We start from the raw sequence: 57,671 nt of genomic DNA, 5'->3' as shown, positions 1-57,671 counted from the left end.
GAAGATCCCAAAGACAGGCCCTCACCGGCCCTCGCCGCGTCAGGAGCGCGGCGGGCGCCCCGCGTGCAGGGCGATGGCGTGCTGCATCGCCTTCCGGGCGCGGGGCGTGTCCCGGGCGTCGTGGTAGGCGACGGCGAGCCGGAACCAGCAGCGCCAGTCCCCCGGGTTGGCCTCGGTCTCGGCCCGCCGCCGCGCGAACGCCGCGTCGGCCGCCGCCCGGTCGACCCGACCGCTGGGCGTCCTGGCCAGGTCGTCCACCGGCAGCCCGCCCTCGGCCTCCAGCTCCCGCGCCAGCCGGTTGGCGCGCAGCACGAAGTGGGCGCTGCGCCACAGGAACCACGCGCCGAGCAGCGGCAGCACGAGCACCGCGACGCCGAGCGGCACCGTGACCCAGGTGCCCTCGCCGATCAGCAGCACGCCGCGGTGCCCGACCAGACCGAAGTAGCCGACGAGCACCACGCTGAGCAGCAGGAAGAGCAGCCTGTCCCGCACGGCTAGCCGTCCAGATCCAGGCTGTGCAGATCCAGCAGGTGCTCAAGCCCCAGGGTGAGCCCCGGGGCACCGCCGATCCGGCGGATCCCGAGCAGCACGCCCGGCATGAAGGAGCCACGGTTCATCGAGTCGTGGCGGATGGTGAGGATCTCGCCGTCCCCGCCGAAGAGCACCTCCTGGTGGGCGACGAGGCCGCTGAGCCGCACCGAGTGCACCGGCACCCCGGCGACGGCGGCGCCGCGCGCGCCGTCCAGGGCGCTGCTTGTGGCGTCCGGCTGCGGGCCGAGGCCGGCCGCGGCGCGGGCCTCGGCGACGATCTCGGCGGTGCGGGCCGCGGTGCCGCTGGGGGCGTCGGCCTTGCCCGGGTGGTGCAGCTCGACGATCTCGGCCGACTCGAAGAAGCGGGCGGCCTGCCGGGCGAACTGCATGGTCAGCACGGCGCCGATGCTGAAGTTCGGCGCGATCAGCACCCCGACCCCCGGCGCCTCGGCCAGCCAGCCGCGCAGCGTCGCGAGACGCTCGTCGGTGAACCCGGTGGTGCCGACCACCCCGTGGATGCCGTGCCGGACGCAGAACTCCAGGTTGGCCATCACCGCGTCGGGGTGGGTGAGGTCGACGGCGATCTCGGCGCCCGCCTCGGTCAGGGTCTCCAGCTTGTCGTTCCGACCCAGCGTGGCGACCAGCTCCATGTCGTCCGCCGCCCCGACGGCGCGGACGGCCTCGACGCCCATCCGGCCGCCGGCGCCGATGATCGCCACCCGCTGCTTGCTCATCACGTATCCGTTCCTTCCCCAGCGTTCTTTCCCGCGGCTCCGAGGCCCCGGGGCCTAGGACATCGCCTCGGTCAGGCGCGCGGCGCGCCGGTCGTTCAGCGGGCCGATGACGGACAGCGAGGGGCGCTGCCCCAGTACCTCGCGGGCGACCCGGCGCACGTCGTCCGGGGTGACCGCCGCGATGTGCGCCAGCAGTTCGTCGACCGAGAGCTGCTGGCCCCAGCAGATCTCGCTCTTGCCGAGCCGGTGCATCAGGGAACCGGTGTCCTCCAGGCCGAGCACGGTGGACCCCGCCAGCTGGCCGATGGCCCTTTCGACCTCCTCGTCGGCGAGCCCCTTCTCCGCGACCTCCGCGAGCTGCTGTCGGCAGATGTCGAGCACCTGGTCGAGCCGGTCGGGCCGGCAGCCGGCGTAGACGCCGAACAGGCCGCAGTCCGCGTAGCCGGAGGTGTGGGCGTAGACGTTGTAGGCGAGACCGCGCTTCTCGCGGATCTCCTGGAAGAGCCGCGAGCTCATCCCGCCGCCGAGCGCGGTGGACAGCACGCCGAGCGCCCAGCGCCGCTCGTCGTGCCGGGAGACGCCGGGCATGCCGAGCACCAGGTGTGCCTGCTCGGTGCGGCGCTCCACGATGTCGACCCGGCCGGCGGGGCGCACCTCGCGGTGGCCGCCGCGCGGGCCCACGGGCTCGGCGCCGGTGCCGGACGCGCCGGCCCGGTCGAAGGCGGCCGTCACCAGGTCGACGACGGTGGCGTGCTCGGCGTTGCCGGCGACGGTGACCACCAGCCGGGTCGGGTCGTAGTGCCGCCGGTAGAAGCGGGCGATGCGGTCCCTGGTCAACGCGTTGACCGTGTCGACGGTGCCCAGCACGGGACGGCCGAGCGGGCTGTCGCCGAAGAGCGTGTGCGCGAAGAGGTCGTGGACGCCGTCGCTCGGGTCGTCCTCGGTCATCGCGATCTCCTCGAGGATGACGTCACGCTCGGCGTCCACCTCCTCGGCCGGGAGCAGCGAGCCGGTGAGCATGTCGCAGACGATGTCGACGGCGAGCGGCAGGTCGCTGTCGAGGACGCGGGCGTAGTAGCAGGTGAACTCCTTCGTGGTGAAGGCGTTCATCTCGCCGCCGACGGCGTCGATGGCCGAGGAGATCTCCAGCGCGGTGCGCCGGCTCGTGCCCTTGAAGAGGAGGTGTTCCAGGTAGTGGGTGGCGCCGCCCTGGGCCGGGGTCTCGTCGCGGGAGCCCACCCGGGCCCAGATCCCGAACGACACGGAGCGCACCCCGGGCACCGTCTCGGTGAGGATCCGCAGACCCGAGGGCAGCACGGTCCGCTGGACCGTCGTTCCGTCGCTGTGGCGTGGACGGGGCACGGCCCGCCCCACCGGATCGGTGGGGCGGGCCGTCTCCGTACCGGTCGGTCGGCTCACTTCTCGGTGGCGTCCTTCTCGGTGGCCTCGGCGGCGGGCTCCTCCTCGTCCAGCACGGGGACGAGGGACAGCTTGCCGCGCTGGTCGATCTCGGCGATCTCGACCTGGACCTTCTGGCCCACGCCGAGCACGTCGTCCACGTTCTCCACGCGCTTGCCGCCGGCCAGCTTGCGGATCTGCGAGATGTGCAGCAGGCCGTCCTTGCCGGGGAGCAGGGAGACGAAGGCGCCGAAGGTGGTGGTCTTGACGACGGTACCCAGGTAGCGCTCGCCGACCTCGGGCATCGTCGGGTTGGCGATGCCGTTGATCGTGGTGCGGGCGGCCTCGGCGGAGGGGCCGTCGGCGGCGCCGATGTAGATGGTGCCGTCGTCCTCGATGGTGATGTCGGCGCCGGTGTCCTCCTGGATCTGGTTGATCATCTTGCCCTTGGGGCCGATGACCTCGCCGATCTTGTCGACCGGGATCTTCACCGTGATGATCCGCGGCGCGTTGGGGGACATCTCGTCCGGGACGTCGATGGCCTCGCTCATCACGTCCAGGATGTGCAGCCGGGCGTCGCGCGCCTGCTTGAGGGCGGCGGCGAGCACCGAGGCCGGGATGCCGTCCAGCTTGGTGTCGAGCTGGAGGGCGGTGACGAACTGCCGGGTGCCGGCGACCTTGAAGTCCATGTCGCCGTACGCGTCCTCGGCGCCGAGGATGTCGGTGAGGGTGACGTAGTGCGTCTCGCCCTCGATCTCCTGGGAGATCAGGCCCATCGCGATGCCGGCCACCGGCGCCTTCAGCGGCACGCCCGCGTTCAGCAGGGACATGGTGGAGGCGCAGACCGAGCCCATGGAGGTCGAGCCGTTGGAGCCGAGCGCCTCGGAGACCTGACGGATCGCGTAGGGGAACTCCTCGCGGCTGGGCAGCACCGGGACGAGCGCCCGCTCGGCCAGCGCGCCGTGGCCGATCTCGCGGCGCTTCGGGGAGCCGACGCGGCCGGTCTCACCGGTGGAGTAGGGCGGGAAGTTGTAGTTGTGCATGTAGCGCTTGCGGGTCACCGGCGAGAGGGTGTCCAGCTGCTGCTCCATGCGCAGCATGTTCAGCGTGGTGACGCCCAGGATCTGGGTCTCGCCGCGCTCGAAGAGGGCCGAGCCGTGCACCCGCGGGATGGCCTCCACCTCGGCGGCCAGGGTGCGGATGTCGGTGACGCCGCGGCCGTCGATGCGGACCTTGTCGCGGATGACGCGCTCGCGGACCAGCTGCTTGGTGAGGGAGCGGTAGGCGGCGGAGATCTCCTTCTCGCGGCCCTCGAACTGCGGCAGCAGCTTCTCGGCGGCGACCGACTTGATCCGGTCGAGCTCGGTCTCGCGCTCCTGCTTGCCGCCGATGGTGAGCGCCTGGGCCAGCTCGTCGCGGACGGCGGCGCTCAGCGCCTCGAACACGTCGTCCTGGTAGTCCAGGAAGATCGGGAACTCGCCGGTCGGCTTGGCGGCCTTGGCGGCCAGGTCGGACTGGGCGCGGCAGAGGACCTTGATGAACGGCTTGGCGGCCTCGAGACCGGCGGCGACGACCTCCTCGGTGGGGGCGGTGGCGCCGCCCCTGACCAGCTCGATCGTCTTCTCGGTGGCCTCGGCCTCGACCATCATGATGGCGACGTCGCCGTCGGGCAGGACCCGGCCGGCCACCACCATGTCGAAGACGGCCTCCTCCAGCTCGGTGTGGGTCGGGAAGGCGACCCACTGGCCGCGGATCAGGGCGACCCGGGTGCCGCCGATCGGGCCCGAGAACGGCAGCCCGGCCAGCTGGGTGGAGCAGGAGGCGGCGTTGATCGCGACCACGTCGTAGAGGTGGTCGGGGTTGAGCGCCATGATCGTCTCGACGATCTGGATCTCGTTGCGCAGGCCCTTGCGGAAGGAGGGGCGCAGCGGGCGGTCGATGAGCCGGCAGGTGAGGATGGCGTCCTCGGAGGGGCGGCCCTCGCGCCGGAAGAAGGAGCCGGGGATCTTGCCGGCCGCGTACATCCGCTCCTCGACGTCGACGGTGAGCGGGAAGAAGTCCAGCTGGTCCTTGGGGTTCTTGGAGGCCGTGGTGGCCGAGAGGACCATGGTGTCGTCGTCCAGGTAGGCGACGGCGGAGCCGGCGGCCTGCCTGGCGAGGCGGCCGGTCTCGAAGCGGATGGTGCGGGTGCCGAACGGGCCGTTGTCGATGACGGCCTCGGCGTAGTGGGTCTCGTTCTCCACCTGTGTCTGTCTCCTCTGCTCGCCCCCGCCCGGTGGCGGCGGCGTCGGCGGTGGAGCACCCCCGCACTGGCCGGCCATCGATCGAAGCTCCCGGGGCGACGCCCGGGGGCCACTACCGAGGACCGGCGACGGTTCGGAAGGCGCTCCGCCTCGTACGTGTCTCCTGTGTCCTGTATGGCGCGTGCCGTACGGGACCAGCCTACAAAGGCATCGGGTTCCCGGCTCGGTTTCCACCCCCCGGTGGGGGCACCGGCCGGGATCGCCGGATCCGGCATCAGCGGATACGGCGAAGGAGCGGCCGCCGCGTGCGGTGGCCGCTCCCTCTGGGGCGTGTTACCGGGCGCCCGCCGCGCCGCGGCGGATGCCCAGGCGCTCGACCAGGGTCCGGAAGCGCTGGATGTCCTTGCGCGCCAGGTACTGGAGCAGGCGCCGGCGCTGACCCACCAGGAGCAGCAGGCCCCGGCGGGAGTGGTGGTCGTGCTTGTGGGTCTTCAGGTGCTCGGTGAGGTCCGAGATGCGGCGGGAAAGCAGCGCGACCTGAACCTCGGGGGAGCCGGTGTCGCCTTCTTTGGTGGCGAACTCGGCGATGATCTGCTGCTTGGTGGCGGCGTCGAGCGACGACACACGTACTCCTCGAATGATGAGTGATTGCCACCGAGTGCCCCTGGTCTGAACCGCAGGGGAGCTTCCGGAACTCGGGAGGCGGGGTCCGCTGAGCGCTTCCTCCAGAAGACTCCGGGGGCGCGTACGCAAACGGCCAGTGAGCACCGTACAACAGATCCGCGTCCCCTGGCACATCGGCCCCTGGTCGCGGGGCGGCCGGTCAGTCGCCCGTCAGGCCGCGGACCCTGGTGTAGACGTCGAGGACGGCCAGGCAGAGCGGGATCAGGGAGAGCAGCACCGCGCCCTCGGCGAGGTCGAGCGCCCGGCCCCAGAAGGGGGTGAGGCCGGCGCGCGGCACGATGAGGGCGATCGCGACGAGGAGGCAGGCGGCGGCGGTGAGCGCGGCGGTCAGCCACAGCACCCGCAGGCCGCCGGAGCCCTCGGCGTCCAGCGCGAAGCCGGCGACCAGCAGCGCCAGGGAGCCGAGGCCGGCGACCAGCAGCACCACCACCTGAACGGCGTAGCGGAAGAGGCGGGCGCGGGTGAGCAGGGCCAGGCCGGCGGCGAGTGCGAGGAGCTGCGCCCAGCCGTCGGCGGAGAAGCCGAGGACGCCGGCGGCGACGGTGGCCAGCGCGGCGCAGCCGCCGGTGAGGCCGAGCAGGATCTGATGGCCGCGGCGGGCCTGGGCCGCGATGCGCTCGGTGTCGACGGCGCCGGCCTGGGCCGGCTCCTGGCCCGGGCTCTCGTAGCCGGGGCGGGGCGCGACGTAGCCGATGGGCAGCCGGACGACGGCGGCCGAGAGCGCGGGCAGGAAAGCGAGCGTGCCGAGGGCGACCGGGACGCTGACGGCGGCGGCCGCGGCGGGGGTGGCCTCGGTGAGGATGGCGCCGAAGGTGGTGAGGGCGCCGAGCGCCGCGGCGCAGGCGGCCGCCGCGAACCAGCCGGCGAGCCCGGGCACGGCGGCGACCAGGGCGGCCGACACCACCAGGACGGCGAGGCAGCCGAGGAGCAGTTCGAGGCGGCCGACGCCGTGGCCCTCGTCGAGCGGCAGCGCTCCGGTGCCGGCGACCAGCGCGTGCGGCAGCGCGGCGAGCCCCGCGGTCAGGGCGCCGGCCGCGTCGTCGTAGACGCGGGCGCGGACGGCGGCGAAGGAGGCGAACAGCACGGCGAGGATCGCCGCCAGCACGCCGGGCAGGCCGTGCGTCTCGTGCCGGACGGGGTCGGCGTACCAGAGCACCAGGGCGGTGAGCACGGCCAGCGCGCCGGCGGCGGTGAGCCCCGCGGTGCGCAGCAGCCGCTCGTTCCACAGCCGCCGGTCGTGGGTGACGGCCTCGGCGATGGCGTCGGTGACGTCGTCGTGGACGGGCGGCGGCAGCGAGTCGGCGAACGGCCGCAGCGTCAGCACGTCGCCGTCGAGAACGCGCTGGGCGCCGAGCGTGCGCGCGCCGTCGAGCACGGTGCCGTCGCGGCGCACCAGGTGGTAGCCGACGGGGGCGCCGGGGTCGGGGGCCCGGCCGGTGAGGCGGAGGATCTCTGGATACAGGTCGGCGAGCGGGATGTCCTCGGGCAGCGCCATGTCGGTGCGGCTGTCGGGCGCGGCGACGGTGACCCGGCAGTAACCGGTGGCTGCGGTCGTCGTGCTCACGGAACGTATCCCCCTCGTGCCAGGCCCACGGACTGCGGCCGCCAACCCTATCGGCAGAGCGCGGTCCCATGGGCACGCCGGGGCGAAACCGCTCTGCACTAGGATCTGTCGCCCGACGACACCAAACGACTACCAGCCGTCGCCGCGGGGGGACTTCGTGAGCCAGATCGTGGTCAAGCGTCCGCCGAGGTCGTTGCCTGACAGGATCCCGGACGAGCCCGTGACCCTGCTGCCGCCGCCCGAACTGCCCAGGGGGCAGCAGGAGGGCGTGTTGATGCAGCTCGTGCCGATGTTGGGCATGGGCTCCTCGGTGGTGTTCTTCTTCATGCCGAACGCCGCGCCGATGATGCGGGTGATGGGCCTGCTGATGCTGGTGTCCACGATCGGCATGCTGATCGCGATGGTGGTGCGGTTCCGGCGCGGCACCCAGGGGCAGATGGCGCAGCTGCGCCGTGACTACCTCAAGTACCTGGCGCGCACCAGGACGCGGGTGCGGGAGACGGCGCGCGAGCAGCGGGACACCCAGCTGTACCTGCACCCGGCGCCGGAACAGCTGTGGGCGCTGGTCGCCGAGGGCAGCCGGGTGTGGGAACGGCGCCCCGGGGACGCCGACTTCGGCCAGGTGCGGGCGGGCCTCGGCGAGCACCAGCTCGCCACGCCGCTGGTGGCGCCCGAGACGGCGCCGGTCGACGAGCTCGAACCGCTGACGGCGCGTTCCATGCGGCGCTTCCTCGACACCCACGGCACGATCGGCGGGCTGCCGGTGGCGGTGTCGCTGCGCGGCTTCTACCACCTGACGGTCACCGGCGAGGCCGAGGCGGCCCGGGGCACGGCCCGTTCGCTGGTCGCCTCGCTGGTCGCGCTGCACTCGCCGGAGGACATGACGCTGGCGGTGGTGACCTCGGCCGAGGCGGCCGGGGACTGGGAGTGGGTGAAGTGGCTGCCGCACGCGCAGCTCGCCACGTTCGACGGGGCCGGCACGCAGCGGCTCGTCGGGCGAACGGTGTCGGAGGTGGAGGAGCGTCTCGCCTCGGGGCTCGAGGGCCGGGGCCGGTTCTCGGCCAACGGCAAGCCGGTGCTCGACCAGCCGCACGTGGTGCTGCTGTTGGACGGGGCTCGGGTGCCGCCACACTCGGCGTTCGCGGCGGCCGAGGGAATCCAGGGCGTCACCGTCGTGGAGGTCAGTCCCGGCGGCCGGTCCGCCGACGAGCGCCGGGCGGGCCTGACGGTGTGGTCGGGACCCGGTGAGCTGCGCCTGACGTCGCCCGACGGCTCGTACTACGAGGGCGTGCCCGACGTGCTGTCGCTGCCCGCGGCCGAGGCGTTGGCCAGGCAGCTCGCGCCGCTGCGGCTCGGCACCGCGGCCGACGAGGACGAACCGCTCCTGGCCGACCTGGACTTCGCCGAGCTGCTCGGCCTCGGCGACCCGGCGGCCGTGGACACGGCCCGCACCTGGCGGCCGCGCGGCGCCGGCGAGCGGCTGCGGGTGCCGATCGGGGTGGACGAGGAGGGCCAGCCGGTGATGCTGGACCTCAAGGAGGCGGCCCAGGAGGGCATGGGCCCGCACGGCCTGTGCGTGGGCGCCACCGGCTCGGGCAAGTCGGAGCTGCTGCGCACCCTGGTGCTCGGCCTGGCCGTCACCCACACCTCGGAGACGCTGAACTTCGTGCTCGCCGACTTCAAGGGCGGCGCCACCTTCACCGGGATGGCCGGGCTGCCGCACGTGTCGGCGGTCATCACCAACCTGGCCGACGACCTGACGCTGGTCGACCGGATGGGCGACTCGATCCGCGGCGAGCTGCAGCGCCGCCAGGAGCTGCTGCGGGCCGCGGGCAACTACGCCAACCTGCACGAGTACGAGAAGGCGCGGGCCGCCGGCGCCCCGCTCGAACCGCTGGCCTCGCTGGTGCTTGTCATCGACGAGTTCTCCGAACTCCTCACGGCCAAGCCGGACTTCATCGACATGTTCATCCAGATCGGCCGCATCGGGCGCTCGCTCGGCGTCCATCTGCTGTTGGCCTCGCAGCGGTTGGAGGAGGGCCGACTCAAGGGCCTCGACACCTACCTCTCCTACCGGATCGGCCTGCGCACCTTCTCGGCCGCCGAGTCCCGCACCGCGATCGGCACGCCGGACGCCTACCACCTCCCGCAGATCCCGGGCTCCGGCATCCTCAAGTTCGGCACCGAGGAGATGGTCCGCTTCAAGGCGGCCTATGTCTCGGGCTCGTACCGGGAGCCGGCGGCCCGGCCTGCGTCCGCCGGGCCGCGCCCCGTCCACCGTCGACCGGTGCTCTTCACCGCCGCGCCGGTGCCGGTTCGGTTCGAGGAGCCGGCGCCGGCGCCGGCCGCGCCCCCGGTGGTCGCGGACGATCCGCTGTCGGAGACCGTGCTCGACGTGATCGTGCGCCGCCTCGAAGGCCGGGGCCCGGCCGCCCACCAGGTGTGGCTGCCGCCGCTCGACTCCGCGCCCACGCTGGACGAACTGCTGCCGGAGCTGAGGGAGTTGGAGGGTCGGGGCCTCCAGGCCCCGGGCCGTTCCGGAACCCTCTCCGTGCCGCTCGGCCTGGTGGACAGGCCGTTCGAGCAGCGCCGCGAGGTCCTCTTCCGCGACTTCTCGGGCGCCGGCGGCCACATGCTGATCGTCGGCGGCCCGCAGTCGGGCAAGTCCACCCTGCTGCGCACGCTGGTCGCCTCGTTCGCGCTCACCCACACCCCGCGCGAGGTCCAGTTCTACGGCCTCGACTTCGGCGGCGGCGGCCTGACCGCCGTGGCCGACCTGCCGCACGTCAGCGGCGTCGCCTCCCGCCTCGACCCGGACCGCGTCCGCCGCACGGTGGCCGAGGTCGCGGGCGTGCTGGCCGGCCGCGAGGAGTACTTCCGCCGGCACGGCATCGACTCCATCGCGACCTACCGGCGGCTGCGCGCCGAGGGCCGCCTGCCCGACGAGTCCTGGGGCGACGTCTTCCTGGTGATCGACGGCTGGGCGGCGTTCAAGCAGGACTACGACATGACGCTGGAACCGGTGGTCACGGACATCGCGGCGCGTGGCCTCGGCTACGGCGTCCACCTCGTCGTGACGGCGGCGCGCTACCTGGAGATGCGGCCGGCGTTGAAGGACCAGTTGGCGAACCGGCTCGAACTGCGCCTGGGTGACAGGTTGGAGTCGGAGTTCGACCGCAAGGTCGCAGCGGCCATCCCGGCCGACATCCCAGGCCGCGGCCAGACCCCGGACCGGCTGCACTGGATCTCGGCGCTGCCTCGACTGGACGGGGTGGCCCGGGCGGATGACCTGGCGGCGGGGACGGCCTCCCTGGTCGCCGCGGTGCGCGACGGCTGGACGGGGCCCACCGCGCCGACGTTGCGAACCCTGCCCGAGCGCCTGCTGGCCCAGGACCTGCCCAAGGGGTTCGAGCACCCGAACGCGGGCATCCCGATCGGCATCGGCGAGGCGGATCTGCGGCCCGTGTTCATCGACTTCGACCGGGACCCGTTCCTGCTCGTCATCGGTGAGAACGAGGTGGGCAAGACGGCGGCGCTGCGCCTGATCATGCAGAAGCTCACCGAACGCTACGGTCCCGAGGACGCCGTGTTCGCGATCACGGACTTCCGTCGCTCGCTCATGGCCGCCGCCCCGGAGAACCACGTCGGCGGCTACGCGACGACGGAGGCCAAGCTCGAAACGGACGTCCGGTCGCTGCTCTACCTCTTCGAGAAGCGGGCGCCCAAGGACGACATCACGATCGAGGAACTACGCGCCCGCAACTGGTGGAGTGGCCCACGCATGTTCATCATCGTCGACGACCACGACCTCGCCTCGGCCTCCGCCGCGAACCCGCTGGCCGCGCTGGCCGCGCACCTCCCCTACGCCAGGGACGTGGGCATCTCGGTGATCGTCGCCCGCAACGCCGCCGGCTTCTCCCGCGCGTCCTTCGACCCGCTCATCCAGCGCATGCGCGACCTGAGCGCCCAGGGCCTGATCCTCTCCGGCGACCCCCGCGAGGGCGACCTCCTCCACGGCACCCGCGCCCGCCCCCTCCCCCCGGGCCGCGCCCAACTCGTGACCCGCCGCCGGGACAATCCGCTGGTGCAGTTGGGATGGCTGCCGGAGGATTGACGCGAAGCGCAGTCGCCGGGCGCCGCTCGGGGAAGCCAGGCCATCTGGTTGGTGGCCGGGCGGCGGACTGGCCATAGGGGCCGCCGTAGTCGCTTGGGTGGTGTGGAACGGGCGGCAGCGGTGCCGGTATACGTCGGCACTGCGTCGCCACCAGGCGAGAGATAATGGCTGGTGGCGCGCCACCACGCCCGTCAACGCTGGGGCTGCCGACTCCCACACGTGTCCGTCCGCCCCCGCGCTCTCCAGTTGGTCAGCCGGCGAGCCGCTCAGGCGCGCCCTCAGCTAGACCTGACTCGTCGAGGCAACCGAACCTCTCGGCCACCGCGCGGGAGACGGAGTTGAGCACCGCGATGTGGCCGTCGCCGGCCGCCACGTCGTAGGTGAACAGGTCGCCGGCCAGGTAGCCTCCCGGAACGGAGTCCACCGGGCATGCGAACTCGAGGAAGGCGGAGCCGTCCTGTGTATAGGCGTACTCGCCTGTGGCGTACGCAACTTCGGACGGATCCGTTTCGCCGTTAGATGTCACTGCTTCCCGCCAGCCGAATTCGAGGGTTGCGATCGGGCGTTCCTCGTCCGCACCGTAGACGCGGCAGAATCCTTCCCAACGGCTCGCTGACTCGCGGAGGACTTCGAGGAACCCAGCCAGGTCCGGGGAGGTCGCCGACCGGTACCCACTGTCGCGGAATTCGTCGCGACCAGTGATCTCCTCGAACTCGCCCGCTGCGGCTTGTGAGATCGTCCCGTCGCAGACCTGCGTGGCCGGCACGCCGCTCGACGGCTCGGTGGCCGAAGCGTCGTCTTCGGGATCCGACGCACAGGAAGCCACCGTGAGCGCACTGATGATCGCCCACGAGACGAGCAACCGCGAGCCATACTGAGACCTCGAAGATCGAGTGGTGGACATATCAGCCTTCATTCGGTTGCTCGTCATACTGATTACTCACATCGACCCCGTTCCAGTACTGGTTCTTAACGTCGTCGTGGAGGCTGTTCGCATCCAGGGACGCAGCAGCTCTCTCCTCGTACATCCCGGCAAGGTCGCCCAACTGGATCTCGGTATCCTCGCGGAGGTCTCCGGTCATCATGTCTTGAGCTCCGCGATCGGCCTCCCCGCCTGCCGAACCATCGATCGACTGGCCGAAGAACTCCCCGAGGAAAACACCAGCCGTCGAGGCGGCGATGGGCACCACCACGGCCACAGGGCCTGAACTGCCCGCCACGGCGGCCGCAGCCGCACCGGTGCCGATACCGATGAGAGCATTGCTGCCGGCTTTCCACCAACTCGCCGCTTGCTGCTCGGCTCCCCTCGCAGCCTCGGTGCCCGCCCCATAGTCCGCCTCGATCTGACTGATCCGTGCACCGTCGAGGATTCCACGCACCTCGGCGGCGGTGCGCAAAGAACGCTCTCCTCGCGCGAAGGCTTCTTGATCATCGGGGGGAAAGGCATCGAGATTGCCAAGCGTGTAGACGTGTTGGGCCTGGCTCATGATGCGGTGGGATTCCTCGTGATGTCCCAAAGCGTCCAAGAACTCGATGGCGGCTCGGCGGCTGTTGTCGAGCCGGCCGTCGTAGGGGGAAGCGAAAGCGCTGTCCGATACCTCTGGAGCGCTTTGCCCAGCCATCGAGATCACGTAGTCGATGTCGTCCACGTACGCGGCGGCCATGAGTCCCAGACGACCGGCCATCTCGGGCTGTTCGTCGAGCAGGCGCGGATCGTGGGCGCCGTAGAGTTGGACAACCTGTTCCATCACGGCAGAGGTATGGGTAGAACGCAAATCGGTAACGAGCGCTGTTTCTCCGGCTCCGCCGAGCAAATCAGCTGACGCATGCCCGGTGGTGGCTGCCAGGAGTGCGTTGCCCAGCGACGGATGCGCGGGACGGGGATCAGGGGGTCCTTGGTGCTCCACACTGGTCCACCACTCACGCTCGGTGGCCAGATAGGCGAGGTGGTCGTTGAGGCGGTCACGGTTCTCGCGTACCGAGTCCGCGTCGGTGATGTCCACGCTGGCCGTCGGGTCGAAGTCATTCGGCGGTGCGAAGAACTGCGTGGAGGCGTCAGGGTTGTGGCCGAGGGCGTTGAGGAAGCCGATGACCGGGTCACGGCCAATGTTGCCCGCATCGATGAGGTTGCCCTCGTCGTCGCGTTCGGTAGGGAAGTTGAGCTGGGGGAGGTAGGGGCTATCCCACAGCTGGGAGGCGCGGCGGTCATCTGCGCGCTCGAAGTCGAGAAGCTTGTCGCCGTAGGCGAGCAGGAAGTCGGTGTCGTACTCGCCGGCGTTCATCAGGGCGCTGATGACCTGGAAGCCATAGGGCGCGTCGGGGGCGCCGTTCAGGCGGTTGGGGGCGAGGGTGAGCATCTCGTCCTCCCAGCGTTCCATCGCCGGCGAGTCGGAGCGGGTGGCGGTTCCCAGGACGGTGCCGAGGTTCTCCTGGAAGCTGGCGAGCAGTGCCCACTCTCCCGAATCGGGGGTGGGCCTTCGGTAGTTGGTCAGGTCGGTCCAGAAGGTCAGTGTGCCCGCCGCGCCCAGGCCGGTGGCCACGCGTTCCGCGAAGGCCGGGTCGTTCGCGTACCGGCTGAGCAGGGAGTTGGCGATGCCGATCTCGCCGTCGGTGAGTTCGGCGCCGCGTTCCGCCAGGGTCAGAAACTCCTGTGCGTCTTCGTAGGCGCGTTGTGCCTCGTTCAGGGAGCCGTAGTCGACGGGGGCGAAGCGGAGCGGGTCGGTGCCCATCGCGTCGCGCAGGGCTTGGGCGATGATCGCGTCGTCTTCGGCGACCGCGGCCAGGATGCGTTCGATCTTCGCGGAGATCTCGATGACGGAGTCCTGCCGCTCGCGGCGAGTCCTGTCGTCGAGGCCGTCGTAGTCGGCGGTGACCTCGCCGGATGCGCGGACGTGGACGCCGCGCGTGCGGGCCTCGACCTCGACGACCTCACGCAGGGCGTCCTGCCGGGACTTCAGGCGGCTGTACGCGTCACGGCACAGTTCGCGCAGGGTGCGGGCCTGGGTGAGGGCGGCGTCGAACTGCTCGGCCTGCTCGGTCACATAGGGGAGGGTGACGGAGGCGTTGGCGCCGGCCCAGTTGACCGTTCGCGCGCGCTGGGCCATGGTCGTGGCCTTGCCCACCATTCCCGAGTCGCTCTCGAAGGCGCGGACCTGTCTGTCCCAGTCGTCCACGGCCTCGTTCAGCTTCTCCAGCCGCATCTGCAGCACGTCTTCAAAGCCTGGCACCGCGATCTCCGTCTATACCGCGCCCGTGAGGCGGGGATTCAGCCCCGAACTCGCCTGCTGGACGGCGGCGGCCGTCTCCTGCTCGACCACGGTGTACGTCCGCACCGTGTCCTGGAGGTGCCCGGAGATGCGCAGGCAGGCGTCGCGCAGGGAGTCCGCCTGGGACCGCCACCGAGTGGCCACTTCGATGAGGGCGTCCCCCGTCTCGAAGCCCGGGGTGCGCAGAAAGATCCCCGCCACGTGGGTCTGGTTCTCGGCGGTGTGCCCCAACGCGTCGAGGTCGTTGGCCAGGTCGTCGGCACTGCCCTGGATCTCCGAGAGTTCCGCACCGTGTATCTCGAGGTCGGCGTCCCCGCCGCCTTGGCCGCCCGTACTGTTCAGCCGCGTGTGAGCGGTCTCCTGGCGTGCTCTTGCCTGGATCGCGGCCCACTCCTGTTGAAAGGACATGGTTCCTGCACTCCCTCAACCGCATGGGTGGTGCCGGCGCGAGGCCGGCACCACCCATGTTCGTCAACAGTGTCGGAAGCCCTCAGGGCCTCATCCCCTCGGCCTGGGCGGCACCACGGCGGTCCGCCTCGGCGTAGGCATACGCGGACTCGGACAGCTGGTTACCGGTACGCCCGAGGATCCGGGCCAGGTGTTCCAGTTCTTGGGTGAAGACGGCCATGTTCGCCTGGAACGCCCTCTGGGCCTCACCCTCCCACCCCCCGCCCACGGCGAGGAGTTCGGCGTGCAGGGTCTCGATCTTCTCGAGCAGGGCCCGCTCCTGCTGGTTCAGGCCCTCGGAACCCGTCGTGAGCGACCCGTAGTTCACGCTGAGATTGACCATGATCATTCCCCTCCCTGGTCAGCGGCTGGCGATGCCGTCGTTGAGGCCGGCCGCGGCGGCCCGGACGTCAGCGGCCTGTTGCTGTTCCGCCGCGGTAAAGCCGGCGGCGCTCATCTGGACGAGCTCGCGCAGGTTCTCGAGCGAGCCGGTGAGCCTCCTGAGGACCCCGTCCATCTCGGCGGCGGCCCGGGCGGCCTCGGCCGCCGCCTCGCCCGTCCATCCGGCCTGCGCGTCAGCGCTCGCGCCGCTCACTCGGGAACGGATACCGCCGAGTTCGCTGATCACGTCGCCCATCCTGCTCTCCAGACGACCGACCGGATCCGAGCCGAACGTCAGATTCGGGTTCGACATGCGTCACGTGCCTCTCTTCGTCGATCGCGCCGCGTCACCGCCGGTCGGGGCCGTCGCCCGCCCGGTCGGTCGCGTAGCGCTCTTCCCAACCCGCCATGATCGCGTGCAGCCGTTGCCGCTGCTCCAGTTCGACAGCCTCGTAGCCCCGCTCGGAGAGCAGCGTCACGATGCCGAGGGCTTCCATGGCCTCCTGCCGGATCCGCACGAAGTCCTCCAGCCGAGCCAGCACCGACTCGTAGCGCGCCGGCAGGTCCGACAGGGCCACCACCCCTTCGCCGAAGCTGCCGCGCTCGAGGCGCAGCCGCGCGATGGTGGAGATGGTGATTCCGCTGTCCTGAAGCGCTGCCTCGATCTCACCGAGCCGCCCGGCGAAGCCGCTCAGCGCGCCGTCACCGACGAAGAGGCCCGCCTGCCCCGTCGGCGCACGCGGATCGTCAGTCACCCCGCCCCCCTCCTCAACACCTTGTGCCCCCTTGATCACCGAGGGCCATCATCCTAAACCGGTGACGCCGCGCGCGGGCAACGCGAATACGAACAAGCGTTACAGGGATGATAGTTACCGTACCGTCCGGTCACATCCGTGTCCGTACTCAGATGGTGCTGAGTACCTGCAGCCCAGAGGGCCGAACGCCTATGCTTCTGTCGTGACATCGACACAGCAGGGGCTCACCCCGCGCCAGGCGCGCCGGCTGCGCATGGGGATCGCCGCGGGGGCGATGGTGGCGATGGCGGTCATGCTCGTCGTCCAGCTCGGCGACGGGTCGTCCCTGCGGTCCCTGGGGCTGTACGGCGCCGCGTTCGTCGTTTCCGGGTCGGTCATCGAGATGAGCCGCCGGGGACGGACGCGGTTGGGGATGGCCGTTCTGGTGACCGGCTTCGCGCTGCTGCTCGGGACCGACTGGTGGCTGCGCACGTTCTGAACCGGCTACGCCGAGGGCTGTGACGGGGGCGTCGCGGCCGTCGACGAGGCCAGGGTCCGTGACCGTGCGCTGCGGTACGATCACCTACAGGCCGCTGCCCTCTCCGTCGAGGAGTCGGCGGAGCTGATCGCCCGGGTGACGAAGGAGCGCTATGGCGAAGGCCCTGAGGTGGCGTGAATCCAGCTACAGCGGCGACACCGGCGGCGACTGCGCCGAGATCGCGGCCGATGGGGCCACCGTCGCGGTGCGGGATTCCAAGCGTGCCGAGGTGGCGTGTCCGACCGTGACGGTGTCCGCCTCGCGAGCGTTCGTCGACGCTGTGAACGATGAGGAGTTGCGCTGATGGCCACAACGGAGACGCCGGAGGAGATCGCCGCGCGTAAGGAGCGTGAGCGGGACGAGTTGTACTCGCGGGACATCTCGGGGGTGGAGTGGCTCAGCGCGCCCGACGGGCCGCAGGACGAGAAGGTGGAGATCGCCTACCTGCCGGGCGGCGGCGTCGGCATGCGGAACTCGAAGGATCCGAACACGGTGCTGCGCTTCACCGACGCCGAGTGGGAGGCGTTCGTCCTGGGCGCCCGGGATGGCGAGTTCGACATCGAGGAGCCGGAACAGCCGGCCTAGCGCCGCAGGCACGTGTAGGTGCCGAAGAGGCGTGCCTCGAAGGTGACGTCGACGATCTCGAAGCCGGCGCGGGTGAGCATCGGTTCGAGGAGCCAGCGGTAGGTGCTGTGCTCGGTGCGGATGTGTTCCGCGTAGTCCTCGGGGGTGTAGCCCTCGGCCGGGTCGCGGTCGGCCGCGGCGGCGAACCAGCCGGCGAACACCGCTTCGGCCTCGGCCGGTTCGAAGTCGTAGACGAGATCGCGGAGCCGTAGCACGCCGCCGGGCCGCAGGATGGCGGCGATGCGGTGCAGGGCCATGGTCTTCCAGAAGTCCGGCAGTTGGTGGAGCGCGTGCCTGGTGTGCACGGCGTCGGCCGGTGTGCCCTGGTGGTCGTAGCTGAGGAAGCCGGCCTGGACGCAGTCGAGGGTGGTCAGGCCCGCCTCGGCGGCGCGGGTGCGGATGGTGGCCAGCATGGCCGGGGAGACGTCGGCGGCCACCACCCGGCCGAAGATCCGGGCGGCGGCGAGGGCGAAGCGGCCGGTGCCGGCGCCGAGGTCGACCACGGTCGCGTCCGGACCGACGCCGTGGGCGCGGAGGGCGTCGAGGTCGTCGGTCGGGTCGGGATAGCCCTGCTTGCGGTCGAAGCCGGCGACGAAGGCGGGGTCGAGGTGTTCGGGGCCCGCGTGGGCGAGTTCGTCGAGCGTCCAGGACGGCTGTGGTTGCGGCATGCGCGCGAGCGTGCCACACGGGGGCACGCGCCCGCGCCCGGTTTTCAGGCGCGCCGGCGGCGCCGGTCGCGGCCGACCAGGGCGATTCCCGAGATCACGGCGGTGAGCACGGCGCCGGCCAGCACGGCGTAGGTGCCGAGCCGCTCCGCGCGTTCGGCGTGGGTCTCGCCGAGGACGAGGTCGGGGACCTCGGGCGCCGGTGCGGCGGGCGCGGCTTCGTCGGGCACCGGTTCGGTCGGCGGGTCGGCGGGGCGCTCGGTGAGGGCGCGGACGGGGTCGACCACGCCCCAGCCGACGTGGGGGTCGGGCCCGGGGATGGCGCGTTCCGCGGTCTGCTGGAGGTGGGCGACGACCTGCGGGGCGGTCCAGTCGGGTTCCGCGGCACGCAGCAGGGCGGCGACGCCCGCGACGTAGGGGGCGGCGAAGCTGGTGCCGTTGTCGACGCAATGGCCGCCGAGCGGCACGGTGGAGACCATGTCGACGCCGGGCGCGGCGATGCCGACGAAGTCGCCGGACTGGGAGAAGGGCGCGCGCTCGTTGTTGCGGTCGGAGGCGGCCACGGCCAGCACGCCGTCGTAGGCGGCCGGGAAGGTGTCGCGCTGTTCGCCGTCGGCGCCTTCGTTGCCGGCCGAGGCGATCACGACGATGTCGGCGGCGAGCGCGGCGTCGACGGCTTGGCGCAGGGCGGAGTCCTCGGACAGCGCGGCGTCGGTGTCCTGGGAGATGTTGATGATGTCGGCGCCGGCCTGGACGGCGTGCCGGATGGCGGCGGTGAGGGTGGCCACGTCGCCTTCGCCCTCGGCGTCGCTGGCCCGGATGGGGATGATGGTGGCCCCGGGGGCGAGGCCGACGAAGCCGGTGTCGTCCCGCTCCTGGGCGGCGATGATGCCGGCGACCTTGGTGCCGTGGCCCACCCGGTCCGTGGTCTGGTCGCCTTCCTCGTCGGTGAGGTCGGCGCCGCGCTCGGCCGCGACGACGCCGGCGAGTTGCGGATTGCTGGTGTCGACGCCGCTGTCGATGACGGCCACGCTGACGCCGTCGCCGCGGCTGACGGCCCACAGCTGGTCGAGCCGGACGCGCTGGAGCGACCAGGGGCGCTCCTCGATCGGTTCGGCCGGGAAGACGCACTGGGTGGCGTGGGCGGTCGGGGCGCCGCCGAGCAGGGTGGCGGCGGTCAGCAGGGCGAGCGCGGCGGCGGCGCCGGAGGGTCGGCGCATGGTCATGATCCCTGCGGCCGCTCGGCGCTCGCGATGTCGAGGCGGGGGCCGGTCGGCAGGAACTGCGACCAGTGGGCCGGCACCGGCACCGGGGTCACGTCGCCGTAGCCGAGCTTGATCTGTGCCTGTTCCTCTTCCTCGGTGCCGGTGGCGGTCGTCTGCACGGAGTGGCGCAGGCCGGTGTCGGTGACCAGGAAGACGCCGCCGGCCTCGGCCTGTTCGCCCTGCACCTGGCGGTAGAGGAGCCCGGATCCGGGGGTGACGTAGGCGGTGGCGGCGCCCGAGGCGATGGTGGCCGGGTAGTCGGTGCCCGCCCAGGTGGCGACCTCGGTCGAGCCGTCCTCGGAGTCGACGGAGAGCAGGACGGAACAGACGGTGTCCCGTTCGGGACCGTTGACCTGGCTGATCATGGTGCGGGGCCAGTCGAGGTCGTGGTCGATGCTCTGCTCGGGCGGTGCCGGGGTGAGGGTCGGCGCGCTGACCGAGAACGCGGTGCCGCGCTGGCCGAGCGCCTCGGTGTGGGGACTGTTGAGCATCAGGTGGGCGGTGAACTCGGAGATCGGCACGACCTGTCCTGGCAGCACGAGGTAGTTCTGCCGGCCGCTGCCGGTGGCCGCGGTCAACACCATGCCGACCTGGTCGGCGGCCGGTTCGAGGCCGGGCACGCCGGCCGGGGTGCCGACCGGGGCGCTGAGTTGGGGGAAGGCGATCGGGGAGCCGTCGGCGAGGGTGTCGAGCCACTCCTGGCTGACCGGTTGCGGCGGCCGCTCGTCCGTGAGCAGGCGGAGCAGCACGGCGAGGTTGGTGGGATCGGTCTCGCCGATCCGGTACTTGGTGCCGGTGCTGTCGACGAGGTAGCCCGCGTCGTCCTCGGTGGACCGCACGTACAGCACCTGCCCCTCGGTGAGTCGCAGGGGGCCCTCGACGCGGTCCGCGTCGCGGTCGGCGAGGACGAACACGGCCTGCTGGTATCCGCCTCCGTCGCGCGGCTGTTGGCAGACGGCCCAGCGCTTGGCCTCGGCCGAGTCCTCGGCGGACGGCAGCCGGTCGGGGGCGTAGGGGATGCCGAGGGTGGGGCCGCGGGGGATGGTTCCGCTGTCGAGCTCGGCCTCGTCGACGCTGACGATGTCGACCTCGCCGGGGTCGCCGAGGAGGAGGCGGGCGGAGGAGAGGTTGAGCACCGGGTGGAGTTGGGCACCGCCGCCCTCGGTCTCCAGGACGACGTAACGGGTGGTGGAGTCGCTGCCGATGATGACGTTGCGTCCCGGCTCGTCCCAGCCCTCGGGCACGGCGGGCCGGAAGAGACCCCAGGCGCCGAACCCGGCGAGCACCAGCGCGCCCACCACCATGCCGGGCACGACGGCGCGCAACGGACGCGGGGCGCCCTCCTCGGTGCCGGTCGGGCTGGGTTGGAGGAAGGCCGCGACCGTGCGGCGCTTGGCGAACGTGTAGGCGTTGAGCTCGTCCTTCCGCGACGCCATGATTGAGCGCTCCTCCCCCGAACCGTGAACCGCACCCGTGCGCTTGGTTGTCAGACCGGGGACCTACTATGCCGGGTGACGATCCGATCACGGTGAGGAGGGGGGCGAGGAGCATGGTGACGGCTGCCGCGACGGCGGTGCGATCCGATGCGGACGGTTCGGACGGTTCGGACGCGGTGCGCGCCGAGGGGGTGTCACCGCGTCAGCCGGCCGGCTCGGGCGGGCTGCTCGCGCTCTGGCCGCTGGTGTGCCTCCAGGTGGCCGGCGCCCTGGTGTTGGGGGGCCTCGCCGTGGCCGGTCCCGCGCGCCTGGCGCTGTGGGCGCTGGCGCCGCTGCCCGTGGCGCTGCTGGTGCTGGTGGTGGCGGCCTGGCGCCGTGGGGAGCCGTTGCCGCTCTGGATGGGGTCGGCGCTCGCGCTCAGGCGGCGGAGGCGGCAGGCGGCCGGGCCGCTGCCGGCCGGGGGCGATCCGCTGGTCTCGCTCGCCGCCGAGTGTGTGCCCGGCCTCGTGAGCCACGCGTACGCGGCCCGAGATCGGCGGGAGCTGGGCATGGTGGCGGACGGCGGTTCGCTGACGGCGGTGCTGCGGGTGGAGGCCGTGCTCGCTCCGCTGCAACCCGGCCACGGGGTGCGGCCGTTGCCGCTCTCGTTGCTGCACGACGCGCTGGACACGGATGGGATACGGCTGGCCTCGGTGCAGTCGGTGCAGCACACGCAGCCGGCGCCGGCGCCGCAGCTGCCCGACCGGTCGGTGGCCGGCGCGAGTTACGCCCTGTTGCAGCCGCAGGGGCCCGGTGGCGCGCCGGCGTTGCGGCTGACGTGGGTGGCGCTGCGGTTCGACCCCGAGTTGTGCCCGGCGGCAGTGGCCGAGCGGGGCGGCGGTCTGGTGGGCGCGCAGCGCGCGCTGGCCAGGGCGGTGGAGCAGTTGGCGAGCCGGCTCGCGGGCGCCGGGTTCCGCGCCACGGTGCTGACCGAGGGTGAGTTGCTCTCGGCGGTGGCCGCGTGCACCAGTTCCGACCCGGCGGCCACCACGCAGATCGGGCAGGCCGAGGGGCCGCGCCCGCGCCGCACGGCCGAGGGCGCGCGGGTGTGGCGCTGCGACGACCGCTGGCACACGACGTTCCGGGTGGCCCGCTGGCCCGCGTTGGGGCCAGGCGCGACGCCGCTGCCGGGCCTGGTCGCGCTGCTGACCTCGCTGCCCGCGTTCGCCACCACCTTCTCGTTGACGCTGCGCAGCGCGGGCCGGCGTTCGGTGGCGCTCGGCGGTCACGTCCGGGTGACCGGCAGGAGCGAGGCGGAGCTGCGGGCGGCGAGCCGGCAGTTGGCGAGCGCGGCGCGCGGCTCCGGGCTGCAGCTCGCCCGGATGGACCGGCAGCAGCTGCCAGGGGTGCAGGCCACGTTGCCGCTGGGAGGGATGCGCTGATGGGCCACGGAGGGCATGTGCTGTCCGCCGACGAGTTGGGCGCCCTCGCGCTGCCGGTGGGGGACGACGGCATCATCGTCGGCGCCGACGCCCGGTCCCGCCCCGCAGTGTTGGGGATCCACCATCCCGTGCCGTACGACATGGTGTTGGTGGGCGGCGTGTGGGCGGCGCAGGTCCTGGCGCTGCGCGCGGTGGCCACCGGGGCCCGGGTCGCGGTGGAGACGGCGCGGGCGCCGGTCTGGGCGCGGCTCGCGCAGGCGGCCAACGGCGGGGTCGAGTGCATGACGCTGCACGAGGTCGGCCGGGTCCCGCCGTTGGGCGCCACGCTCGGCAGTCCGGTGCTCGTGGTGCGGGACTGCGGCACGCGGCCGCCGCGCGGCCGGGTGGCCTCGGGCCCCTGGCAGCCGGTGCTGACGCTGCTGCCCTATCTGAGCCCGGCGGCCCCGCCGTTGCTGGAGCGGGCCTCGCTGGTGGGGATCCAGCGGGTGTCGCCCGAGGAGGCGGTCCAGCTCGGCCGTCTCATGGCACTCCCCGCCGTGCAGGCGGAGGCGCTGTCGACCTTCGCGGAGGACGCCGTGCTGTGGTGCACCAGGACGTCGCGGCGGTTGGTGCGGATGGTGCCGACGGACGGCGAGACCGGTCTGCTGGGTAATCCGAGCCGCCTCGATCCCACCGGCTGAGGGCGTTGCGGGAGGCAGTCCGCTGGGCACCATAAGGGGACCATTCCGCCCATTTCATGCAACTGATGGTCGCCTGCCCGACGTTCGCCTTGTGAGGGAACCCGCACCTACTGGGGAGGGGTGGGGGAGTTCCGGCGGTGACGACTAGGGTGATGGTGGGCACGTCAGGTGTGCCGTACAGAATGGCCTGATCCCGTGACGGGGGAACCGCTCGGGAGATCCGGTCCGTCATCCGACGTAGCGGGCCACTACAGATGCGGATCAGAGGCATAACCAGCAGCGGGAGGCGTCGTGAACAGCGATCGGGACAGGGTTCGCACCGCGGAGGAGACCTCCGCCGACGAACGCCCCGATGACGAGCTCCTCGAGGAGGAGTCCGAGACCACGGGGCAGTTCACCATCGACTACACGCCGCCGGCCTGGTATTCCGGCGGCGGCGCGAGCCAGCCCGCGGCTCCGGCCGGCGGCGGCGCGGCCGTGCCGCCCCAGCAGCAACAGCCTCCCGCCGGCCCGCCGGTCGGACCGCCCGCGGCCGCCCAGCAGCCGCAGGCACAGCAGCCCTCCACGCCCGCGCCGCCGGCCTTCCCCGGCCCGCCGCCCGCGCCCGGTGCGCCGGTCGGCCCGCCGCCGGTCCCCGGCGCCCAGCCGCCGGCGTTCCCCGGGCCGCCGCCCGCCTTGGTCACGGGCCCCCCGCCACCACCGCCGGCCCCCACACCCGAGCCCGAGCCCGAGCCCGAGCAGGCGGCCGAGGCCGAGGCCGAGGAGCGGTCGGACGACGTGACCGCGGCCTCCACCATGCTGATCTCGCCGCAGGCCGTGCGGAAGGCCAACGCCGCCTCGGCGCCCGCGCCGGAGCCGGCCGAGCCGGCCGAGCCGGCGGCCGAGGAGTCGTCCGCGGCAGCGGCCACGCCGCCGCCGGCCGGGCCCCCCGCCCCGCCGGCGCTGCCCGGTGGGCTGCCCCCGCTCCCGCCGGACTTCCAGGCCGGCCCGCCGACGCCGCCCGACAAGACGGCACCGGCCACCGACGGCGCCGGCCTCGTGGCCTCCGAGAACACCGCCATCTTCACGCCGCAGCGCGCGGCGCAGCCCGACGAGCCGCCCGTCCAGGTCGAGTTCGCCAAGCCGGCGACGGAGTCCGCGTTGGACGCCGAGGAGGACCCGGAGCTCGAGCAGGGTCCCGAACTGCTCGACGAGGTCACGACGGAGGACGGGCCCCCGCCCGCACAGCCGTCGGCCGCTCCGGCCACTCCAGCCGCTCCCCCCGGGCTGCCCGCGCTGCCCCCGCCCAGCGGTCCCGCGACGGCGGACGCCGCCCCCGGCCTCCCCGCGCTCCCCCGCTGGCCCGAGCCGGCCCAGCCGACGAGCCAGCCGCAGCCGGCGCCGCCGCAGGCGAACAGCGCGCCCGGTGGCTACGGATTCCCACCGGCTGCCAGCGCTCCCCAGCCGGCCCAACCGGCCCAGCCGGCCAACGCCCCCGGCGGCTACGGCTTCCCGCAGCCGCCGGCCGCGGCGCAGCCACCGAGCCCGCCGCAGCCGACCCCGCCTCCGGCGGCCAACGCGCCGAGTGGCTACGGATTCCCGCCGCCGGGCGGCGCCCAACCGCCGGCCCCGCAGTGGCCGGAACCACCCCAGCCGGCGTCCGCCCCGGCACAGCAGTCACTTCCGGGAGCCCCCCAGCCGACCCCGATCCCGGCCCAGCAGCCGCAGGCACAGCCACACGCGCTGCCGCCGGCGCAGCCACAGCCCGAGGCGCCCGGTGGCTACGGGTTCCCGCAGCCGGTGCAGGGGCCGGTGCCGGCCGCCGCGCCCGGGCCGCAGCCCGGTGTGCCGGGCGCCCCCGCCGGCTACGGCTTCCCGCCCCACGGGGGCGGCGGCGCCCAACCGCCGGCCGTACAGTGGCCGCAGCCGGGTCAGCAGCAGCAACCGCCCGCGCCACAGCCCGGGTTCCCGCAGCCCGGCGTGCCCGCGCAGCCGCAGGCCACCAGCGCCACCCCGGCCCCGGTCCCGGCCGCGCCGGGACAGCCGCAGCCGCCGGCACAGCCGCAGGACCCGAGGGCCGGCACCAGTTGGCCCGACCCGCAGCAGTACAACGCCCAGCCGCAGCCGGGCGCGCTCGGGTACACGGCCTCGGTCGAGCTGTCGTCCGACCGGCTGCTGCACGACAAGCGCCGCAACAAGCCGCGTTCGCAGCCGGTCAGCAAGCCCGCCTCGCGCTTCCGGATCGGTGGCCGGGCGGCCGAGGAGGAGCGGCAGCGGAAGCTCGCCGTCATCCGCACCCCGGTGCTCTCCGGCTACCGGATCGCGGTGATCAGCCTCAAGGGCGGCGTGGGCAAGACGACCACCACCACGGCGCTCGGCGCCACCCTGGCAAGTGAGCGCCAGGACAAGGTGATCGCGATCGACGCCAACCCGGACGCCGGCACGCTCGGCCGCCGGGTGCGTCGCGAGACCGGGGCCACCATCCGTGACCTGGTCGGCGCGATCCCCTACCTGAACAGCTACATGGACATCCGCCGGTTCACCTCGCAGGCGCCTTCGGGCCTGGAGATCCTGGCCAACGACGTGGACCCGGCCGTCTCGACCACCTTCAACGACGAGGACTACCGGCGCGTCATCGACGTGCTGGCCAAGCAGTACCCGATCATCCTCACCGACTCGGGCACCGGCCTGCTGTACAGCGCGATGCGCGGCGTGCTCGACCTCGCCCACCAGCTGATCATCGTCTCCACCCCCTCGGTGGACGGGGCGAGCAGCGCCAGCACCACCATGGACTGGCTGTCCGCGCACGGCTACGGCGACCTGGTGCAGCGCAGCATCACCGTGATCTCCGGAGTCCGGGAGACGGGCCGGATGGTCAAGGTCGAGGACATCGTGGCCCACTTCCAGACCCGCTGCCGCGGGGTGATCGTGGCGCCGTTCGACGAGCACCTGGCGGCCGGCGCCGAGGTCGAGTTGGACATGATGCGGCCCAAGACCCGGCAGGCCTACTTCGAGTTGGCCGCGCTGATCGCCGAGGACTTCGTGCGGGTACAGCAGGAGCAGGGCCTGTGGACGCCGGACGGCGGGCTGCCGCCGCAGGTCGCGCCGCCGCTGCCCGGGCAGGGTCAGCAGCCGCCGGCCTACGGCTACCCGCAGCCGGGCCAGCCCGGACACCCGCAGCAGCAGGTGCCCCCGGCCCAACAGCAGCCGCATGCCCCTTACCCCCAGCCACAGCCGGGCCAGCAGCCGCCGCCGCAGCCGGGCCACCCGGGGGCCGGGCAGCAGCCGCAGCAGCCCGGGTTCGGGTACGGCTTCCCGCAGCAGCCGGGGGCCTGGCCGGCCCAGCCCCCCCAGGGCTAGACGCCAGAGCCAGGCGGCCGGCCGGCCCCCGACGGGGCCGGTCAGCCGCCGGCGGTCAACTCACGCGCCCTGCGCCGGTCCTCGTCGATCCGCTCGAGCAGCCCCTCGACGGAGTCGAAGACCTCCTGGCCGCGCAGCCGGGTCAGGAAGTCGATGGCCACCGACTGTCCGTAGAGGTCGAGGTCCGTGCGGTCCAGCGCGTGCGCCTCGACGGTGCGCTCGGTGCCGTTGAACTGCGGGTTGGTGCCGACCGAGATGGCCGCGGGGAACCGCTCCCCGGCGGCCAGCAGCCAGCCCGCGTAGACGCCGTCGGCCGGCACCGCGGAGTGCGGCACCACGTCCAGGTTGGCGGTGTGCACGCCCAACTCCCGGCCGCGCCCGGCCCCGTGCACCACGGTGCCCTCGACCCGGTGCGGGCGGCCGAGCACCTCGCCGGCCGCGGCCACGTCGCCCTCCGCGATCAGCCGCCTCGCCAGCGAGGACGAGAACGGCTCGTCGCCCGGGCCGCCGCGCTCGAACAGGTCGACCACCAGCACCTCGAAGCCGTAGGTCACACCCAGCTCGGCCAGTGTCGCCACGGTGCCGGCGGCGCGGTGCCCGAAGCGGAAGTTGGGCCCCTCGACGACGGCACGCGCGTGCAACTTCTCCACCAGCACCTTCACCACGAACTCGGCGGGCGAGAGCTGGGAGAACTCCTTGGTGAACGGCAGCACGAGCACGGCGTCCACGCCCAGGTCCGCCAGCAGCTCGGCGCGCCGCGGGTGCGGGGCGAGCAGCGGCGGATGGCTGCCCGGCCTGGTGACCTCCTTGGGGTGGGGGTCGAAGGTGACGACGACCGCCGGCACGCCAAGATCCCTGGCGTGGGCCACCGCCCTGCCGATGATCAGCTGGTGCCCGCGGTGAACACCGTCGTACGAGCCGATGGTGACGACGCTGCGTCCCCAGTCGCCGGGGATGTCCGCCATATCACGCCAGCGCTCCACCGTTCATCGCTCCTCGCGCTATCCGCTATGCCGCTATCCATGTGGACCTGCCGCTCCACGGTACCGGGCCCCCTCCCGGCGGGGGACGCCCGCCTTGCCCTGGCCGGCGCCCGACTCCCCGCGGGCCTTCCCGCCCTCGCCCGGCTCGCCGACCGGCGCCGCCTGGACCAGCAGCGCGCAGGCGCTCGGGTGCAGCGCGGCGTCCTCGGGGCGGGCGAGCAGCGCCCTGGCCGCGTAGCGCAGCAGCCCGCGGTCCTGGTCGGTCAGGGCGCGGGGGGAACGCCCGGCGGTGCGCAGACCGTGGTCGACGGCGGCGGCCCTGCGTTCCGGTCGGCCGTCCTGCGCCCAGCGCTCCACCGCGCGGCAGAGCGCGGCCGGCTCGTCATGGGCGAGTTCGGCGAGCAGTTCGTCGGCGCGCGGATGGCCGGCGTCGATCAGGGCCTCGGTGAGCTCGTCCGGGGCCAGGCGGCGGTGGGTGTGCAGCAGGGCTTGCGCGGCCGAGGCCACCGTGACGTCCTCGGGCGGCTCGCCCTCTCCCGCGAAGCGCAGCGGCCGCTCGTCGTCGAACCAGCGGCAGAGCCGGGCGGGCGCCTGCCGTGGCCGGGCGGCCAGGAGCTCGCTCACCGTGCCGAGGTAGCGCGGCCCGTGGGTCCCGCGGTCGGCGGGCAGCAGCCGGCGGAGCAGGTCGATCCTGTCGTCCTCCTCGACGGAGAGAGCGCGCCAGAAGTCGGGTCCGAAGGGTTCGGCCGGGACGGTGCCGGCGCCGACCAGGTCGGCGAGCGCCCGGAGCTCGGCCAGCAGCGGGCGTGCGTCCGGCAGCGCCGGCAGCACCTGCCGGCTCAGCCGGGCCGCCCACCAGCCCCGGTCGGCGGGCTCTTCGGCGGCCGGCAGCGGCAGCAGGCCGCGCAGGGCGGCCGCGCCCCGCCCGCGGCCATGTCGCAGCAGGGCCTGGGTGAGGGCGCCGGCCCGATGCCTCGGCAGTCCGCTGCGTGCCGCGGCCGCGAGCGCGGCGTCCATCGCGAGGTGGCGGCCGTGCAGCCAGTCGGCGAACTCCTCGTCGGCGAACCGGTAGTCGGCGCCGGAAGGACGCAGCAGCCCCTGGTCGAGCACGGCCCTGGCCCAGCCGCCGGGCCAGGGGAAGAGGGCGTCGAAGGCCCGCCTCGGCAGGACGCCGGTCAGGGCCGAGCGCCGCGCCGCCTGGTGGATCCTGGCCGCCGCCCTGGTCGCGGCGTGCCGGTCGGCGGCGCCGCCGGCCAGCGTCTCCGCCAGGCGGAGCGCGACGAGGTCGAGGTGGGCCGAGAAGATCTCGTCCCGGTCGGGGGCGCCGCCGGCGCCGGCGGGCTGGGCGGCGCGGATCCGGGCCAGCATCCGCAGCGACAGCGGGTGTGCCGCCTCGCCGGGGGCGAGGCCGGCCGCGTCGAGGCCGGCGGCCGCCCTGGCCCGGCTGGCGGGGCCGGGGCCGAGGTCGCCGATCGGCAGGTGGGCGGGGAGCGTGCCGGCCGGTGCGCCGTACAGGGTGCCGGGCGGGTGGAGTCGCCCCGCGTGCTCCCAGAACTCGGGGCGGCAGGCCAGCACCAGGCGGGCACCGGCGGCCCGCAGCCAGTCGGCGGTGGCCCGCGTCCAGCCGGGCAGCCGGGCGGCCAGCTCGGCCGGCATCTCCTCCGGGCCGTCGAGCACCACGAGCAGCGGGTGGCCCGCCGCCCGCGCGGTCCTGGCGGCCACGTCCGGATCGGCGCGGGCCAGGGCGCGGCCCACCGCGTCCCGCAGCCCGCTGTCGTCGGGCCACAGCGCGGCGCCGGAGAGCCAGACGGTGGGCGGCCGGCGGGCGGCGTGGGCGGCGAGCAGGGTGGTGCGGCCGGTGCCGGGCGGCCCGACCAGGGCGGCGACGCTGGCGCTCCCCCGGTCGAACGCGACGAGTTCGGCCGCCAGTTCCGGCCGGTCGTGGGCCGTGGCGCGGACGCCGGCGGCGGCCAGCGAGTCGGCGGCCAGGGTCCGCACCCCGGCGAGGTTGAGGGCGGTGCCGTAGCCGGGCACCTCGGTGCCGTTGCGCCGCAGCAGCTCGACGAGCGGCCCCTGGCCCTCGATGGCGGCCGCCGTGTGCAGTGGCACGGCGAAGCCCGGCGGGCGCCCCGGTGCGCGCAGCGCCGTGGTGAGAACGGCCAGCGCCGCTCCCGAGATCGGGTCGACGACGGGGCCCCCGGTGTGGGCGGCGTCGAGCCGGAGCCCGGCGGTGGCGCCCGGTGCCAGGCGCAGCTCCAGGGCCTCCTCGATCCGGTGGTAGCGGTCGGTGGCCGTGTAGACGGCGGGTCCGCCCGGCGCGTGCAGCGTGGCGTCCGCCCAGTCGTGGCCGACCAGCAGCCGGACGGGCCCCGCCCGGTCGGGGGCGATGACCAGCCCGGGCGCGCCGGGCGGTGGCTCCTGGACCCGGATCAGGGCCAGGTCCCAGTGCGGGAGCCCGGTGACGTCCGCGGCCTCGACGACGCGTGCCTCACCGCCCGGCCAGCGCAGGACCAGTCTGGCGAGACCGTCGACGGCCTCGTGGCTGGTGATCAGGGTGCCGTCCAGGTCGGCCGCGAAGCCGAGGCCGCGCGGCCGGCCCGCCAGGTCCCCGACCCGCACCAGGGCCGGCCCGGTCCTGGCCGTGGTCGCCACCGAGCCCATCGTCATCCTCGAACCTCCCCTGCCGCCTGCCCTGACGAGTCAGGGGGAGGTCCTGCCCAGCGGCGGCCCGAAACCCACCGGAAGCCGCGCGCGCCCCTCGGACGCCGCAGTCCCCGGGCCGCTCTTCACCCGATCCGGTGAGCGGAGGGGTCAGCCCTGGGGGGCGAAGACGGCCAGGCTCCGCGCCCGGTCGCCCTCGGCCTCGACCAGCGCCACGAGCCGGTCGTCGGGTCCGAAGACGGCCACCGGCCCGGCCGGCAGCCGCGGCGTCGTGATGCGGGCGCCGTTGCCGAGCAGCCTGGCCTCCCGCTCCGTCACGTCCCAGCGTGGGAAGGCGGCCGCCGCGGCCTCGCCGAGCGGCAGCACGGTCAGCTCGGCGCGCAGCTCGTCGAGGGTGCGGGCGAGGTCCACCTGGTAGGGGCCGACCCGGGTGCGGCGCAGCGCCGTCAGGTGGCCGCCGGTGCCGAGCGAGGCGCCGAGGTCGCGGGCCAGGGCACGGATGTAGGTGCCCGAGGAGCAGACCACGGTGACGTCCAGGTCGGTGACGGTGAGGCCGTCGGGAAGGGTGCGCTCGACCACCCGGTCCACCGTGAAGGTGGAGACGGTCACCGGGCGGGCCGGGATCTCCACGTCCTCGCCGGCCAGGACCCGCCGGTAGGACCGCTTGCCGTCGATCTTGACGGCGCTGACCTTGGCCGGCACCTGCATGATGTCGCCGGTCAGCCGGGCCACGCCGGCGGCGATGTCGGCCGGGTCGAGGCCGGCGGCGCCCCGGCCGGCGGTGATCTCGCCCTCGGCGTCGTCGGTGATGGTGGTCTGGCCGAGCCGGATGGTGCCCCGGTACTCCTTGTCGGTGAGGGCCAGATGGCCGAGCAGCCGGGTGGCCCGGCCGAGGCCGAGCAGCAGCACGCCGGTGGCCATGGGGTCCAGGGTGCCGGCGTGCCCGACGCGCCGGGTGCGGGCGATGCCGCGCAGCACCGCGACGACATCGTGGGAGGTGAAACCGGCGGGCTTGTCGACGATGACGAGCCCGTCGGCCGTGGGTCGGCTCATGTGCTGGTCAGTCCTCGTCCCCGCGCCCCTCGGCGCCCGAGAGCCCCTCCTCGTCCTCCCCGGCGCGCTCCCGGTCCTCGCCGGCGTCGCGGTAGGGGTCGGCGCCGGCCGCGTACTGGGCGCCGGCCGACGAGCGGCGCAGCTCCTCGTCACGCTCCCGCGCCTTGTCGAAGAGGTGGTCGAGGTTGCGCGCGGTCTCGGGCAGCGCGTCGGGCACGAACTCCAGGCTCGGGGTGTGCTTGACGCCGGCCGCCGCTCCGACGGCCGACCGCAGCACGCCTCTGGCGCTGCGCAGCCCCGCGGCCACCTCCTGCCGGTCGGCCTCGTCGCCGTACACCGTGTAGAAGACGGTCGCCTCCCGCAGGTCCCCGGTGACCCTGGTGTCGGTGATGGTCACCCGGCTGCCCAGCCTGGGGTCCTTGATGTCCCGCTGCAGCTTCTGGGCGACCACCTCGCGGATGAGGTCCGCCAGCCTCTTCGCCCGTGCCTTGTCGGCCACTGCTCCGTCTCCTCGCACAGTTCTGGAAATGTCGCGGCTGTCTGCCAGCCTGCTCCGGTAGGGATCGGCCGGCTACTCGTCCTCGCCGCCGTGGATCCGCCGCCGCACGGACAGCAGTTCCACCTCGGGGCGGTCCGCCACCCAGCGCTCGCACTGGTCGAGCACCTCGGTGAGCCGGCCGGTGTCCCCCGAGACCACGGCGAGACCGATGTGGGCCCGCCGGTAGAGGTCCTGGTCGCCCACCTCGGCGACGCTCACGGCGTACCTGCGCCGCAGTTCCGCCACGATCGGTCGCACCACCGAGCGCTTCTCCTTGAGGGAGCGCACGTCGCCGAGCAGCAGGTCGAAGGAGAGTGTCCCGGTATACATGCGGTGATCGTAACGGCGACGGCCGGGGCCGATCGACGGGGTTTCCCCCGCCGACCGACCCCGGCCCGACCGTCAGACGCGCGGCTTCTCGCGCATCTCGTAGGTCGCGATGACGTCGTCCACCTTGATGTCGTTGAAGTTTCCGAGGTTGATACCGCCCTCGAAGCCCTCGCGGATCTCGGTGACATCGTCCTTGAAGCGCCGCAGCCCCTCGATGGTGAGGTTCTCGGCGACGACCTTGCCGTCGCGGACCAGCCGGGCCTTGGTGTTCCGCCGCACCTCGCCGGAGCGGATGAGGACACCCGCGATGTTGCCCAGCTTGGAGGAGCGGAAGACCTCGCGGATCTCCGCGGTGCCCAGCTCGACCTCCTCGTACTCCGGCTTCAGCAGGCCCTTCAGAGCCGCCTCGATCTCCTCGATCGCCTGGTAGATGACCGAGTAGTACCGGACGTCCACGCCCTCGCGCTCGGCCGCCTGCGTGGCACGCCCCTCGGCGCGCACGTTGAAGCCGATGACGATGGCGTCGGAGCCGCTGGCCAGGTCGATGTCGGTCTCGGTGACCGCGCCGACGCCCCGGTGGAGCACCCGCAGGTCGACGCCGTCGCCGACGTCGAGCTGGAGCAGCGAGGACTCCAGGGCCTCGACGGAACCGGACGCGTCGCCCTTGATGATGAGGTTGAGCTGCTGCACCTCGCCGGCCTTGAGCACCGTGTCCAGGTTCTCCAGGGAGACCCGGCGGGTGCGCTTGGCGAACGCCGCGTTCCGCTCGCGGGCGGCCCGCTTCTCTGCGATCTGCCGCGCGGTCCGGTCGTCGGAGACCACCAGGAAGTTGTCCCCGGCGCCCGGCACGTTGGTCAGACCCTGCACCAGCACCGGCGTCGAGGGCCCGGCCTCGGCGAGCGTGCGCCCGGTGTCGTCGAGCATGGCCCGCACGCGGCCGTGGGCGTCGCCCACCACCATCGTGTCGCCGACGCGCAGCGTGCCGCGCTGGACCAGCACGGTGGCCACGGCGCCGCGGCCCCGGTCCAGGTGTGCCTCGATGGCGATGCCCTGGGCGTCCTGGCTGGGGTTGGCCCGCAGGTCGAGGGCCGCGTCGGCGGTCAGGACGACCGCCTCGAGCAGCGACTCGATGTTGGTGCCCTGGCGCGCGGAGATGTCGACGAACATCGTGTCGCCGCCGTACTCCTCGGCCACCAGGCCGAACTCGGTCAGCTGGCCGCGGACCTTGGTCGGGTCGGCGCCCTCGACGTCGATCTTGTTGACCGCGACGACGATCGGCACGTCGGCCGCCTTGGCGTGGTTCAACGCCTCGATGGTCTGCGGCATCACGCCGTCGTTGGCCGCCACCACGAGGATGGCGATGTCCGTCGACTTGGCACCACGGGCACGCATGGCGGTGAACGCCTCGTGACCCGGGGTGTCGATGAAGGTGATGCGCCGCTCTTCGTCGTTGACGTCGATCGACACCTGGTAGGCACCGATGTGCTGGGTGATGCCGCCGGCCTCGCCCTCGATGACGTTGGTCTTGCGGATCGCGTCCAGCAGGCGGGTCTTACCGTGGTCGACGTGACCCATGACGGTCACCACCGGCGGCCGGGAGACCAGCTCCTCCTCGCCACCCTCGTTCTCGCCGAACTCGATGTCGAAGGACTCGAGAAGCTCGCGGTCCTCCTCCTCCGGGCTGACGATCTGGACGGTGTAGTTCATCTCCTCGCCGAGCAGGTGCAGCGTCTCGTCGGAGACGGACTGCGTCGCGGTGACCATCTCGCCCAGGTTGAACATGACCTGGACCAGCGACGCGGGGTTGGCGTTGATCTTCTCCGCGAAGTCGGTGAGGGACGCGCCACGGGAGAGCCTGATGGTCTCGCCCTTGCCGCGCGGCAGCATCACGCCGCCGATGGACGGGGCCTGCATGGCCTCGTACTCCTGGCGCCGCTGCCGCTTCGACTTGCGACCGCGCCGCGCGGGGCCACCGGGACGCCCGAAGGCGCCCTGGGTGCCGCCGCGACCGCCCGGGCCGCCCGGCCGGCCACCGCCGCCGGGGCCGCCACCGAAGCCGCCGGGACGGCCACCGCCGCCGCCGAAGCCACCGCCGCCACCGGGACGCGCGCCGCCGCCGCGGCCGGCGAAGCCGCCGCCGCCACCGGGACGGGCGCCACCGCCGCCACCGCCCGGACGGGCGCCGGGGCCGCCGCCGGGGCGGCCGGCGCCGGACGGGCGCTGCGGCATCATGCCCGGGTTGGGCCGGCTACCGCCGGGGCCCGGACGCGGGCCGCCGGGGGCCGCGCCCTGCGGACGCGGCATGTTGCCCGGGGTCACCCGACCGCCACCCGGCGCCTGCGGGCGCGGGGGACGGTCCTGACCGCCGGGACGCGGGCCGCCCTGGGCCGGCGCGCCAGGCCGGGGCGCAGGGCCGGGACGCGGCGCCTGCTGCGGCCTGGCCATGCCGGTGGAACCACTGGTCGTGAACGGGTTGTTGCCCGGACGCGGGCCGGCCGGGCGGCCGCCCGGCTTGGGCGCCGCGGGAGCCGGCTTGGCCGGGGCGGGACCCGGACGGGCGCCGGGCTTGGGCCCGCTGGGACCGCCGGGACGGGCACCCGGACGCGGGCCCTGCTGGGCGCCGGGACGCGGGCCGGCCGGACGCTCCTGCCGGGGCTGCTGGGGGGCCTGCTCGCCACCGCCGGTCGTCGGCTGGGTGAACTCGGGGGCCGCGGGGGCCGGCTTGGCGGCCGGCTTCGGGCCAGGGGTCGGCCGAGGGCCACCGGCGCTCGGCTTGGGGGACACGGGACCCGGACGCGGCGCGGGGCCGGGGCGCGGGGCCACGGCACCCGGCTTGGGGGCACCCGGCCTGGGCGCGCCCGGCCGCGGGGCCTTGCGGTTGTTGCCGCCGCTGAACGCGTCGGTCAGCTTGCGTACTACTGGCGCCTCGATCGTCGAGGACGCCGAACGGACGAATTCACCAAGTTCTTGGAGCTTGGCCATGACGACCTTGCTCTCGACTCCAAGCTCCTTGGCGAGCTCGTATACCCGGACCTTAGCCACTTCGCTCCTTCTACGGTCCGGGGTCGGTCGTCCGCCGGACCTTCGCTACTTCACGGGCGTACTCATCGCGTACTCATCGAGTGCTCATCGCAATCTCGACCTACTTCCGACTCGCGAGGTACCTGCCGCGCGGACCACCCACGCGGCACTTCTTACAGTTCCTGCACTTTCGACGGTGCCGTCCGGCCGACCCACCGTCGCAGCTGCCCGGTGTCGAGCGGCCCCTGGGTCCGAAAGGCCCTGGGAAACGCGCGACGGCGGACCGCCAGCTCGAGACAGCTCGTCGTGGGATGCACATACGCACCCCGACCGGGCAGCGTACCGCGAAGATCGGGGACACAGCGATCCCCAATCACCACCACACGCAGCAGGCCGTTACGGACTGAGCGCTGTCGGCATCCGACGCAGGTGCGTTCCGGGCAGGCTTTCGCCCGCGTCCGGCCAGACACAGTAAAGTCTACCTCCCCATGCGGCCGGCCCGGCGGGCGGGCCCGTCCCTCCACTCTTCCAACGAAGCGACCGGCGGGCCGCATTCCCGCGGCGCGAGCCGGCGCCCCGGGATCCGGCCTCCGCGGGCCGCTCAGGCCCGCTCGGCGGCCTGCTCGGTGTCGGGTCTGATGTCGATCCGCCAGCCGGTCAGCCGGGCGGCCAGGCGGGCGTTCTGCCCTTCCTTGCCGATGGCCAGCGACAGCTGGTAGTCCGGCACGGTCACGCGCGCCGAGCGGGCCGCCTGGTCCACCACGTCGACCCGGGTGACCCGGGCCGGCGAGAGCGCGTTGGCCACCAGCTCGGCCGGGTCGTCCGACCAGTCCACGATGTCGATCTTCTCGCCGTGCAGCTCCGCCATCACGCTCCGCACCCGGCCGCCCATCGGTCCGATGCAGGCGCCCTTGGCGTTCAGCCCGGGCCGCAGCGAGCGGACCGCGATCTTGGTGCGGTGCCCGGCCTCGCGGGCGATCGCCGCGATCTCGACCGTGCCGTCGGCGATCTCCGGGACCTCCAGCTCGAAGAGCTTCCTGACCAGGTTGGGGTGGGTGCGGGACAGCGTGACCGAGGGGCCGCGCGCGCCCTTGACCACCCGCACCACGTACGAGCGCAACCGGGCGCCGTGCGGGTACTCCTCGCTCGGCACCTGCTCCTGCGGCGGCAGGATCGCCTCCAGCTTGCCGATGTCCACCAGCACGCTCTTCGGGTCCCTGCCCTGCTGCACCACGCCGGCCACCACGTCGCCCTCGCGCCCGGCGTACTCGCCGAAGGTGACGTCCTCCTCGGCGTCCCGCAGCCGCTGCAGGATCACCTGCTTGGCGGTGGTGGCGGCGATCCGGCCGAAGCCCTGCGGAGTGTCGTCGAACTCGCGGGGCTCGGCGTCCTCGCCGGCCTCCTCGAGCTCGTCGGGGTCCTCCCTGGCCCAGACCGTCACGTGGCCGGTCTTCCGGTCGAGCACCACCCGGGCCTGCCTGCGGCTGCCCTCGGTGCGGTGGTAGGCGATCAGGAGGGCCGACTCGATGGCCTCCACCAGCAGGTCGAAGGAGATCTCCTTCTCTCGGACGAGACCCCGCAGGGCACTCATGTCGATGTCCACGACTACGCCTCCTTCAGCCTTCGGTGCTCTCGTCGCCGGCGGGCCTGCGACTGAACTCGACTTCGACCCGCGCCCGGGCGATCTCAGCGAACTCCACCCGGCGCGACGTGGCCTTGCGGCCCTTCTCCCCCGGGACCTCCAGATCAAGCCCCGCCTCGTCGACGCCCACGATCCTGGCGACCAGCTCGCCGCCGTCGCTCAACCGGGCCCTGACGAGCCGGCCGAGGGAGCGGCGGTAGTGGCGGGGCTCGGTCAACGGGCGCTCGGCGCCCGGGGAGGTCACCTCGAGCACGTAGGGGGCGGCGCCCATCACGTCCGAGGCGTCGAGCGCGGCCGAGACCTCGCGGCTCAGCTCGGCGCAGGTCTCGAGCCCGACGCCGCCGTCCGAGTCGACCGCCACCCGGAGCACCCTCCGCCGGCCCGCCGGAGTGATCCTGACCTCTTCCAGGTCAAGCCCCCGCTCGGCGGCCAGCGGCTCCAGCAGCTCCCGCAGCCTGTCGATCTGGGTCGTGCTCATCCGGGTGACTCCTCGGCCGCGTGTGCTGTTGTCGATGGCGCGTCTCGTCGGTGCGTCTCCCGCACTCTCGCGCAACAGCCTATCCCCTGCGGCGTGCCACGCCGACCGCGTTCAGGCCCCCGGCCTGGCACGCCGTGGGGCGGGGTGGCGCCGGGATCCGCGCGTCGCGCGGGTACGCTCACCGGGCGGTGATCTTTCTATCGCCTCAGCGTACCCACTCGAACTCACTCACTTTTCGACCTCTTGCGACCTCTTTCGACACTCGATCGACGACGGGAAGTACGGGGAACCATGCCCTCTCGCCTGTCCAGAAGAGCCGTGTTCCTCGGCGGCCTGCTGGCATGCTCCGCCGGCGCGCTGGCGGGCTGCACGTCCTCGGAGGAGAGCGGATCCGGGGGCGGGACGGTCTCCGCCACCACGGTGCGGGGGCTGCGCCGCCGGGCCGCGAGGGACGGCAACGACCTGCTGGCGCGCTACGACGCGACCGCGGCCGCGCACCCGGCGCTGGCCGACACGCTGCGGCCGTTCCGGGACACCGTGACCGCCCACCTCGCGGCCCTCAACGAGGGGGACGCCTCGCCCCCCGGTCCCTCGGGCGGCGAGCCCGAGGTGCCGGCCGACGCCGACCGGGCGCTCACCGCGCTCGCCGACGCGGAGCGCGAGGTGGCCGAGGCCAGGTTGCGCGCCGTGCCAGAGGCATCCCCCGACCTGGCCCGGCTGCTGGCCTCGCTGGCCGCCGCCGGGTCGGCCCAGGCGTATCTGCTCCACGAGGCCAGGTGACGGACCGGCATGAGACACCCGATGAGTGACACGTCCCCCGAACTGGACGCCACCCAGGCCGCGTTGGCCGCGGAGCACGCCGCCGTCTACGGGTACGGGGTGGTCGGCGCGCGGATCGCCGAGGACCGGGTCGGGGAGGCCGACGAGGCGTACACGGCGCACCGCGCGCGGCGCGACGCGCTGCACCGGGCGGTGCGCGACCTGGGCGGCACCCCGGTCGCCTCGGCCGCCGCCTACGAGCTGCCCTTCGAGGTGGCCGACGGGGAGGCCGCGGTGCGGCTGGCCGCCGAGCTCGAGTCCCGGCTCGCCGGCGCCTACGCCGAGTTGGTGCGGGCCGCAGAGGGCGAGGCCCGCCGGGACGCGGCGGCGGCCCTGAGCGAGGCGGCGGTCCGCGCGGCCCGCTGGCGCGGCGCGGGGACGCCGTTCCCCGGTCTCGCCGAGTACGACACGGAGGGGAGCCGTTGACGATGGAACTGGCACCGCCGGCGCGACTGGCGACGGCCGGCCCGCCCGAGGGCGCCGAGTGGCTGGCCGGGCTGCCCGAACTGGTCGCCGAGGTGCTGGCCCGTTGGGAGCTGACGCCGGAGCGGGTGGCGGCGCCGGGCGGCCGCACCAGCATGCTGGTGCTGGTCGGGTGCGCCGACGGCGGCCGGGCCGCGCTGAAGATATGCGCGCCCTGGCGACCGGCGGCGCTGGAGGAGGCGGCGCTGCGTCGCTGGGACGGCCTGGGCGCGGTCCGCGCGCTGCGCCACGACCCGGCGGCCGGCGCGTTGCTGCTCGAGCGGCTGCACGGCGAGACCTCGTTGCGTTCGCTGCCCGAGGCCAAGGCGACACTGGAGGCGGTCTCGGTGGTCCGCCGGCTGTGGGTGGATCCGGGCGAGGGGCATCCGTTCCCCACCGTGGCCGGGCACACGGCCGGGCGGGCGGCGGCGCTGCGGGACGGCGCGCTGGCGGCCCTCGACGCGGAGCCGCTGGTCGAGTCGGCGCTGGCGGCGCGGGACGAGTTGCTGGCCGGGGAACCGGAGCGGCTGCTGCTGCACGGGGACTTCCGACAGGGGGCGGTGCTGGCCTCGGACGCGGAGCGCGCGCCGTGGCTGGCGGTGGGCCCTGAGCCGGTGGTGGGCGAGCGGGCCTACGACCTGGCGCGGCTGGCGCGGGACCGGTTGCACGATCTGGTGGCCTCGCCGGGCGCGGCCTCGATCACCAGGCGCCGGGTGGCCAGGCTGGCCGACTCGGTCGAGCTGTCCGCCGAACGGCTGCGCGGCTGGGCGCTGTTCCGCGCGGTGGAGTCGGCCGGGCGCGCCCTGTCGGCGGGGCGGCGGTCCGAGGCGGAGGCCCTGCTGGAGTTCGCGGCCTGGCTGTGACGGCGGGCTACCAGCGACGGAGCGGCAGGTGGGCGCCCATCACGGCATAGGGGCAGGGGGCGGAGGGGAAGAGCACCCGGCGGGCCAGGTCCTGGTAGCCGAGCCTGCGGTAGAGGGCGCGGGCCGGGCTCTCGGTGTCCACGGCGGAGAGGATCGAGCGCGGTTCGGCGGCCGCGTCGGTGAGCGTGGTGATCAGCCGGCGGCCTATGCCGTGCCGCTGGTAGGCGGGCAGCACGTGCAGCTCGGTGATGGTGAACGAGTCGGTCAGCCAGGCGTCGGTGCCGGCCCGGCGCAGGTAGGGCTCGACGACCGTTGACCACCACTGAGCCCGGTCGTTGGGCATTCCGTAGACGAAGCCGACCAGGCGGCCGTCGGGGGTGGTGGCGCCCAGTGCACGGGCGCCGGGGTTGGCCAGGTGGCGCTGGACGATGTGGCGGCGCACCGCCACCTCCTCGTCGCTCAGGCCGAACGCCTGCGCCTGGACGGCCAGCGCCTCGTCCACCCGGGCGGCGAGGTCGAGCGGCGCGACGGTGATGTCCCAGGCGTCGGGGGCGGCCTCCCCGGCAGATGGTGTCATGCCGGGAGGCTAACGCGCCGCACCGCCGAAGTCGCGTCCGGTACCCGCGAATGGCCGGCGGACCAGTCGAGGCGCGGCGGCGATCGGTCAGAACAGGACGCTCATCAGGGCGCCGGCCTCGACGAAGCCGAGCCGGCGGTAGACCGTGAGCGCCGGGGCGTTGAAGTCGTTGACGTAGAGGCTGACCACGGGCGCGACCTCGTCGAGCGCGTGCCGCAGCACGGTGGCGAGGCCGGCGGTGGCCAGTCCGCGGCCGCGCAGCTCGGGGGCCGTCCAGACGCCCTGGAGCTGGCAGGCGTGTGGGGTGACGGCGCCGATCTCGGCCTTGAAGACCACCCGGCCGCCCTCGACCCGGCCGAAGCAGCGGCCGGTGCCGACCGTCTCGGCGACCCGGGACTGGTAGGCGAGGCCGCCGTCGGCCGCGTCCAGCGGGGAGACCCCGACCTCCTCCGTGAACATGGCGACGGCGGCCGGCAGCACGAGGTCCATCTCGTCCTTCCGCATCCGCCGCACCCGCGGGTCCGGGGCGATGCCGGCCGGCGCCCGGTCGGTGGTCATCAGCGGCTGCCGGCGGCGCAGCTGCCTGGCGGGCCCCCAGTGCGGCTCCAGGTGGGACCAGAGTCGGGCGGTCGGGTCGAGCGGGCCGACGATGGACGAGCACCGGCGGCCCTGGCGCAGGGCCCGCTCGGCGAACGCCCGGACGGCGGCCGGGCCCGCGCAGACCGGCACCAGGTTGGCGCCGGCGTAGCAGAGTGAGACCAGCCGGCCGCGGCGGTAGTAGCCCCACATCTCGCCGCCCAGGTAGGGCGGTTCGAGGCCGGAGTCGAGCACCCGGGCGGTGACGAAGGCGTTGGCCACCGGGTCCTGGTCGAGCACGGCGAGCGCGTCGCTGAGGTCGGTGGGTTCCAGGACCCGGGTGGTGGACGTGGTCAGCACGGGGGACGGTCGCCTTGTGTTCGAGGACGTGAGCGGTGCTGGGCATGCTACCGGCGCGCGTCCCCGATGCCTCCCGGCCGTCGCCGGTCCGCGTGGGATCAGCTGACGGAGACCTCGGGCTCTCCCGAGAGGACGCCGTCCTTCTCCATCTGCTCGGCGATCTTCATGGCCTCGTCGATCAGGGTCTCCACGATCTTGGACTCGGGCACGGTCTTGATGACCTCGCCCTTGACGAAGATCTGGCCCTTCCCGTTGCCCGAGGCGACGCCGAGGTCGGCCTCCCTGGCCTCGCCCGGGCCGTTGACCACGCAGCCCATGACGGCCACCCGCAGCGGGACGTCCATGCCGGTGAGCCCGGCGGTGACCTCCTCGGCGAGCTTGTAGACGTCGACCTGGGCGCGGCCGCAGGAGGGGCAGGAGACGATCTCGAGGCCGCGCTGGCGGAGGTTGAGCGACTCCAGGATCTGGATGCCGACCTTGACCTCCTCCACGGGCGGGGCGGAGAGCGAGACCCGGATGGTGTCGCCGATGCCCTCGCTGAGCAGCGCGCCGAAGGCCACGGCGGACTTGATGGTCCCCTGGAAGGCGGGCCCGGCCTCGGTGACGCCGAGGTGCAGCGGGTAGTCGCAGCGGGCGGCGAGCTGCCGGTAGGCGTTGACCATGACGACCGGGTCGTTGTGCTTGACGGAGATCTTGATGTCCCGGAAGCCGTGCTCCTCGAAGAGCGAGCACTCCCACAGGGCGGACTCCACGAGCGCCTCGGGGGTGGCCTTGCCGTACTTGGCGAGCAGCCGCTTGTCGAGCGAGCCCGCGTTGACGCCGATCCGGATCGGGGTGCCGGCGTCGCCAGCGGCCTTGGCGATCTCCTTGACCTGGTCGTCGAACTTCTTGATGTTGCCCGGGTTCACGCGGACGGCGGCGCAGCCGGCGTCGATGGCGGCGAACACGTACTTGGGCTGGAAATGGATGTCGGCGATGACCGGGATCTGGGACTTGCGGGCGATCACCGGCAGCGCGTCCGCGTCGTCCTGGGTGGGGACGGCCACCCGCACGATCTGGCAGCCGGAGGCGGTCAGCTCCGCGATCTGCTGCAGGGTGGCGCCGATGTCGGAGGTGCGCGTGGTCGTCATCGACTGGACGGAGACCGGCGCGTCACCTCCCACGGCGACGGATCCGACCTGGATCTGACGGCTGGCGCGGCGCTCGGCCAGCCGGGTCGGAACGGACGGAATGCCCAGCGAGATGGCTGTCATGGCTTGGTGCAACCCCAGGGTACGGACGGGCGGGCGCGCGGCCCGGGCTCAGGCCTTGAGCGTACGGCACCTCACCCGGTCAGCCGCACGGGGTTGATGATATCGGCGGCCAGCACCAGCAGCGTGAAGCAGATGAACACACCGGCCACCACATAGGCCACCGGCATCAGCTGGGCGACGTCGAACGGGCCGGGGTCGGGTCGCCTGGTCACCTTGGCGAAGCCGCGGCGGAGCGACTCCCACGCGGCGCCCGCGATGTGCCCGCCGTCCAGCGGGAGCAGCGGCAGCATGTTGAACAGGAACAGGGAGAGGTTGAAGCCGGCGATCAGGAAGAGCGCGGTGGCGACCTGCTGGCTGGCCGGGATGTCGAGGGTGAAGATGTCGCCGCCGACGCGGGCCGCGCCGACCACGCCCATCGGGGAGTCGGGCTCGCGCTCGCCACCGCCGAAGGCCGCGTCCCACAGTCCCGGGATCTTGGACGGTATGTCGATCATCGCCTCGACGCCGGTGGTCATCATGTCGCCCATCCGGTCGACGGCCTGCCCGAAGTCCTGCTGGACGATGCCGCTGGCCGGTGAGAAGCCGAGGAACCCGGCGGTGACGTACTCGCCCTCGACGTAGCCGCCGTTGCCGTCGGTCCTCGCGACCTGGTTCTCGATGAGGTCGGCGTGCAGGTCGAGGGTCTGGCCGTCCCGGTCCACGGTGATGGTGGCGGCGCCCGTGGTGTCCCGGATGCGCTGCTGGAGGGTGCTCCAGTCGCCGATCGGCTCGCCGTCGAAGGCGGTGATCACGTCGCCGGCGCGCAGCCCGGCGGCGGCGGCCGGCGCCGGGGTGTCCCCGGCCTGGCAGTCGCGGGGCTCCTCGCTCTGCGCGATCACGCACTCGGAGACGGAGGCGACGGCGGTGGTCTGGGTGTTGACGCCGAAGCCCATCAGCACGCCGAGGAAGATCCCCACGGCCAGGATGAGGTTCATCCCAGGACCGGCGAACATCACGATCATCCGCTTCCAGGGCTTGCGGGTGTAGAAGAGCCGCTTCTCGTCGCCGGGCTGCAGCTCCTCGAAGGCGGCCGCCCTGGCGTCCTCGATCATGCCGCGGAACGGCGAGGTGGAGCGCTTGCGCACCTTGCCGTCGTCCCCGGGCGGGAACATGCCGATCATGCGGATGTAGCCGCCGAACGGGATGGCCTTGATGCCGACCTCGGTCTCCTTGCCGTGCCGCGACCAGATGGTCGGGCCGAAGCCGACCATGAACTGCGGCACCCGGACGCCGAACATCCGGGCGGTCGAGTAGTGGCCGAGCTCGTGCCAGGCGATGGAGAACAGCAGGCCGAAGACGAAGACGAGTATCCCGAGGATGAACATCAGCGCGGTCATGCCGTGGTCGCCTCCGTCGTGGTCCGGCCGGCGGTCCCGGCCAGCTCGCGGGCGCGGGCGCGCGCCCTGGTCTCCGCTTCGAGGACGTCCGGCAGGGTCAGGGAGGTTCCGGAGGGGGCGGAGCCCAGCTCCTCGACCACCTGAGCGACCGTGTCCACGATCCCGGTGAACGGCAGCCGGCCGGCGAGGAAGGCGTCGACGCACTCCTCGTTGGCCGCGTTGAACACCGCGGGCGCGGTACCGCCGAGGCTACCCACCCGGCAGGCAAGCGGCACCGAGGGGAAGGCATCGGTGTCCAGTGGCAGGAACTCCCAGGTGTGCGCCCGGGTCCAGTCGACGGGCGCGGCCACCCCGGGTACCCGCTCCGGCCAGCCGAGGCCCAGCGCGATGGGCATCCGCATGTCCGGCGGGCTGACCTGGGCGAGCGTGGAGCCGTCGGTGAACTCCACCATGGAGTGGATGTAGGACTGCGGGTGGACGACGACCTCGATGCGGTCGAACGGGATGCCGTAGAGCAGGTGTGCCTCGATCACCTCGAGCCCCTTGTTGACCAGGGTGGCCGAGTTGATGGTGATCACCGGGCCCATGGCCCAGGTGGGGTGCGCCAGGGCGTCGGCCGGCGTGACGTGCGTCAGCTCCGCGCGCTTCTTCCCGCGGAACGGGCCGCCGCTCGCCGTCACGACGAGCCGGGACACCTCGGCGCGGGTGCCGCCGAGCAGCGCCTGGAAGAGCGCCGAGTGCTCGGAGTCGACCGGCACGATCTGGCCCGGCTTGGCGAGCCCGGTGACCAGCGGCCCGCCGACGATCAGCGACTCCTTGTTGGCCAGCGCCAGCACGTGCCCGGCCTCAAGCGCCGCGAGCGTCGGGGCGAGACCGATGGATCCGGTGATGCCGTTGAGCACGGTGTGGCAGGGGCGGGCCGCGAGTTCGGTCGCCGCGTCGGGCCCGGCCAGGATCTCGGGCAGCGCCTCGCCGGCGCCGTACCGCGCGCGCAGCGCCTCCCGCAGCGCGCCCGCCCGCTCGGCGCGCGCCACGCCGACGGCGCGCACCCGCAGCCGGTGCGCCTGCTCGGCCAGCAGCTCGACGTTCCCGCCGCCGGCGGACAGCGCCGTGACCCGGAAGCGCTCCGGGTTCCGCAGCACCACGTCGACGGCCTGGGTGCCGATGGAGCCGGTGGACCCCAGGACCGCCACCTCGCGCGGCCCGTCGGGCGGCGACTGTGCCGCGTAGCGGAGGTGGGGGTCGGCCAAACAGACGGATGTCTCGGTCATCCCCCCATTGTCCCCACCCGCGTCAACGGTCCCCGCCACGCCCCCGGGAACCGGCGCCGGCCGCCGCCCCGGGGTCAGGGGATGTGGCGGTGCACGTTGGGGGTGGTGGCGGGTCCCGGGGTGGTGTCGGCGATCCAGGGGCCCTCGGCGGTGGGGTCGAGGATGCCGTCCTCGAGCCAGCGGTAGTCGCCTTCGAGGAGTTGGCGCACCAGGGCCTGGTCGGCGACGTCGGTGTTGTGCATCAGCTCCGCGAACAGGGCCTCGACCCGCTGGCGGGCCTGGCGGCAGAAGACGTCGGCCAGCCGGTACGCCTGCCGACCGTGGTCGTCCTGGTCGCGGAGGCGCTCGGCGTGCACGCAGGCGGCGGTCATCACGAAGAGCTCGGAGCCGATGTCGACGACGCGGGCCAGCAGGCGTTGCTTGGTCTCCAGGCGGCCGCGCCAACGGGACATGGCGTAGAAGGTCTCGCGGGCCAGCCGGCGGGCGGCGCGTTCCACATACCGCAGGTGGGCGGCCAGGTTGGGGTGCCGGGAGACGTGGAAGTCGCCGTAGGAGAGCGGGAGTTGGCCTCGCCCCACGGCCAGGGACGGCAGCCAGCGGGCGTAGAAGCGGCCGGCGGCGGTGAGGGCGCGGCGCTTCTCGGTGAGCGAGGAGTCGGGCTCGATCAGGCCGCCGGCGACCTTGAGGTGGGTGTCGACCGCCTCGCGGGCGATCAGCAGCCGCATGATCTCGCTCGATCCCTCGAAGATCCGGTAGATGCGGAGGTCGCGCAGCAGCTGCTCGGCCGGCACGCCGCGCTCGCCGCGGGCGACCAGCGAGTCCGCGGTCTCGAAGCCGCGGCCGCCGCGGATCTGGACCAGGTCGTCGGCCATCCGCCAGGCCATCTCGCTGCCGTAGAGCTTGGCGATGGCGGCCTCGATGCGGATGTCCCTGCCGCCCTCGTCGGCCAGCTCGCTGACCAGGTCGAGGACGGCCTCCATGGCGAAGGTGGTGGCGGCGATGAACGCCAGCCGGGAGCCGATCGCCTCGTGCCTGGCGATCGGCTTGCCCCACTGGATCCTGGCCTGGGACCACTCCCGGCCGACGCGCAGGCACCACTTGCCCGCGGCGGCGCAGGTGGCGGGCATGGCGAGCCGTCCCGTGGTGAGGGTGGTGAGGGCGATCCGCAGCCCCTCGCCCTCCTCCCCGATGCGGTTGACGGCCGGGACCCGGACCCGGTGCAGCCGGGTGACGCCGTTCTCCAGGCCGCGCAGGCCCATGAACTCGTTGCGGTGCTCGACCGTGATGCCGGGCGAGTCGGCCTCGACGACGAAGGCGGTGATGCCGGCGTCGGGGACCTTGGCCATCACCACGAGCAGGTCGGCGACCACCCCGTTGGTGGTCCACAGCTTGACCCCGTCCAGCAGGTAGGAGTCGCCGTCCCGCTCGGCGGTGGCGGCGAGCCGGGCCGGGTCGGAGCCGACGTCGGGCTCCGTGAGCAGGAAGGCGGAGATCTCGCCGCGGGCGCACCGGGGCAGGAACGCGCGCTTCTGCTCCTCGGTGCCGAAGAGCTTCAGGGGCTCGGGCACGCCGATGGACTGGTGTGCGGAGAGCATCGCGCCGACGGCCGGGCTGGCCGAGCCGACCAGGGCGAGGGCCCGGTTGTAGTAGAGGTGGTTGAGGCCGATCCCGCCGTACTCGGGGGCGATCTTCATGCCGAAGGCGCCGATCTCGCGCAGCCCGGCGACCACCTCGTCCGGCACCCGGCCCTCGCGGTCGATCCGGGCGCCGTCGATGGCGCGCTCGCAGAAGGCGCGGAGCCGGTCGAGGTACTCCTGGCCGTGCCGGGCCACCTCGGGGTCGGGTTCGGGGCGCGGATGGATCAGGTCGGGCCTGAAGCGGCCGAGGAACAGCTCGCGGGCGAAGCTGGGTCCCCGCCACTCCCGCTGCCGCGCGCCCTCGGCCACCCGGCGGGCCTCGTCCTCGGAGACGGTCATGCTCGCTCACCTCGCCCTCGCCGTCGGCGGCGTCCTCGGAGGGTGCCATTCCGTTATGTACCCGATGGCGGGCCCCGCGTATCAGAGGACGCCCGTACAGAGGTCGGAATCGGCCGCCCGGCGGAGTGCCGGAAGAGGGCTTCGACGTCGGCGTTGAAGCGCTTCGATACATCTATGGACACGGAGAGTTGATCGGTCTATGGTCAACGCGGTTGCACTGACATCCGCCGTCGAAGCGCTTCACACCACTGGGGAGGCCATATGGTCACTCTCGCCGAGGTCGCCCGGCACGCCGGCGTCTCAGCCAGCACGGTGAGTTACGTCCTCAGCGGTAAGCGGACCATTTCGGCCCGGACCAGGGAGCGCGTGGAGCGGAGCATCCGGGAGCTCGGCTATCACCCGAACGCCGGAGCGAGGGCGCTGGCGAGCAGCAGGTCGAACATCATCGCCCTGATGATGCCACTGCGCACCGACATGTACCTGCCGGTGATGATGGAGATCGCCATCGCGGTGGCCACCACGGCGCGCGAGCACGCGCACGACGTGCTGCTGCTGACCGGCCAGGAGGGCCCGGAGGCCACCCGGCGGGTGGTGGGCAGCGGCCTGGCGGACGCCATGATCCTGATGGACGTGGAGCTGGAGGACGAGCGGCTGCCGCTGGTCCGGGAGACCCGGCGGCCGGCCGTGCTGATCGGGTTGCCCGCCGACACCGGCGAACTCACCTGTGTGGACCTGGACTTCGCGGAGACCGGGCGGCAGTGCGTGACCCATCTGGCGGGGCTCGGGCACCGGGAGATCGCGATGGTGGGCGAGGCGGCGGCCGTGTACGAGCGGCGCACCGGGTTCGCCGAGCGGACCATCCTCGGAGTGCGTGAGCGGGCCGCCGAGCTGGGTGTGCGGGTGCTGCACCGGCCGTGCGAGGGCAGCTACGAGTCGATGGCCGGCACGCTCTCCAGGATCTTCGACGAGCGCCCCGGCACCACGGCGATCATCGTGCAGAACGAGGCGGTGATCGGCCCGATGCTGAGCCTGCTGCGCCAGCAGGGCCGGGCGGTGCCCGAGGACATCTCGGTGGTGGCCGTCTGCCCCGAGCAGGTCGCCACCCAGCAGTCGGTCGCGCTGACCTCGGTGGCCATCCCGGCCTTCGAGATGGGGCAGCGTGCCGTCGAGCTGGTGATGGACCGGCTGCGGCCGGACGCCGCGCTCGCCCCGGCCGGCACGCACACCGAGCTGCTGCCGCCGACGTTGACGGTCCGGGCGAGCACCGGGCCCGCCGCCGGGGTGCCGGTTTCGCCCGCCCCGGCCAACGGCGCGCTGTGACACCGCCCGGCGGCGGAACCGCCGGGCGGCGCTCACGCGTTCACTCGCTCAGCTGAAGCTGACGTTGAACGAGTTGGTGGTGAAGTTCAGTCCGCCCGACGACGAGGTGATCTCGTAGCCGAACTGGACGTCACCGATGGGCTCGCTCTGCGACCACCAGCCCTGGTTCGCGATCCACCGCAGGATCGGCAGGATGTTCACCGTTCCCGAGTAGGAGTTGCCGCCGACCCGCAGGAACGAGTAGACGTTGTTGGCGCCGTTGCTGCCCCGGTAGACGTCCCAGGTGTGGCCGCCCTGGGTGACCCGGGTCTGGTAGGTGCCGAGCGGGCCGACCGGGCCCGTCCAGTTCATCCAGAGCATGACCTCGTGGTCGTAGTCGGTGTCCCAGATGTCGTAGGCGGTGTTGTAGGCGCCGCTGTTCGGGACGGTGACGTTGTACGAGCTGCTCAGCGAGTTCAGCTGGTTGAGCGGCCGGTTCACGATGCGCTTGGCGTTCGGGTAGGACTTGATGCCACCCGTGTTGGGGTGGTTCGCCCAGACTCCCCACTGGCTGTAGCTGTTGGCCCAGATGCTCTGCGGACCGGCGCCTGAGCCCCAGATGTTGTTGTAGAGGATGTACCCGCCGTTGTTCCAGGTGCCCCACTGGTCCGAGCTCTCCCAGGTGGCGGCGTGTGCCGAGGTGGCGGTGGTGAGGGTCAGGCCGAACGCCGCGAACAGCGCGATCAGCGGCGTCACGAGACGGTTCAGGAAGAGCTTTCGTGCGGCTCGTATCACGGTGGTGCGTCTCCCTTCGGGGTGGGGGGACTGTGGGGGGTTCAGGACCGCAGCACGGCTGCGCCGAGGCGGTCCAGAATCACCTCCTCCTCGTGGTGCGCGCCGGTCAGCAGGTCGGTGGCGGGCGCCGGCAGGCGCGCGGTCACCGGCTCCGGCCGGTGGTTGAGGAGGAAGAGCAGGGTGCCGCGCCTGACCGCCTCGACGCCCTCGGGGAGCCCGGGCAGTACCGGGGCCACCCCGGCGGTGGCGGCGGCGTCGGCCAACAGCTCGGCGAGCGCGTCGGGTTCCGGCAGCGTGGAGAGGTACCAGGCGGTGCCGGCGCCGTGCTCGGCGCGGGTGATGGCCGGCCGGCCGGCCAACTCGCCCTCGGCGTAGGCGGCGACGGTGTGCGCGCCGGCCGGCGACAGGTCCTCGCTCCACAGCGTGCCGGCGGTGCCGTCGCTGAGCCGCACGGTGGTGCCGGCCGGCAGCGGGCTCCACTCGTGGACGATGTCAAGACCGAGGACGCGGCGCAGCCTGGCGTCCACGCCGCCCTCGCGGACGCGGTCGTCGGCGTCGGCGACGCCGGTGAAGAAGCCGCAGACCAGGGTGCCACCGTTGGCCACGAAGGCGACGATGTTGTCCAGGGCGGCGTCGGTGAGCAGGTAGAGCTGCGGGATGACGACCATCCGGTAGCGGCTCAGGTCGGCCTCGGGGTGGGCGAGGTCGGTGGTGAGGTTGCGTCGCCACAGGGCGTGGTGCCAGGCGCCGAGCAACGCGGCGTGGTCGAGCTCGGCGGACGGCCGGCCCGGCTGGCCGCTGGCCCACCAGGCCGACCAGTCGTGCAGGACGGCGATGTCGGCTGGCACGTCGGCGCCCACGACGGGGCTCAGCGCGTCGAGTTCGGCGCCGAGGTCGGCGATCCGGCGGAAGCCGTGGGAGCGCTCGCCGGCGTGCGGCAGCATGGCGGAGTGGAACTTCTCGCTGCCCTGCCGCGACTGCCGCCACTGGAAGAAACAGACCGCGTCGGCCCCGCGGGCGACGGCCTGCAGCGACCAGAGCCGGGTGACGCCGGCCGGCTTCGGCACGTTGACCGGGCGGAAGTTGACGGCGGAGGCGGCCTGCTCCATCAGCATCCAGGGCCCCCGGGCCTGGGAGCGCGTGAGGTCCTGGACGAGCGCGCCGTACGCCGGCCCGGCCGGGTCGCCGAAGCCGGCGGCCGGTTCCGGGTAGATGTCGACGGAGACCACGTCCTCCTCGGCCGCCCACCGCCAGCCGTCCTGCCCGGCGAAGAGCGGCATGAAGTTGGTGGTGACCGGGACGTGCGGGCTGTGCGCGGCGACGATGTCGCGCTCCGCGGTGAAGCACTCGAGCAGCGCGTCGCTGGTGAAGCGGCGGAAGTCAAGCAGCTGCGCGGGGTTGTTCAGGTACTGGGCGCGGCGCGGCGGGATGATCTCGTCCCACGCGTCGTAGCGCTGGCTCCAGAACGCCGTGCCCCAGGCCTCGTTGAGGGCGTCCAGGGTGCCGTGCCGCTCGCGCAGCCAGCGCCGGAAGTGGCGGGCCGTCTCGTCGCACCAACAGGACGTGCAGTACTCGTTGTTGATGTGCCAGACGCGCAGCGCCGGGTGGTCGCCGTAGCGGGCGGCCAGGTCCTCGGTGATGCGCCGGGCGTAGTCCCGGTAGACGGGCGACGAGGCGCAGAACTGGTTACGCGAGCCGTACCAGACGATCGCGCCCGTCTCGTCGCGCGGCAGCGTCTCGGGGTGCCTGGCCCCGAGCCACGGCGGCGGGGAGGCGGTGGGGGTGGCCAGCGCGACGCCGACGCCGGCGTCGTGCAGCAGCCCGAGGACGGTGTCGAGCCAGCCGAACTCCCGTGCGCCGGGGCGGGGTTCGATGGTGGCCCAGGAGAAGACGCCGACGGTGGCCAGGTTGACGCCGGCCTCCTTCATCAGCCGGACGTCCTCCTGCCAGACCTCCGCCGGCCACTGCTCCGGGTTGTAGTCACCCCCGAACAGCAACCGCCCGCGTGTCGCGTCCCCGAGCCCCGCCATGGTGTCTCCTCTCCTCGGTCGTGCCGTCAGCCCTTGACGGCACCGATCAGCATGCCCTTCTTGAAGTGGCGTTGGACGAACGGGGAGAGCACGGCGACCGGCAGCAGGGCCAGCACCATGACGGCGGTCTGCACGGCGAGGGACGGGATCTGCCCGGTGCCGATCGCCTGCGCCATGCCGGCCGGGCGTTCGCCGGCGATGACGATCTGCTGGAGGACGTTCTGCAGGGGCAGCTTCTCCTGGTCGGTGATGTAGATGAAGCCGGCGAACCAGTTGCCCCAGTAGGCGACGGCGTAGAAGAGCGAGATGACGGCCAGCACCGCGCGGGAGAGCGGCAGCACGATCTGCCACAGGATGCGCAGGTCGCTGGCGCCGTCGATGCGGGCGCTGTCGATGATCTCCTGGCCGACGTTCATGAAGAACGCGCGCAGCACCAGGATGTTGAAGACGTTGACGACCATCGGCAGGATCAGCGCCGCGTAGCTGTTCATCAGCCCCAGGCTCTGGATGAGCAGGTAGGTGGGGATGATGCCGGCGCCACCGAAGAACATGGTGGTCATCAGGGTGAACAGCAGGGTGCGGTGCCAGAGCGAGCCGAGCCTGGAGAGCCCGTAGGCGGCCAGGATCGAGACCGTCATGGAGATCAAAGTGCCGACGGTGGTCACCCCGATGGAGACCATCATGGCCCGGGAGACCTCGCCGCCGCTGAGCAGCTCGCGGTAGGCGTCCAGGCTGAGGCCCTGGGGCCAGACGACGAGGCCGCCGCTGCGCGAGATGGTCTCGGCGTCGGAGAACGAGGTGACGACGATGATCCAGAGGGGGAACAGGATCGCCAGCAGGGCGATCGCGAGGATGATGCCCTTGGCGGTGAGGCCGACCCTGGTGGGCCGCTCCTCCCAGGCCGGCCGCTGGCGCCTGCCGGTCTCCTTCTCCTCGTCGTCGTGGGCGAGGACGCTGGTGTCGCTCATCGCCGTGAATACACCCCCTGTTCGCCCATCGCGTGGGCGACCCGGTTGGCGGCAAGCACCAGGCCCACGCTGAAGATGCCCTTGACAATGCCGATGGCGGCCGCGTAGCTGAAGTCGCCGTTCTGGATGCCCCGGTGCCAGACGTAGGTGTCGAGCACCTCGGACGCGCCCGGGCCGACCGCGGTGCGCTGGATGAGGAACTGCTCGCCGCCGATGGTGAGCATGTTGCCGACCTGGAGGACCAGCAGCAGCGCGATGACGGGCCGCAGCGCGGGCAGCGTGACGTGCCACATGCGGCTCCAGCGGCCGGCGCCGTCGACCGCGGCCGACTCGTAGAGCTCGGTGTTGACCGTGGAGAGCGCGGCGAGGAAGACGATGATGCCCCAGCCGGCGTCCTTCCAGATCACCTGCGCGGTGATCAGCCACTTGAAGAAGCCGGGGTCGGTCATCAGGTCGAAGCTGTCGGCCCAGCCCCAGTCGCGCAGCAGTTGGGCCACCAGTCCCGCCCCGCCGAAGAGCTGCTGGAAGACGGTGATGACCAGCACCCAGGAGAAGAAGTGCGGCAGGTAGAGCACCGCCTGGGCCCAGGCGCGCACCTTGCTGTGCAGCACGCTGTTGATCAGCAGGGCGAGGGCGATGGGGATGGGGAAGTAGAGGAGCAGCTGGAGCCCCGAGAACATCAGCGTGTTGCGCACCGCGCGCCAGAAGTCCCGGTCCTCCAGCATCCGCTGGAAGTTCTCCATCCCCGTCCAGGCGCTGTTGGCCATGGAGTCGAAGAAGCCGTCGCCGGCGTAGGGGCTGAAGTACTGGAAGGCGATGACGTTGCCCGCGATGGGGATGTAGGCGAACACCACGAGCAGCGCCACGGCGGGCAACGTCATCAGGATCAGCGCGTAGTCCCGGCGCAGCTTGTGCCGGAACCGGATGCCGCCCGGCGGCGTGGCGGCGGCGCGGCGGCGCTTCCGGCCGGCCGGCGCCGCCTTCTGCGGCGGCGGGGTGGCGCCACCCTCCGCCGGCACCGGAGGGCGGGGAACCGTGCTCTGGGACACGGGAGCTCCTTCGTCTCTCTGGCCGTCGGTCAGGCGTCTTCTTCGTCCAGCAGCCGCTGGTAGAAGTCGCGCAGCTCGTCGCCGCCGTTGCGCCGCCAGTCGGCGACGGCGTTCTGCATGTCGCGGATGGACTGGCGACCGCGGACCACGTCGTCCTCCAGGTCCTCGAAGCCGTCGTTGATGTTGGCGAGCCGGGCGGGCTCCTGGACCTGCCGGCCGTAGAACAGCGGCTCCCGGGCGAAGCGCAGGTTGCGCTTCTGCCAGCCGGTCTGGTCCTCCACCATCTGGGGGGTGTCGGACCAGGCGATGGTGTGCTGCGGGGTGGCGATGAAGGTGTAGGTCTCGGGCACCACCTCGGTGTTGCCCTGGTCGGTGCGGACCGGCTGGCCGTCCTCGACGTTGTAGTGGGTGCCCTCGATGCCGAAGGTGCGCAGCCGGTTCTCCACGGTGCCGTAGGGCGCGGCGGTGTAGTTGGCGATCTGCAGCGCCTCGCGGATGCGGTCCTCGGAGAGGTTCCGGTTGACGAAGGTCCAGATGGTGGAGCCGTTGCCCAGGTAGAGCACCGGGTCGTTGCCGTCGACGCCGAAGTAGTCGAAGGCGTTCATCCGGAAGTCGGGGTTGGCGGAGAGCTGTTCGACGACCATGTTGTGCCAGACGCCGTCGCCGGTGAACATCATCAGGGTCTCGCCGGACGTGAACCGCTGGTTGGGGTCGCCGGAGACGGCCACCGAGTCGGGGTGGACGAAGCCCGCGTCGAAGAGCCCACGCGTCCACTCCAGCGCTTCCAGGTACTCGTCGGTCTCGTAGCGGTTGATCAACCGGCCGTCGTCGCCGCGGGCGAAGTAGTTGGGCCGCTCGGGGAGCACGCCGAAGATGGCCCACGCGGCCCACTTGACGTTCGACTCCAGGGCCCAGACCCGGTTGTTCGGGGAGGTGATCTCCTGGCAGAGGGCGACGAACTCGTCGGTGCTCGTGGGCACCTCCCAGCCGTTGGCCTCGAAGAGGTCCTGCCGGTAGAAGGGCGCGAGGCCGATGGGTGCGGCCGGCATGGGCAGGCCGCGCAGCGCGCCGCTGAAGACGGACGCCTGCCAGGCGGGGGTGGGGATGGCGGCGAGGTTGGGGTAGTCGAGGACGGCGTCGCCGGAGAGGAAGGGGCCGAGATCGGCGAAGCGGCTGCTGATGGCCTGCGGGACCTGGCCGCGCAGCTCCCAACTGGGGATGCACACCAGGTCGGGGATGTCGCTGCCGGCGAGCACCGCGCCGAGCCGCTCCTGGTAGGTGTTGCCGTCCTGGGTCTGCCAGTTCATGCGGACACCGATGGCCTCGTCCATGGCGGTCCAGAAGGGGTTGCCCGGGTCGGGCGGGGTGCCCCACAGCGGCGTCATGGCGGTGAACTCGCCACCGCTGCCCAGGGGCTCCGGGACCGAGACGCCCAGCTCCTCCTGCGGGATCCAGCGGGTGTAGCCGGGGCTGGAGCCGTTCTCGGCCGCGATGTCCGGGGCTACCGCGACCTCGGACGCCCGGTAGGTGGGCATCATCCGCTCCAGCTCGGAGAGGGAGGAGCGCCCCTCCTGACCGCCACCGCCACCACCGCCACCGCCGCACGCGGACAGCAGGGGCACGCCACCCATGGTCGCCGCGGCTGCGATCGCCGAGGACGCGAGGAAGTTTCTCCGGCTGGGTCCGGGGCGGGAGTTGGGCATGCTCGTCAACCCTTCGTGGCTGCTTCTTCGCAAGACCGTGGCGCAGGATGGTCGAAGCGCTTCGATGTTGCGCTGAGGTTAAGACCCCCCCAGTGGCCGCACAAGCCCTGCTTCACAAGAAAATTCGAGGTGCTTTCGAAGGAGATCAGCGCGGCTTGGCCCGGAGAGAACAAGGATGCCAAGGAGACGGCGAGTCGTTGTCGAATGGTCTCTTGACAGACGGCCGTTGCGAAACCCAGCATCGAAGCGCTTCGAAAACGGCTGCGGAGTCGCGGCCGTGACCGCGAGGGAACCTGGGGACCCAGAAGTGACAGACGGACCACTGCCGTTCCGCGATCCGGCCCTGAGCGTCGACGAGCGCGTCGCCGACCTGCTCGGCCGGCTGACCCTCGACGAACGACTCGCCATGCTGCACCAGTTCGCGCCGGCGGTGCCCCGGCTGGGGCTGCCCGCCTTCCGTACCGGCCAGGAGGCCCTGCACGGCGTGGCCTGGATGGGCGGCGCGACGGTCTTCCCGCAGGCCGTCGGGCTCGGCGCCACCTGGGACGACGCGTTGGTGCGCGCCGTCGGCGAGGCGGCCGGGCGCGAGGTGCGCGCCATGCGCGAGTCCGACGAGCGGGTGGGGCTCAACGTCTGGTCCCCCACCGTCAACCTGCTGCGCCACCCGCTGTGGGGCCGCAACGAGGAGGGCTACGCCGAGGACCCGGCGCTCACCGCGGCGCTGGCCACCGCCTACACCCGTGGCCTCCGCGGCGACCACCCCGACTACTGGCGGACGGCGCCGGTGCTCAAGCACTGGCTGGCCCACAACCACGAGGAGCGCCGCGACACCGCCTCCACCTCGGTGCGGCCCCGGGTGCTGCACGAGTACGAGCTCCCCGCCTTCCGCGGCCCGGTGGCCGCCGGCGCGGTGGCCGGCGTGATGCCCGCCTACAACCTGGTCAACGGCCGCCCCAACCACCTCTCGCCGCTGCTCGCCAGCGAGTTGCGCGCCTGGACGGAGCTGCCGCTCGTGGTCTGCTCGGACGCCGGCGCGCCCAGCAACATCGCCGGCTCCCAGGGCTATCTGCCGGACCACGAACGGGGGTTGGCGGCCGCGCTGCGCGCCGGCGTCGACAGCTTCACCGACCACGGCGAGGACCCGGCGCCCACCGTCGCCAGGCTGACCGAGGCACTGCGCCGGGGCCTGATCACCGAGGGCGACGTGGACACCGCGGTCGGCCGGCTGCTCGGCATGCGGTTCCGGCTCGGCCAGTTCGACCCCGAGCTCGACCCGTACGTCGCGGACGCGGCGTTCGACACGCCGGAACACCGCGAACTCGCGCTGCGGGCCGCCGAGAAGGCCGTGGTGCTGCTGAAGAACGACGGGCTGCTGCCGCTCGCGCCCGGCACCCGGGTGGCGGTGGTCGGCCCGCTGGCCGACGAGGTCAAGCTGGACTGGTACAGCGGCTCGCTGCTGCGCCGCAGCAGCCCGCTGGACGGCCTGCGCGCCCATCAGGGCATCGCCGGAGTCGAGTTCACGGACGGCGCCGACGTGGTGCGACTGCGCACCACGAGCGGCTTCGTGCGGGTGCCGGACGGCGGCCCTGACCTGGAGCTGACCGCGGCTGCCGCGCTCGACCCGGCGCTGCTGCGCGGCCGCACCGACCTGCCGCCGCTGACCGCGGACGCGGCGCCGGCCGACGCCACCGAGCTGCGCCTGGTCGACTGGGGCCACGGGGTGCTGACGCTGCGCGCCCCCGACGGGGGCTACCTCTCCGTCGCCGACGACGGCCTGGTGCGGGCCTCCGCCGCGGAGCCCGGCGGCTGGGTCGTCCAGGAGACGTTCGCCTTGGAGCCGCACGGCGGAGGCCACCTCCTGCGGCATCGGGGTACCGGCAACCATGTGTGTGTCGCCGCCGGGCGGCTGAAGGTTGCCGCCGAGGGCGAGACGGGCGAGGTCTTCTTCGTGGAGACCGTCGAGCGGGGCGCGGACGCGGTGGCCGCGGCCGCCGCCGGCGCGGACGTGGTGCTGGTGGTGGCCGGCAACGACCCGCACATCAACGGCCGGGAGACCGAGGACCGACTCACCCTGGCGCTGCCGCCGGCCCAGGACCGGCTGTGGCGGGCCGCGCACGCCGCCAACCCGCGCACCGCGCTGGTGCTGGTCTCGTCCTACCCGTACGCGGTGCCGGAGGCGGACGTCGCGCTGCCGGCGCTGCTGTGGACCGCGCACGGCGGCCAGGCCGCCGGCGAGGCCCTGGCCCGCGTGCTGTGCGGGGACGTGTCGCCGGCCGGCCGGCTGCCGCAGACCTGGTACGCGGACGACGCGGAGCTGCCGGGGATCCTGGACTACGACCTGATCGCGGCGCGCGCCACGTACCTCTACTACGACGGCACGCCCCTCTACCCGTTCGGCCACGGCCTGTCGTACACGTCGTTCGACCACGCCGACCTGACGGTGACCGCCACCGACGAGACGCTGACCGCCGAGGTGACCGTCACCAACACGGGGGCGGTCGTGGGCGACGAGGTGGTGCAGCTCTACGCCACCGCGCTCGAGCCGAGCGTGCCCCGCCCGCACCAGTGGCTGATCGGCCACCGGAGGGTCACGCTCACCCCCGGCGAGAGCCGGCGGCTCACCTTCACGGTGCCCGCGCGGTCCGCGCTGGGCTTCTGGGACGTCGCGCACGGCCGCTGGGCGGTCGAGCCGGGCGCGTACGCGGTGCGGGTCGGCGCGTCGAGCCGGGACATCCGGCAGGCCGCGACCGTGAAGCTGACCGGGGAACCGGTCGGCCCACGGCCGGTCAGGCGCGCCGGCCTTGCCGCCGTCGACTACGACGAGAGCGAGGGCGTCCGGATCGTCGACCGCGACCCGGTGGTCGGCGACGCGGTGACCGCGCCGGACGACGGCACGCCGGCGCTGCTCCGCTTCCGCGCCTGCGACTTCGGCGACGGCGACGGCATCGACCGGGTGCGGCTGCTGGCCGCCCGCGAGGAGCCGGGCGACGGCCGGGTCGAGCTGCGGGTGCCCGACCTCGGCCTCGCCCTCTCGTTCGACGTGCCGTCCACCGGTGACCGGTACGTCTACACGCCGGTCACCGCGGAGCTGCCGGGCCCGCTGGGCGGGGTGCACGACGTGGAGCTGGCGCTGTACGGGCCACTGCGGCTGGACCGGCTCGACCTCGCCTGACCGGCGCCGACGGTGGTTCTCCCCCACCCACCCGCCCTCTCGCGCGAGGCGCGCATGCCCGGGCGGTGGCGCTCCCCCACCCGGCCGCCCTTTCCCGCGCTTCGCGCGGGGAGGGCGGCGGTGTGGCCGCCGACTCGGGCGGGCCGTGGCCGTCGCCCGGCGACGAAGCCGCCGGCGCCCGGCCCCCGAGCTGCCGCACCCGGCCCGAGCGCAGCGCCCTGAACGCCGGGCGGGTGGCCCGGATCGCATGGCGGGTGACGCACGGCGGCTCACAGGAGGGCGCCCGACCCGCCCGCGCTTTCGGCTTCGCCGCAGGGCGGCGCGGCCAAGCCCAACCGCGGCGCCGCCCTCC

The 57,671-nt window shown here is 73.2% G+C and carries 47 protein-coding genes; 12 read left to right on the top strand and 35 right to left on the bottom strand.

Features of this window, described 5'->3' with window-relative positions; genetic code table 11:
* Positions 1–39 precede the first annotated feature (39 nt).
* From ACFWI8_RS25055 to eccD, 6 genes are all read right to left on the bottom strand, one after another.
* Positions 40–492: a hypothetical protein gene (locus ACFWI8_RS25055; protein WP_311601228.1), complete on the bottom strand. Its 453-nt coding sequence runs from the start codon at positions 490–492 to the stop codon at positions 40–42.
* Between the two features lie 2 nt (positions 493–494).
* Positions 495–1,265 carry a 4-hydroxy-tetrahydrodipicolinate reductase gene (gene dapB, locus ACFWI8_RS25050; protein ID WP_387095518.1) on the bottom strand — a complete coding sequence of 257 codons (771 nt, stop codon included), beginning with the start codon at positions 1,263–1,265 and terminating at the stop codon, positions 495–497.
* A 54-nt stretch (positions 1,266–1,319) separates the two neighbouring features.
* On the bottom strand, positions 1,320–2,684 hold the full coding sequence (locus ACFWI8_RS25045; RefSeq protein ID WP_387095515.1) for a M16 family metallopeptidase: 1,365 nt from the start codon (positions 2,682–2,684) through the stop codon (positions 1,320–1,322).
* Positions 2,681–4,906, bottom strand: coding sequence for a polyribonucleotide nucleotidyltransferase (locus ACFWI8_RS25040; protein ID WP_387095512.1), 2,226 nt, complete (start codon positions 4,904–4,906; stop codon positions 2,681–2,683). Before ACFWI8_RS25040 ends, ACFWI8_RS25045 begins: the two co-directional genes overlap by 4 nt.
* 333 nt (positions 4,907–5,239) lie before the next feature.
* Complete coding sequence (gene rpsO, locus ACFWI8_RS25035; RefSeq protein ID WP_132931842.1) at positions 5,240–5,530, bottom strand: 30S ribosomal protein S15; 291 nt, start codon at positions 5,528–5,530, stop codon at positions 5,240–5,242.
* 199 nt (positions 5,531–5,729) lie between these two features.
* Complete coding sequence (gene eccD, locus ACFWI8_RS25030; protein ID WP_387095508.1) at positions 5,730–7,154, bottom strand: type VII secretion integral membrane protein EccD; 1,425 nt, start codon at positions 7,152–7,154, stop codon at positions 5,730–5,732.
* Between the two features lie 157 nt (positions 7,155–7,311).
* Here eccD and eccCa point away from each other — a divergent pair, with 157 nt between their 5' ends.
* Positions 7,312–11,268, top strand: coding sequence for a type VII secretion protein EccCa (gene eccCa, locus ACFWI8_RS25025; protein WP_387095505.1), 3,957 nt, complete (start codon positions 7,312–7,314; stop codon positions 11,266–11,268).
* 250 nt (positions 11,269–11,518) lie between these two features.
* Here eccCa and ACFWI8_RS25020 read toward each other — a convergent pair whose 3' ends face one another.
* The 6 genes from ACFWI8_RS25020 to ACFWI8_RS24995 all read right to left on the bottom strand — a co-directional run bounded on the left by ACFWI8_RS25020 (position 11,519) and on the right by ACFWI8_RS24995 (position 16,117).
* Positions 11,519–12,172 (bottom strand): hypothetical protein, encoded by a 654-nt coding sequence (locus ACFWI8_RS25020; protein ID WP_387095502.1) that lies wholly within the window; start codon positions 12,170–12,172, stop codon positions 11,519–11,521.
* Between the two features lies 1 nt (position 12,173).
* Positions 12,174–14,495: a hypothetical protein gene (locus ACFWI8_RS25015; RefSeq protein WP_387095499.1), complete on the bottom strand. Its 2,322-nt coding sequence runs from the start codon at positions 14,493–14,495 to the stop codon at positions 12,174–12,176.
* Positions 14,496–14,507: 12 nt separating this feature from the next.
* Positions 14,508–14,942 carry a hypothetical protein gene (locus ACFWI8_RS25010; protein ID WP_387095496.1) on the bottom strand — a complete coding sequence of 145 codons (435 nt, stop codon included), beginning with the start codon at positions 14,940–14,942 and terminating at the stop codon, positions 14,508–14,510.
* A gap of 82 nt (positions 14,943–15,024) precedes the next feature.
* The gene (locus tag ACFWI8_RS25005) at positions 15,025–15,324 is read right to left on the bottom strand and encodes a WXG100 family type VII secretion target (protein WP_387095493.1); all 300 of its coding nucleotides are present in this window, start codon (positions 15,322–15,324) and stop codon (positions 15,025–15,027) included.
* Positions 15,325–15,342: 18 nt separating this feature from the next.
* A complete protein-coding gene (locus ACFWI8_RS25000) occupies positions 15,343–15,618 on the bottom strand; it encodes a hypothetical protein (protein WP_387095490.1) in 276 nt (91 codons plus the stop codon).
* Between the two features lie 91 nt (positions 15,619–15,709).
* Complete coding sequence (locus ACFWI8_RS24995) at positions 15,710–16,117, bottom strand: hypothetical protein (protein WP_387095487.1); 408 nt, start codon at positions 16,115–16,117, stop codon at positions 15,710–15,712.
* Positions 16,118–16,319: 202 nt separating this feature from the next.
* Between ACFWI8_RS24995 and ACFWI8_RS24990 the strand changes: the two genes are divergently transcribed.
* The 3 genes from ACFWI8_RS24990 to ACFWI8_RS24980 all read left to right on the top strand — a co-directional run bounded on the left by ACFWI8_RS24990 (position 16,320) and on the right by ACFWI8_RS24980 (position 17,219).
* Entirely contained in the window at positions 16,320–16,595 is a 276-nt protein-coding gene (locus ACFWI8_RS24990; protein ID WP_387095484.1) for a hypothetical protein, read from the top strand.
* Between the two features lie 151 nt (positions 16,596–16,746).
* Entirely contained in the window at positions 16,747–16,938 is a 192-nt protein-coding gene (locus tag ACFWI8_RS24985; RefSeq protein WP_387095481.1) for a DUF397 domain-containing protein, read from the top strand.
* Positions 16,938–17,219 carry a DUF397 domain-containing protein gene (locus tag ACFWI8_RS24980; RefSeq protein WP_387095479.1) on the top strand — a complete coding sequence of 94 codons (282 nt, stop codon included), beginning with the start codon at positions 16,938–16,940 and terminating at the stop codon, positions 17,217–17,219. The genes ACFWI8_RS24985 and ACFWI8_RS24980 overlap by 1 nt, the downstream gene beginning before the upstream one ends.
* Here the strand turns inward: ACFWI8_RS24980 and ACFWI8_RS24975 are convergent.
* Genes ACFWI8_RS24975 through eccB form a run of 3 tightly spaced genes read right to left on the bottom strand, consistent with a single transcriptional unit; the run spans position 17,216 to position 20,624 of the window.
* A complete protein-coding gene (locus ACFWI8_RS24975) occupies positions 17,216–17,926 on the bottom strand; it encodes a class I SAM-dependent methyltransferase (protein WP_387095476.1) in 711 nt (236 codons plus the stop codon). The two genes, ACFWI8_RS24980 and ACFWI8_RS24975, sit on opposite strands and share 4 nt — an antisense overlap.
* 44 nt (positions 17,927–17,970) lie before the next feature.
* Positions 17,971–19,143: a type VII secretion-associated serine protease mycosin gene (gene mycP / locus ACFWI8_RS24970; RefSeq protein ID WP_387095473.1), complete on the bottom strand. Its 1,173-nt coding sequence runs from the start codon at positions 19,141–19,143 to the stop codon at positions 17,971–17,973.
* A gap of 2 nt (positions 19,144–19,145) precedes the next feature.
* Positions 19,146–20,624: a type VII secretion protein EccB gene (eccB, locus tag ACFWI8_RS24965; protein WP_387095470.1), complete on the bottom strand. Its 1,479-nt coding sequence runs from the start codon at positions 20,622–20,624 to the stop codon at positions 19,146–19,148.
* A gap of 113 nt (positions 20,625–20,737) precedes the next feature.
* On the opposite strand from eccB, the gene eccE reads away from it, so the two are divergent.
* From eccE to ACFWI8_RS24950, 3 genes are all read left to right on the top strand, one after another.
* On the top strand, positions 20,738–22,045 hold the full coding sequence (gene eccE, locus ACFWI8_RS24960) for a type VII secretion protein EccE (protein ID WP_387095467.1): 1,308 nt from the start codon (positions 20,738–20,740) through the stop codon (positions 22,043–22,045).
* Positions 22,045–22,725, top strand: coding sequence for a hypothetical protein (locus ACFWI8_RS24955; RefSeq protein ID WP_387095464.1), 681 nt, complete (start codon positions 22,045–22,047; stop codon positions 22,723–22,725). The genes eccE and ACFWI8_RS24955 overlap by 1 nt, the downstream gene beginning before the upstream one ends.
* A 291-nt stretch (positions 22,726–23,016) precedes the next feature.
* Entirely contained in the window at positions 23,017–26,064 is a 3,048-nt protein-coding gene (locus tag ACFWI8_RS24950; RefSeq protein WP_387095461.1) for an SCO5717 family growth-regulating ATPase, read from the top strand.
* 41 nt (positions 26,065–26,105) lie between these two features.
* Here the strand turns inward: ACFWI8_RS24950 and ACFWI8_RS24945 are convergent, their stop codons facing one another.
* From ACFWI8_RS24945 to rimP, 9 genes are all read right to left on the bottom strand, one after another.
* Positions 26,106–27,047 (bottom strand): bifunctional riboflavin kinase/FAD synthetase, encoded by a 942-nt coding sequence (locus ACFWI8_RS24945; RefSeq protein WP_311601250.1) that lies wholly within the window; start codon positions 27,045–27,047, stop codon positions 26,106–26,108.
* A 33-nt stretch (positions 27,048–27,080) separates the two neighbouring features.
* Positions 27,081–29,714, bottom strand: a complete 2,634-nt coding sequence (locus ACFWI8_RS24940; RefSeq protein WP_387095457.1) for a serine protease — start codon at positions 29,712–29,714, stop codon at positions 27,081–27,083.
* A 144-nt stretch (positions 29,715–29,858) separates the two neighbouring features.
* Positions 29,859–30,761 (bottom strand): tRNA pseudouridine(55) synthase TruB, encoded by a 903-nt coding sequence (gene truB / locus ACFWI8_RS24935; RefSeq protein WP_387095454.1) that lies wholly within the window; start codon positions 30,759–30,761, stop codon positions 29,859–29,861.
* 7 nt (positions 30,762–30,768) lie between these two features.
* The gene (gene rbfA / locus ACFWI8_RS24930; protein WP_387095452.1) at positions 30,769–31,260 is read right to left on the bottom strand and encodes a 30S ribosome-binding factor RbfA; all 492 of its coding nucleotides are present in this window, start codon (positions 31,258–31,260) and stop codon (positions 30,769–30,771) included.
* Between the two features lie 72 nt (positions 31,261–31,332).
* Positions 31,333–31,629, bottom strand: coding sequence for a DUF503 domain-containing protein (locus ACFWI8_RS24925; protein ID WP_387095449.1), 297 nt, complete (start codon positions 31,627–31,629; stop codon positions 31,333–31,335).
* 72 nt (positions 31,630–31,701) lie between these two features.
* A complete protein-coding gene (infB, locus tag ACFWI8_RS24920; RefSeq protein WP_387095446.1) occupies positions 31,702–34,671 on the bottom strand; it encodes a translation initiation factor IF-2 in 2,970 nt (989 codons plus the stop codon).
* A 152-nt stretch (positions 34,672–34,823) separates the two neighbouring features.
* Positions 34,824–35,120: a YlxR family protein gene (locus ACFWI8_RS24915; protein ID WP_387095443.1), complete on the bottom strand. Its 297-nt coding sequence runs from the start codon at positions 35,118–35,120 to the stop codon at positions 34,824–34,826.
* Between the two features lie 131 nt (positions 35,121–35,251).
* Complete coding sequence (gene nusA / locus ACFWI8_RS24910) at positions 35,252–36,253, bottom strand: transcription termination factor NusA (RefSeq protein WP_387095440.1); 1,002 nt, start codon at positions 36,251–36,253, stop codon at positions 35,252–35,254.
* 13 nt (positions 36,254–36,266) lie between these two features.
* Positions 36,267–36,770, bottom strand: coding sequence for a ribosome maturation factor RimP (rimP, locus tag ACFWI8_RS24905; protein ID WP_387095437.1), 504 nt, complete (start codon positions 36,768–36,770; stop codon positions 36,267–36,269).
* 291 nt (positions 36,771–37,061) lie between these two features.
* Here rimP and ACFWI8_RS24900 point away from each other — a divergent pair, with 291 nt between their 5' ends.
* From ACFWI8_RS24900 to ACFWI8_RS24890, 3 genes are read left to right on the top strand one after another with little or no spacing between them, the layout of a single operon-like run.
* A complete protein-coding gene (locus ACFWI8_RS24900; protein ID WP_387095434.1) occupies positions 37,062–37,550 on the top strand; it encodes a hypothetical protein in 489 nt (162 codons plus the stop codon).
* 21 nt (positions 37,551–37,571) lie between these two features.
* The gene (locus tag ACFWI8_RS24895; protein WP_387095431.1) at positions 37,572–38,015 is read left to right on the top strand and encodes a ferritin-like domain-containing protein; all 444 of its coding nucleotides are present in this window, start codon (positions 37,572–37,574) and stop codon (positions 38,013–38,015) included.
* A 2-nt stretch (positions 38,016–38,017) separates the two neighbouring features.
* Positions 38,018–38,914, top strand: coding sequence for an aminoglycoside phosphotransferase family protein (locus tag ACFWI8_RS24890; RefSeq protein WP_387095427.1), 897 nt, complete (start codon positions 38,018–38,020; stop codon positions 38,912–38,914).
* A 7-nt stretch (positions 38,915–38,921) separates the two neighbouring features.
* On the opposite strand, the gene ACFWI8_RS24885 is transcribed toward ACFWI8_RS24890, so the two are convergent.
* From ACFWI8_RS24885 to ACFWI8_RS24860, 6 genes are all read right to left on the bottom strand, one after another.
* The gene (locus ACFWI8_RS24885; protein WP_387095424.1) at positions 38,922–39,491 is read right to left on the bottom strand and encodes a GNAT family N-acetyltransferase; all 570 of its coding nucleotides are present in this window, start codon (positions 39,489–39,491) and stop codon (positions 38,922–38,924) included.
* Positions 39,492–39,578: 87 nt separating this feature from the next.
* Complete coding sequence (locus ACFWI8_RS24880; protein ID WP_387095421.1) at positions 39,579–40,427, bottom strand: GNAT family N-acetyltransferase; 849 nt, start codon at positions 40,425–40,427, stop codon at positions 39,579–39,581.
* 98 nt (positions 40,428–40,525) lie between these two features.
* Positions 40,526–41,680, bottom strand: a complete 1,155-nt coding sequence (ispG, locus tag ACFWI8_RS24875) for a flavodoxin-dependent (E)-4-hydroxy-3-methylbut-2-enyl-diphosphate synthase (protein WP_387095418.1) — start codon at positions 41,678–41,680, stop codon at positions 40,526–40,528.
* A 71-nt stretch (positions 41,681–41,751) separates the two neighbouring features.
* Positions 41,752–43,056: a M50 family metallopeptidase gene (locus ACFWI8_RS24870; protein ID WP_387095416.1), complete on the bottom strand. Its 1,305-nt coding sequence runs from the start codon at positions 43,054–43,056 to the stop codon at positions 41,752–41,754.
* Positions 43,053–44,327, bottom strand: a complete 1,275-nt coding sequence (gene dxr / locus ACFWI8_RS24865) for a 1-deoxy-D-xylulose-5-phosphate reductoisomerase (protein WP_387095413.1) — start codon at positions 44,325–44,327, stop codon at positions 43,053–43,055. The genes ACFWI8_RS24870 and dxr overlap by 4 nt, the downstream gene beginning before the upstream one ends.
* A gap of 74 nt (positions 44,328–44,401) precedes the next feature.
* Positions 44,402–46,303, bottom strand: coding sequence for an acyl-CoA dehydrogenase family protein (locus ACFWI8_RS24860; protein WP_387095410.1), 1,902 nt, complete (start codon positions 46,301–46,303; stop codon positions 44,402–44,404).
* Positions 46,304–46,564: 261 nt separating this feature from the next.
* Here ACFWI8_RS24860 and ACFWI8_RS24855 point away from each other — a divergent pair, with 261 nt between their 5' ends.
* Positions 46,565–47,623 carry a LacI family DNA-binding transcriptional regulator gene (locus ACFWI8_RS24855; protein ID WP_387095407.1) on the top strand — a complete coding sequence of 353 codons (1,059 nt, stop codon included), beginning with the start codon at positions 46,565–46,567 and terminating at the stop codon, positions 47,621–47,623.
* 48 nt (positions 47,624–47,671) lie between these two features.
* Here ACFWI8_RS24855 and ACFWI8_RS24850 read toward each other — a convergent pair whose 3' ends face one another.
* Genes ACFWI8_RS24850 through ACFWI8_RS24830 form a run of 5 tightly spaced genes read right to left on the bottom strand, consistent with a single transcriptional unit; the run spans position 47,672 to position 54,075 of the window.
* The gene (locus ACFWI8_RS24850) at positions 47,672–48,397 is read right to left on the bottom strand and encodes a hypothetical protein (RefSeq protein ID WP_387095404.1); all 726 of its coding nucleotides are present in this window, start codon (positions 48,395–48,397) and stop codon (positions 47,672–47,674) included.
* A 41-nt stretch (positions 48,398–48,438) separates the two neighbouring features.
* Entirely contained in the window at positions 48,439–50,427 is a 1,989-nt protein-coding gene (locus ACFWI8_RS24845; protein ID WP_387095401.1) for a beta-galactosidase, read from the bottom strand.
* Positions 50,428–50,453: 26 nt separating this feature from the next.
* The gene (locus ACFWI8_RS24840) at positions 50,454–51,395 is read right to left on the bottom strand and encodes a carbohydrate ABC transporter permease (RefSeq protein WP_387095398.1); all 942 of its coding nucleotides are present in this window, start codon (positions 51,393–51,395) and stop codon (positions 50,454–50,456) included.
* A complete protein-coding gene (locus tag ACFWI8_RS24835; RefSeq protein WP_387095395.1) occupies positions 51,392–52,444 on the bottom strand; it encodes an ABC transporter permease in 1,053 nt (350 codons plus the stop codon). Before ACFWI8_RS24835 ends, ACFWI8_RS24840 begins: the two co-directional genes overlap by 4 nt.
* Before the next feature lie 29 nt (positions 52,445–52,473).
* Entirely contained in the window at positions 52,474–54,075 is a 1,602-nt protein-coding gene (locus ACFWI8_RS24830; protein ID WP_387095392.1) for an extracellular solute-binding protein, read from the bottom strand.
* A gap of 379 nt (positions 54,076–54,454) precedes the next feature.
* On the opposite strand from ACFWI8_RS24830, the gene ACFWI8_RS24825 reads away from it, so the two are divergent.
* A complete protein-coding gene (locus tag ACFWI8_RS24825) occupies positions 54,455–57,319 on the top strand; it encodes a glycoside hydrolase family 3 C-terminal domain-containing protein (RefSeq protein WP_387095389.1) in 2,865 nt (954 codons plus the stop codon).
* Positions 57,320–57,671: the final 352 nt, after the last annotated feature.

It is taken from the genome of Streptomyces sp. NPDC127098, from assembly GCF_042722465.1.
Classification (GTDB): Bacteria; Actinomycetota; Actinomycetes; order Streptomycetales; family Streptomycetaceae; genus Streptomyces; species Streptomyces millisiae.
Note: the sequence above shows the minus strand (reverse complement) of the source record. Positions and strands in the feature narration are given on the sequence as shown.

Bases quoted from the DNA above. Each gene is read 5' to 3' on its own strand.
- dapB (WP_387095518.1), bottom strand. From the start codon at position 1,265: ATGAGCAAGCAGCGGGTGGCGATCATCGGCGCCGGCGGCCGGATGGGC.
- ACFWI8_RS25020 (WP_387095502.1), bottom strand. From the start codon at position 12,172: ATGTCCACCACTCGATCTTCGAGGTCTCAGTATGGCTCGCGGTTGCTC.
- ACFWI8_RS25010 (WP_387095496.1), bottom strand. From the start codon at position 14,942: ATGTCCTTTCAACAGGAGTGGGCCGCGATCCAGGCAAGAGCACGCCAG.
- ACFWI8_RS25005 (WP_387095493.1), bottom strand. From the start codon at position 15,324: ATGGTCAATCTCAGCGTGAACTACGGGTCGCTCACGACGGGTTCCGAG.
- ACFWI8_RS25000 (WP_387095490.1), bottom strand. From the start codon at position 15,618: ATGGGCGACGTGATCAGCGAACTCGGCGGTATCCGTTCCCGAGTGAGC.
- ACFWI8_RS24985 (WP_387095481.1), top strand. From the start codon at position 16,747: ATGGCGAAGGCCCTGAGGTGGCGTGAATCCAGCTACAGCGGCGACACC.
- ACFWI8_RS24980 (WP_387095479.1), top strand. From the start codon at position 16,938: ATGGCCACAACGGAGACGCCGGAGGAGATCGCCGCGCGTAAGGAGCGT.
- ACFWI8_RS24975 (WP_387095476.1), bottom strand. From the start codon at position 17,926: ATGCCGCAACCACAGCCGTCCTGGACGCTCGACGAACTCGCCCACGCG.
- mycP (WP_387095473.1), bottom strand. From the start codon at position 19,143: ATGCGCCGACCCTCCGGCGCCGCCGCCGCGCTCGCCCTGCTGACCGCC.
- eccB (WP_387095470.1), bottom strand. From the start codon at position 20,624: ATGGCGTCGCGGAAGGACGAGCTCAACGCCTACACGTTCGCCAAGCGC.
- eccE (WP_387095467.1), top strand. From the start codon at position 20,738: ATGGTGACGGCTGCCGCGACGGCGGTGCGATCCGATGCGGACGGTTCG.
- ACFWI8_RS24955 (WP_387095464.1), top strand. From the start codon at position 22,045: ATGGGCCACGGAGGGCATGTGCTGTCCGCCGACGAGTTGGGCGCCCTC.
- ACFWI8_RS24940 (WP_387095457.1), bottom strand. From the start codon at position 29,714: ATGACGATGGGCTCGGTGGCGACCACGGCCAGGACCGGGCCGGCCCTG.
- truB (WP_387095454.1), bottom strand. From the start codon at position 30,761: ATGAGCCGACCCACGGCCGACGGGCTCGTCATCGTCGACAAGCCCGCC.
- ACFWI8_RS24925 (WP_387095449.1), bottom strand. From the start codon at position 31,629: ATGTATACCGGGACACTCTCCTTCGACCTGCTGCTCGGCGACGTGCGC.
- rimP (WP_387095437.1), bottom strand. From the start codon at position 36,770: ATGAGCACGACCCAGATCGACAGGCTGCGGGAGCTGCTGGAGCCGCTG.
- ACFWI8_RS24900 (WP_387095434.1), top strand. From the start codon at position 37,062: ATGCCCTCTCGCCTGTCCAGAAGAGCCGTGTTCCTCGGCGGCCTGCTG.
- ACFWI8_RS24895 (WP_387095431.1), top strand. From the start codon at position 37,572: ATGAGTGACACGTCCCCCGAACTGGACGCCACCCAGGCCGCGTTGGCC.
- ACFWI8_RS24890 (WP_387095427.1), top strand. From the start codon at position 38,018: ATGGAACTGGCACCGCCGGCGCGACTGGCGACGGCCGGCCCGCCCGAG.
- ACFWI8_RS24885 (WP_387095424.1), bottom strand. From the start codon at position 39,491: ATGACACCATCTGCCGGGGAGGCCGCCCCCGACGCCTGGGACATCACC.
- ispG (WP_387095418.1), bottom strand. From the start codon at position 41,680: ATGACAGCCATCTCGCTGGGCATTCCGTCCGTTCCGACCCGGCTGGCC.
- ACFWI8_RS24870 (WP_387095416.1), bottom strand. From the start codon at position 43,056: ATGACCGCGCTGATGTTCATCCTCGGGATACTCGTCTTCGTCTTCGGC.
- dxr (WP_387095413.1), bottom strand. From the start codon at position 44,327: ATGACCGAGACATCCGTCTGTTTGGCCGACCCCCACCTCCGCTACGCG.
- ACFWI8_RS24860 (WP_387095410.1), bottom strand. From the start codon at position 46,303: ATGACCGTCTCCGAGGACGAGGCCCGCCGGGTGGCCGAGGGCGCGCGG.
- ACFWI8_RS24855 (WP_387095407.1), top strand. From the start codon at position 46,565: ATGGTCACTCTCGCCGAGGTCGCCCGGCACGCCGGCGTCTCAGCCAGC.
- ACFWI8_RS24845 (WP_387095401.1), bottom strand. From the start codon at position 50,427: ATGGCGGGGCTCGGGGACGCGACACGCGGGCGGTTGCTGTTCGGGGGT.
- ACFWI8_RS24840 (WP_387095398.1), bottom strand. From the start codon at position 51,395: ATGAGCGACACCAGCGTCCTCGCCCACGACGACGAGGAGAAGGAGACC.
- ACFWI8_RS24830 (WP_387095392.1), bottom strand. From the start codon at position 54,075: ATGGGTGGCGTGCCCCTGCTGTCCGCGTGCGGCGGTGGCGGTGGTGGC.